This is a genomic window from Pseudomonas sp. NPDC086581 (assembly GCF_044746165.1).
Lineage (GTDB): Bacteria > Pseudomonadota > Gammaproteobacteria > Pseudomonadales > Pseudomonadaceae > Pseudomonas.
This window is the reverse complement of the sequence record NZ_JBIVBR010000010.1, coordinates 223567-281237: the sequence shown is the minus strand read 5'-3', so window position 1 is coordinate 281237 and position 57671 is coordinate 223567. Positions and strand designations below refer to the sequence as shown.

Below are 57671 nucleotides of genomic sequence, written 5' to 3'. Positions count from 1 at the left end.
TCCATGAACAGGTCGACATCGAAGCCACCGACGCTGGCGCGGGTGAACGGCACGTGCATCTGCAGGCCGGGGCGGCCGGAGAAGTCGATGACCACGCGCGACAGCGCCTCGTCCAGCGGCACGTAGGCATGACCGTAGCGGCGGATGCCTTTCTTGTCGCCGATAGCCTTGGCAAAAGCCTGGCCGAGGGTGATGCCGATGTCTTCGACGGTATGGTGGTCGTCGATATGCAGGTCGCCCTTGCACTCGATGTCCAGGTCGATCAGGCCGTGGCGGGCGATCTGGTCCATCATGTGCTCGAGGAAGGGAACCCCGGTATCGAAGCGGGCCTTGCCCGTTCCATCCAGGTCGATGGAAACCTTGATCTGGGTTTCCAGGGTGTCGCGCGCGACGGATGCCTTGCGTTCGGCCATCACCAGCTCCACAGCTAACACTGCACGTAATTATAAGAAGGGGCGGCATTATAGGCGCGCCGGGCGCTGCGCGGCTATGGGCGGTGGTCGGCGCTGGCCGATAGTCCTACACTGCGCGGCTCGCCTTCCGAGGATTGCCCATGCCCGTCGTCGTCCAGCACCTGACCCAGCCCAGCGACCAGGACCGCCAGGACCTGCTGAAGATCTACGCCGACGCGCCACAATGGCTGCTGGCGCCCTTCGCCGATGCCGATGCACTGGTCACCCGCGGGCTTGCCGAGGGCCGGCTGCTCACCGGCCGCTTCAACGACCGCCTGCTGGGCGCCGCGTGGATCGAGCGCGATGGCGACATCTGGCGGCTTTCCCGCCTTTGCGTGCGCCAGGTCACCCGCAACCGTGGCGTCGCCCGGCGACTGCTGGAAGAAACGCAGCGTCTGTCCGTCCTGCAGGGGGCCGCGCTGCGCCTGAGCGCTCCGCTAGACCAGCCCGAAGCCGCACGCTTCGCCGAGCACCTGGGCCTGACGCTGGAGCCCGCCTGAACCCCAAGTGCACAAGGAGACGTGCTATGTCTTTCGATTCCCCCGAGCGCGACGCCCTGCTGGCCCTGAAAGGTGTCGGTCCCACCGTGCTGCAGCGCTTGGAGCAGATGGGCCTGGACAGTTTCGCCCGACTGCGCGAAGCCTCCGCCGAGGAAATCCTCCAGCACGGCGCCACGCTGACCGGCAGCAGTTGCTGGAAGAACAGCCCACAGGCCCGTGCCGCCATCGACGCCATTCTGCAGCGCGTCTGGCGCTACTGAGCTTGCCGGGGAACCGCGCGGCAAGTCCCCGTTCAAACCCCGCAATAGCTGATCCCACCTTTCCGGGCTGGGGCGCCGCTGCGTCATTGGTATACTTTCCCGCTACTCCACCCGCTGCCTGAACAAGGACCCGTACATGAAAGCGTTCGGCAAAATCATCGGCATCGTTGCCCTGGTCCTGCTGCTGCTCATCGTCGCCGCCGGCTTCGTGCTGACCCATTTCTTCGACCCGAACGACTACAAGGACGAGATCCGCCAGCTCGCGCGGGACAAGGCCAACCTCGAACTGAACCTCAAGGGCGACATTGGCTGGAGCCTGTTCCCCTGGCTGGGCCTGGAGCTGCATGACACCAGCGTGGCGAGCCTGCAGACGCCGGACAAACCGTTCGCCGATGCGCAACTGCTGGCCATGTCCGTACGGGTACTGCCGCTGCTGCGCAAGGAAGTGCAGATGAGCGATATCCGTGCCGAAGGCCTGACCCTCACCCTGGACAGGGATAAGAACGGCATCGGCAACTGGGAAAGCATCGGCAAGCCCCTGCCGCCGGCCAATGGCACGCCAGCCACACAACCAGCCCCGGCGCCGAACGAGCAGGTCAAGGCGGACGCGCAGCAAACCCACCAGGCGATGAAGCTGGATATCGACAGCCTGAGCGTGAAGAACGCCCGCATCGATTACGCCGACGCCCAGAGCGGCAAGAACTACAGCGTCGAAGGCATCGAGCTGACCACCGGCGCGATTCGCGAGGGCAGTAACATCCCGGTGAAGCTCAGCGCCTACCTGGGCACCAACCAGCCGGTGATCCGCGCGCGCACCGAGCTGACCGGCAACCTGCGCTTCGACCGCGCGCTCAAGCGCTACCAACTCGAAGACGCCAAGCTGTCCGGCGAAGTTTCCGGCGATCCCTTCCAGGGCAAGACTGCCAACTACAGTGCCCAGGGCCAGCTGGTACTCGACCAGGCAGCCCAGGTCGCCGAATGGAATGGCCTGAAGGTCACCATCAACCAGTTGCGCGCCCTGGGCGAACTGAAGGCCCGCGAACTGGATAAAGAGCCCAAGTTCGACGGCGGCCTGTCGCTGGCACCGTTCAACCTGCGCGAATTCCTCGAAGGCGCCGGCCAGACCCTGCCGGAAATGGCCGACGCCACCACTCTGACCAAGCTGGAACTGGCCACCCGCGTCAGCGGCACCCGCAACAGTCTGGCCCTGAATGACATCAAGCTGAAGCTGGACGACAGCGCCTTCAGCGGGAACCTCGGCATCGCCGACTTCGGCAAGCAGGCGATCCGCGCCCAACTGTCCGGCGACAAGCTGAACCTCGACCGCTACCTGCCGGCCAAGGTCAAGAAAGCCCAGGACGCCACCAACAGCGCGCGCAAGGCCGAAGTCGACGCTACCGCGCAGAGCGCCATCAAGGGCGATACCCCGCTGCCCAGCCAGCCGACCCAGCAGGCCTGGAGCGACGCACCGCTGTTGCCCATCTTCCGCCTGCGCACGCTGGACCTGGACGCAGGCCTGAACCTCGGCCAACTGACCCTGGACAAGTTGCCCATCGACAACGCCGTGCTCAAGCTGCGCGGCCAGGGCGGCCTGCTCAACCTCGACGACCTGCGCGGCGAGCTCTACGACGGCAAGTTCAACGCCACCGCCACCCTCGACGTGCGACAAGACGTCCCGACCCTGAAGGCGAAGAAACACATCGCCGACGTCCCGGTTGAGCGCCTGCTCGAATCCCAGGGCCAGAAGCCGCCGGTGAAGGGCCTGCTGGACCTGGACGCCGACATCACCACCCAGGGCAACAGTCAAAAGGCCTGGATCGACAACCTCAACGGTACCGCGCACTTCGTCCTGACCCAGGGCGTGCTGCTCAACGCCAACCTCGAACAGCAGCTGTGCCAGGGCATCGCCACGCTCAACCGCAAGTCGCTGACTGGCGAGCATGGCGGCAAGGACACGCCCTTCCGCGAGCTGCAGGGCAACCTGGTGTTCAGGAATGGCGTGGCCAGCAACCCCGACCTCAAGGCCAGCATCCCCGGTCTGACCGTCAAGGCCGACGGCGACCTCGACCTGCGCGTGCTGGGCATGGACTACCGCGTCGGCGTCACCATCGAAGGCGATAAGAGCGACATGCCCGACCCCGCCTGCGAAGTGAACAAGCGCTATGTCGGCATCGAATGGCCGCTGCGCTGCCGCGGCCCGCTGGAACTGGGCGCCAAGGCCTGCCGCCTGGACAAGGACGGCATCGGCAAGATCGCTGCACGGTTGGCCGGGGACCGGCTGAACCAGAAAATTGAAGAGAAGCTCGGCGACAAGGTCAGTCCCGAACTCAAAGACGCACTCAAAGGGCTGTTCAAGAAGTGACACCGCAACGCTTCAATCAGGCCGTGCTCGACTGGTTCGACACGCACGGCCGCCATGACCTGCCCTGGCAGCAGAACATCACGCCCTACCGGGTGTGGGTCTCGGAAATCATGCTGCAGCAGACCCAGGTCAGCACCGTGATGGGCTACTACGACCGCTTCATGACGGCTCTGCCGACGGTGGCGGACCTGGCCAACGCGCCGGAAGACGAGGTGCTGCATCTGTGGACGGGACTGGGCTACTACACACGCGCCCGCAACTTGCACAAGACCGCCAAGACGGTGATGGAGCAGCATGGAGGGGAATTCCCCCGCGACGTCGAGCGGCTCGCCGAGCTGCCCGGCATCGGCCGCTCCACCGCCGGTGCCATCGCCAGTATTTCCATGGGCCTGCGCGCGCCGATCCTCGACGGCAACGTCAAGCGTGTCCTGGCGCGCTATCTCGCCTGCGACGGCTACCCGGGCGAGCCGAAGGTAGCCAGGCAGCTGTGGGACGCCGCCGAGCGCTTCACACCCCAGAAGCGGGTCAACCACTACACCCAGGCGATGATGGACCTGGGCGCCACCCTCTGCACCCGCAGCAAACCGAGCTGCCTGCTCTGCCCGCTGCGCGAGGGATGCCGCGCGCACTTCCTCGGCCGCGAGACCGACTTCCCGGTGTCCAAGCCGCGCAAGGCGCTGCCGCAGAAACGCACGCTGATGCCGATCCTGGCCAACCGCAAGGGCGACATCCTGCTCTATCGGCGCCCATCGACCGGCCTCTGGGGCGGGCTGTGGAGCTTCCCCGAACTCGACGACCTGGCCGCCCTCGACCCACTGGCCAAGCGCCACGCCCTGCGCCTGGGCGAGCGCCGCGAGCTGCCTGGCCTGACCCATACCTTCAGCCACTTCCAGCTGGCCATCGAGCCCTGGCTGGTGCGCGTCGAGGACGCAGCCCCCGCCGTGGCCGAGGCCGACTGGCTCTGGTATAACCTCGCCACCCCGCCGCGGCTCGGCCTTGCCGCCCCGGTGAAGAAGCTGCTCAAACGAGCCGCCGACGTGTTGAACGCAGGAGAAATGTCATGACCCGACTGGTGATGTGCCGCAAATACAAAGAAGAGCTGCCCGGCCTCGATCGCGCGCCCTATCCCGGAGCCAAGGGCCAGGACATCTACGAGCACGTCTCGAAGAAAGCCTGGGACGAATGGCAGAAGCACCAGACCATGCTGATCAACGAGCGTCGCCTGAACATGATGAATGCCGAGGATCGCAAGTTCCTCACTGCCGAGATGGACAAGTTCCTGTCTGGCGAGGAATACGCGCAGGCCGAGGGCTACGTCCCGCCCAGCGCGTAAGCTTCGGTATTATTTGAAAAATTTTTTCGCGGCACGCTTGACACCCCTTCCGAAAACCCTTTTAATGCGCGCCACGTTGCCCAGGTAGCTCAGTTGGTAGAGCAGGGGATTGAAAATCCCCGTGTCGGCGGTTCGATTCCGTCCCTGGGCACCAAGCCTTCCGAAAAGCCCCTGAAATCGCGAGATTTCAGGGGCTTTTTCATTCCGCTCCGCACAAGTCACTCCCCTGCCCCCGCACGCTCCGACGATTCGTATCGAATGTTTGCCTGACTTCAGTGTCTACTGGCACATAGCACACCGATCTTTCAGAATCATGACCATCCGGACGATTTCCACACTTCAGTGGGATACCCTCCGGGATTCGATGTTTCGTAGCGGAGTCACTGTGCGCAAACTCATAAGCTGGTGGAATTCCCGGGGCAACCTGGTTTCCCTGTCTGCCCTCTTCCTGCTGGTGCCGCTGATCGGCCGCTACAGTCTTGGCTGGGGCTCACCGTTGGGCTACCTGTCGGACCTGGCACTCGGCACCCTGCTGGTCGTCGCACTGCACAACCGACGCCTGTTCATCGCCATTCCGGTCATGCTGGTCTGGGCGCTGTCAGTGATCGGTACTGCCGAACTGGTCAGCGCCGTGGGTCGCATGCCCGCGCCGGAAGACCTGCACTTCCTCGCCGACCCGACCTTCGTCGCCAACTCCACCGAAGGCGGCGGCCTCAACCATCTGCACCTGGCCATCCTGATCGGCGCCGGCATCCTGCTCTGTGCGCTGCTCTGGCGCCGCCGCGAAAAGCCGCTGCCGCGTTACGTCTATGCCGTACCGGCCGTGCTGCTGGCCGCTCACGCTGGCGTTCAGTACTTCCAGCCCAGCGATGCAGAGATGTGGAAGCAGTTCAACCTGCCGCACCAACTGGTCTCCCGCGCCGTCACCAGCGGCGAGATGGCCTACCAGGACTGGCGCGACCGCGACCAGCCGGAAGTGCGCCCGGATGTCACCGGCCTGACCCAGCACGACCTGAGCGGCACCTCGCTGCTCGCAGGCCGCGGCCAGGCGAAGAACGTGCTGATCATCGCCATGGAAGGAATCCCCGGCGCCTATGTCGCCACCAACCGTGCCGCCCTGAGCAGCAGCTACGAAGAATCGATGATGCCGCGCCTGAGCACCTGGGCCGAGCGCGCCATGACCACCCCGGACTACGTGGTGCACAGCCACCAGACCATCCGCGGCCTCTACGCCATGCTCTGCGGGGACTACAGCAAGCTGGACAACGGCACACCCAAGGGCGTCGAACTGCTGGGCAACCCGACCCGCGCCGCCGAATGCCTGCCGGCACAGATGCACCAGGCTGGCTTCAGCACCCATTTCCTGCAGGGCGCCGGGCTGCGCTTCATGGCCAAGGACAAGGTCATGCCGGCCATGGGCTTCGACAAGACCCTGGGCCGTGACTGGTTCAAGAAGAAGCCCTACCTGGAATTCGCCTGGGGCATGGACGACAAGGCCTTCTTCGAAGGAGCGCTGGACTACGTCGGCCAATTGCGCCAGAAGAAACAGCCGTGGATGCTCACCCTGCTCACCGTCGGCACCCACCAGCCCTATTCGGCCACGCCGGAATACCTGGCCAAGTATCCGACGCCGCGCCAGGCAGCGGTCGCCTACCTGGACGACGCCGTCGATGCGTTCCTCAAGGGACTGGAAGAGAAAGGCGTGCTCAAGGACACCCTGGTCATCGTCACCTCCGACGAATCCCACGGCATCGACAACGTGCGCCTTGCCTCGGCCTGGGGCCTGAACCTGATCCTTGCACCGGAACAGGCCGCGCTGCCGCCGGTGAAGGCCGGCGTCTACGGCCACGTCGACCTGGAATCTTCAGTGCTCGACTACTTCGCCATCAAGGCGCCGCAGGATATCGCCGGCCGCTCGCTGTTCCGCGAATACACCAGCGGCCGCGAGATGGTGTCCTTCACCAACGGCATGCAGCGGTATCACGACGGCAAGGGCAACTTCACCGAGTGCGACTTCCAGCAGGTCTGCCGGCGCTACCAGAGTGACGGCTTCATCGCCGACAGCGCCAAGTTCGTCGGGCGCTTCAGCGGTCGCGATGCCCGCCTGATGACCGCCCGCGCGGACATTCTCGACCAGTCGGTGACCAAGGCGCAGTCGGCCCGCGAATACCAGTTCGCGACCAAGGAGCGAATTCGCCTGAAGCCGCAGATCGACAACGAATACACCGACAACCTGATCGGCGCGCAGTACCTGGAGTTCCCGGCCAACACCCACACCACGGTGCGCCTGAAGATCCGCGCGATCCAGATGGACGCCAATGGGGCGAAAGTGACGCTCAAGACGCGCTCCTTCGAAAAACCGGTACCTATCGAGATGCCGGACTTCCCGTTGGTCAAACGCAACCAGCCGCTGGAAGTGACCTTCGGCTTCGACAACGAGGAAGCGCGCAAGGCGTTCTCCTTCCACTTGCTCGCCGAAGGCAAAGGCGTCATCGAAATCACCGATTTCCACGTGCTGACCCAGCCGCGCAAATCGACGATCAACGCTACTGAAGGCGGCGGTACCGGCCTGGCCGACGCCAATCGGCCGCTGACGATTCCGCGCCTGTCCGGCCACCCAAACCTCATGGCCAGCCAGCCGCCGGAATCCCAGGACGACATCACGCCCGCCGAAGCGCTGGAAGATCCCAACCCGCAACTACGGCATATGATGCAGTAACCCCACCGGCGGCCCCAGGGCCGCCGGACTTTTACCGGCCGGTCTAAACTGGCACTATCCCGCCCCCGCGCGATCGGCCGACGCCCTCGTCCGGCGCAGCTAGTTCAGCCCAGGCGACAACGCCGAGCGGCAATGCGACAACTTGCCACTACAGCCGACGACCGCGGCAGATGGGCGCTTGGCGCACTCCAGAGTGCGTGTTAGGTTGCCCCTCGCCAGGATGGCCCCGATTCTGCAGTGACCTGCTGCAAAGCGTCCGAATAACAATAGAGGAGCCCCCTATGGCCACGGCCATACCCGCACTGGAAATCCGTAACCTGCACAAGCGTTACGGTGACCTGGAAGTGCTCAAAGGCATTTCCCTGACCGCCCGCGACGGCGATGTGATTTCCATTCTCGGCTCCTCCGGTTCCGGTAAATCCACGTTCCTGCGCTGCATCAACCTGCTGGAGAACCCGCACCAGGGCCAGATCCTGGTCGCCGGTGAAGAACTCAAGCTGAAGAAGACCAAGGACGGCTCACTGGTCGCCTCGGACAACAAGCAGATCAACCGTCTGCGCAGCGAGCTGGGCTTCGTCTTCCAGAACTTCAACCTCTGGCCGCACATGAGCATCCTCGACAACATCATCGAGGCGCCGCGCCGTGTTCTGGGCAAGACCCGCGCCGAAGCCACCGAGATTGCCGAGGCCCTGCTGGCCAAGGTCGGCATCTCCGACAAGCGCCACAGCTTCCCCGCGCAGCTTTCCGGTGGCCAGCAACAACGCGCCGCCATCGCTCGCACCCTGGCGATGCAGCCCAAGGTCATCCTATTCGACGAGCCGACTTCGGCACTGGACCCGGAAATGGTCCAGGAAGTGCTTAATGTTATCCGCGCGCTCGCCGATGAGGGTCGTACCATGCTGCTGGTGACCCATGAAATGAACTTTGCCCGCCAGGTTTCCAGCGAGGTGGTGTTCCTCCACCAAGGCCTGGTAGAAGAACAGGGACCGCCGCAGCAGGTATTTGACAACCCGCAATCGGCACGCTGTAAACAATTCATGTCCAGCCACCGCTAACGGAGCATCACTGCATGAACAACTATAAGAAGATCGTTCTGGCTATCGCGGCCACCTTCGCACTGGGGAGCCAGGCCATCGCCGCTGATAAACTGCGCATCGGTACCGAAGGCGCCTACCCGCCCTTCAACGGCATCGACGCCAGCGGCCAGGTCGTCGGTTTCGACATCGAGATCGGCAAGGCGCTGTGCGCCAAGATGAAGACCGAATGCGACGTCGTCACCTCCGACTGGGACGGCATCATCCCGGCGCTGAACGCCAAGAAGTTCGACTTCATCGTCGCTTCCATGTCGATCACCGACGAGCGCAAGCAGGCCGTTGATTTCACCAACGCCTACTACACCAACAAGCTGCAGTTCGTGGCGCCGAAGTCGACCGACTTCAAGACCGACAAGAGCTACCTCAAGGGCAAGGTGATCGGTGCGCAGCGCGCGACCATCGCCGGCACCTGGCTTGAAGACAACATGGCTGACACCGTCACCATCAAGCTGTACGACACCCAGGAAAACGCCTACCTCGACCTGTCCTCGGGCCGCCTCGACGGCGTGCTGGCCGACAAGTTCGTGCAGTACGACTGGCTCAAGAGCGATGCCGGCAAGGACTTCGAGTTCAAGGGCGAACCGGTGTTCGACAACGACAAGATCGGCATCGCCGTGCGCAAGGGCGACCCGCTGCGTGACAAGCTGAATGCCGCTCTGAAGGAAATCGTCGACGACGGTACCTATAAGAAGATCAACGACAAGTACTTCCCCTTCAGCATCTACTGATGCATGTGCCGCGCCGCCCCTCGCCGGGCGGCGCGCGCCTTCAGGCGTGACTCCCCATGATTTTCGACCTGCACGGCTTTGGCGATCAGTTGATCGCCGGCACCTGGATGACGCTCAAGCTTTCGCTCGCCGCAGTCTGCGTGGGACTGGTCCTCGGCCTGCTCGGCGCCATCGCCAAGACCTCGAAGAACACTTTCCTGCGCATGCTCGGCGGCTTCTACACCACCGTAGTGCGCGGCGTACCCGAGACGCTCTGGGTACTGATGATCTATTTCGGCACCGTGGCCGGCCTGAACACCATCGGTGACCTCTTCGGCCACCCTGAATTCGCGCTCTCCCCATTCGCCGCAGGTACCTGCGCGCTGGGACTGTGCTTCGGCGCCTACGCCACCGAAGTCTTCCGCGGCGCGCTGCTGGCGATTCCCAAAGGCCACCGCGAAGCCGGCCAGGCGCTGGGCCTCTCGGCTCCGCGCATCTTCTGGCGCATCGTGCTGCCGCAGGTATGGCGCGTGGCGCTGCCGGGCCTGGGCAACCTCTATCTGATTCTTCTGAAGGACACCGCCCTGGTCTCGCTGATCACCCTCGACGAGATCATGCGCAAGGCCCAGGTCGCCTCCAACGCGACCAAGGAACCCTTCACCTTCTACATGACCGCGGCCTTCATCTACCTGGGCCTGACCGTCTTCATCATGGCCGCCCTGCACTTCCTCGAGCGTCGCGCCGGCCGTGGCTTCGTGAGGAACGAGCTATGACCGATCTCGAGCTGATCCTCAAATGGCTGCCGAAGATGTTCCAGGGCGCCACCCTGACGCTGGAGCTGCTGGCCATCGCCGTGGTCGCCGGCCTGTGCCTGGCCGTACCGCTGGGCATCGCCCGCGCCTCGCGACACTGGTACGTGCGCGCGGTGCCCTACACCTACATCTTCTTCTTCCGCGGCACGCCACTGCTGCTGCAGCTGTTCATCGTCTACTACGGCTTCGCCCAGTTCGAGAGCGTGCGCAAGGGGCCGCTCTGGCCATACCTGCGCGACCCGTACTGGTGCGCCCTGCTGACCATGACGCTGCACACCGCGGCCTACATCGCCGAGATCCTGCGCGGTGCCATCCACGCCATCCCGGTGGGTGAAGTGGAAGCCGCTCGCGCGCTGGGCATGTCCCGTCGCCAGGCGCTGTTCCATATCATCCTGCCGCGCGCCGCGCGCATCGCCATGCCGGCCTACAGCAACGAGGTAATCCTCATGCTCAAGGCCAGCGCCGTGGTGTACACCGTGACCCTGTTCGACATCATGGGTATGACCCGCACCATCATCGCGCGCACCTACGAGGCCATGCTGTTCTTCTGCCTCGCCGGCCTGTTCTACCTGGTCATCACGCTGCTGCTGACGCGCATCTTCCGCCTGCTGGAACACTGGCTGAAGGTGGACTCCATGCAGGGCCGCTGACCGGCGCACCGTTCGCCCACGGGGTCGCTATAATGCGCGCCCCGTGGTTTGCCCCCGCTTCGCACCGTGCTCCTGAACGATACTCCCCTCACCGGCTCCGACCTGCTCCAGCGCTTCCAGGCACTGGATCGCTTCCTGCTGGACCATCAGGTGCTGTGGCGGCCGAAACCTTTTACGGTGCTGGAACTGCCCTGGGAGCACGACCATCCCGAACTGGCCGCCTGGCTGCGTAGTCGCAGCCTCGATGACGCCGAATCGGTGCACAACTCGCCCGAGCAGCTCGACGCTCCCGCCCCCTTCCCTGCATTGGCCGCTACCGCCGCGCAGCTGTCCGTCGTCGGCGAACTCCCGGCCACGCCGCTGGGCAAGTTGCCGAACCAGCTGACCGTCGACGTTCCCGGCCGCAAGTGGCAACAGATCGAAGCCTTCGCCAGCCGCCTGGATTTCGCCGAAACACCGCAGCAATGGCTCGACTGGTGCGCCGGCAAAGGCCATCTGGGGCGTCTACTGGCACGCAACGGAAAACCGCTGCTGAGCCTGGAATACGACCCTGCCCTGGTGGAAGACGGTCAGCGCCTGAGCGACCGGCTTCAGCTTCACGCCCGGCATCACCAGCAGGACGTACTCGCACCGGACGTCCGCGAGCACCTGCAGGCCGAGCACACTGCCGTCGCCCTGCACGCCTGCGGCAACCTGCACGTACGCCTGCTGCAACTTGCCAGCGCCCAAGCCTGCCGCCAGCTCGCCGTGGCGCCCTGCTGCTATAACCGTATCGACAGCGAGCATTACGAACCGCTCTCGCACGCCGCGCAAAGCTCCACCCTGCAACTCTCGCGGGACGACCTGCGCCTGCCGCTCGCGGAAACCGTCACCGCCGGCGCCCGCGTACGCCGCCAGCGCGACGGCTCGATGGCGCGGCGGCTGGCTTTCGATTTGCTGCAACGGGAAGTCCGCGGCAGCAATGACTACCTGTCCACTCCCTCCGTGCCGCCAACTTGGCTGGACAAGCCCTTCGCCGACTATTGCCGAGACCTGGCCGCGCTCAGGGGACTCGACCTGCCCACTGGCACCAACTGGCAGGAGCTGGAGGCCAAAGGCTGGCAACGCCTGGCCCAGGTTCGCAACCTGGAACTGGTGCGCGGACTGTTCCGCCGCCCCATGGAGGTGTGGCTGGTGCTCGACCGGGCCTTATTCCTCCAGGAGCGGGGCTATCGCGCCACCCTAGGCGCCTTCTGCGCCACCCGGATGTCCCCGCGCAACCTGCTATTGCTGGCCGAGCGCATCTGAGACGGGCGTTCCAGAGCTTCACCCACAGACCCTGTGGATAACTCTGTTCGTAACCTTGGAAAAACCTCCCCTTCCTTACCGCCCAGACCGCCTCGCTGCGATCTGGTCATTTTCTGTACAAACAAATTAAATCTATTAAAAACAGTCGGTTACGAGACTTCGTGATTGCTTTCACATCTCATATGCAATTTGTGCCCTAAAGCCCTCCTCCTTGTGCATAAAGGCCGCCTGCGGTGTAGGAAATCAGCTATTTCTGTTGCCAATCCCGTCCCAATGACGCTTCGTCGAACTGATTGTTGCGCAATCGCGACAATCGAATCTTGTCAATTGCTGCCTAGGCAGTATCATTTTGAAACATTTCACTGCCTAAGCAGCTTTCTGTTTTGACATGAATCACTACGACGTCGCGGATTTTCCATTCAAAGGCTCCATTGGCCAGTTGCTGGGTGCCACCGCCATCCTCAAGGATCGCCTGCTGGACAAGCATCTGGGACACCTGGACATCACCGCCGCGCAATTCAAGGTGTTGTTCTTCATCGGCCATGACCGAGCCAACACTCCGGCCGAGCTGTGCCGCGAACTGTCCATCGACAGCGGATCCATGACCCGCATGCTCGACCGCCTCGCGCGCAAGGACCTGCTGCTCCGCGAGCCCTGCCAGAACGACCGCCGCAGTGTGCGCCTGAGCCTGAGCCCCGCCGGACAGGCCGTGAATGACGAAGCCCCGAGCATCGCCGCCGCCGCCATGAACGAGCTGGTCGGCGGCCTCTCTCGCGATGAACTGCAGACCCTCACCGGCCTGCTCGACAAGATCCTGCGCGCCCACGGCGCCGCGGCCCATTGCGCGGCGCAGGAGAAATGAACATGAACCACCTCCGCATCGCCCTGCTGCCGGCCGCCGTACTCGCCGCCGTGCTGGGCTTGTCCGGCTGCGTCAGCTACAAGGGCCTGGACACCAGCGGCAAGGCCGTCGCCCCCACCAGCCTGAAGACTGGCGTCAGCCTCGATGGCACTCCGCTGTCCCCCGCGGCCTGGCCCAGCGAACACTGGTGGACCAGCCTGGGCGACCCGCAGCTGGACAGCCTGATCGGCGAGGCTCTGCGCGGTACGCCCGACCTGGATATCGCCAGTGCCCGTGCCCGCCAGGCCATTGCCGCCGCGCAAGCGCAGGACGCCGCGCGCATGCCCAGCGTGAAAGGCACCGCCAGCTACGCCGGCATCCGCGCACCGGAAAGCGTGATTCCTGCGCCCATGGGCGGTCGCTACTCGGCGGTGAAATACCTGTCGCTCAGCTTCAGCTACGACCTCGATCTCTGGGGCGGCCAGCGCGACGCCTGGGAGGCCGCCCTCGGCCAGGCCAACGCCGCCGAAGTCGACCGCCAGGCCGCCTCGATCACGCTCTCCGCCAATGTCGCCCGCGCCTACAGCGACCTGGCCCACGCCTTCGTCGCCCGCGACCTGGCCAAAGACGAACTGGACCGCTCGCAGCACCTCTTCCAACTCAGCCAGAAGCGCATGGACGCAGGCCTGGACAGCAAGGTCCAGCTGCAACAGACGCAGTCCCAGGTTGCCAGCGCCAAGCAGCAGCTGGCCGCCGCGGAACAGGAGATCGCCAGCGACCGCCTCGCCCTCGCCGTCCTGCTCGGCCAAGGCCCTGACCGTGGCCAGGACCTGCAGCGCCCGCAGGTGCTCAAGCCCGGTGCGCTTAGCCTGCCATCGAACCTGCCGGTCGAGCTTCTGGGTCGTCGCCCGGACATCGTCGCCGCACGCTGGCGGGTCGAAGCCGCCTCGAAAAGCATCGACTCGGCGAAGACCGAGTTCTATCCCAACGTGAACCTGGGTGCGATGGTCGGCCTGGCCGCTCTGCACACCAGCGACGTGCTGAAAGCGCCGAGCCGGTTCTTCCAGATCGCCCCGGCGATCTCCCTGCCGATCTTCGACGGTGGCCGCCTGCGCGCCAACCTGGCCGGGAAGGACGCCGACTACGACCTGGCCGTCGCCCAGTACAACAAGACCCTGGTCAACGCCCTCGGCGAAGTCACCGACGACCTCGGCAAGCTGCGCTCGCTGGAGCAGCAGATCGACGACCAGCGCGAAGCCCGCGACATCGCCAAATCCAACTTCAACCTGGCCATGCGCCGCTACGGCGAAGGCGTCGGCAACTACCTGGACGCCCTCAGCGTGCAGCAGCAGCTGCTTCTCGCAGAGCGCCAGCTGGCCAGCCTCGACGCCCAGCGCATCGATCTCTCGGTGCAACTGGTCCAGGCCCTGGGCGGTGGCTACCAGCCCGATACCACTTCCGCTCCCGCCCCGTTCGCCCAGGCGAACGCGGCCGCCGCGCACTGAACGAGGCACCCGACATGAGCACCGCCACTCAAGAAACCCCGAACGGCAACCCCAAGCGCAAGCGCTGGCTGCTGATCCTGCTCGCCGTCGTCATCCTCGCCGGCCTCGCCAGCGTCGTCTGGGAACTCCTCTACGGCCGCTGGCACGAGGACACCGACGACGCCTACGTGAACGGCAACGTCGTGCAGATAACCCCGCAGATCACCGGCACCGTGGTCAGCATCGGCGCCGATGACGGCGATCTGGTGCGCAAGGGCCAGGTGCTGGTGAAGTTCGACCCCAGTGATGCCGACATCGCCCTGCAGCAGGCCGAAGCCAACCTCGCGCGCACCGTGCGCCAGGTGCGCGGGCTGTTCAGCAATGTCGACGGCTACAGGGCCGACGTGGCCGCGAAGAAAGTCGCCCTGACCAAGGCCGAGGCCGACTTCAAGCGCCGGCAGAACCTCGCCAACGACGGCGCCATCTCCCAGGAAGAGCTGGCCCACGCCCGCGACGCACTGGACACCGCGCGCAGCTCGCTGACCAGCTCCGAGCAGCAACTGGACACCAACCGCGCGCTGGTGGACGACACCGTGATCGCCTCGCACCCGGACGTCAAAGCCGCTGCCGCCAAGCTGCGCCAGGCCTACCTGGACGACGCCCGCGCGGTGATCATCGCGCCGGTCACCGGCTACGTCGCCAAGCGCACCGTGCAAGTCGGCCAGCGCGTGCAGCCGGGCGCTGCGCTGATGGCAGTGATCCCCCTGGACCAGGTGTGGATCGACGCCAACTTCAAGGAAACCCAGCTCAAGCACATGCGCATCGGCCAGCCGGTGGAGATCCGCTCCGATCTCTATGGCAGCGAAGTGAAGTACTCCGGCACCGTCGACAGCCTCGGCGTCGGCACCGGCAGCGCCTTCTCCCTGCTGCCGGCACAGAACGCGACCGGCAACTGGATCAAGATCGTCCAGCGCGTGCCGGTGCGCATCCGCATCAACCCCGAGGAACTGGCGAAGAATCCGCTGCGCATCGGCCTGTCCATGGACGTCAACGTCAGCCTGCACGACCAGAGCGGCCCCGCCCTCGCCCAGCAATCGCCGCACGAGGCGGTGTTCTCCACCGACGTGTACCAGGAGCAACTGGCCTCAGCCGACCAGCTGATCGAGAAGCTGATCCAGGCCAACCTGGCCGACGCCAACCACAGCACCGCGCAGCGCTGATCCGACTACCGTCATGAGCCAGCCCAACAGCAGCAGTTTCAGCCCCCCCAGCCTGGTCATGGCCACCATCGGCCTGTCGCTGGCGACCTTCATGCAGGTGCTCGACACCACCATCGCCAACGTCGCTCTGCCGACCATCTCCGGCAACCTCGGGGTGAGCTCCGAGCAGGGCACCTGGGTCATCACGTCCTTCGCGGTGAGCAACGCCATTGCCCTGCCGCTCACCGGCTGGCTGAGCCGTAAGGTCGGTGAGGTGCGGCTGTTCATTGCTGCCACCCTGCTCTTCGTGGTCGCCTCGTTCCTCTGCGGCGTCGCCCAGCAGATGGGCATGCTGGTGGGCTTCCGCGCCATCCAGGGCTTCGTCGCCGGGCCGCTCTACCCAATCACCCAGACCCTGCTGATCTCCATCTATCCCCCGGCGAAAAGGGGGATGGCACTGGCACTGCTGGCGATGGTGACGGTGGTCGCGCCCATCGCCGGGCCCATCCTCGGCGGCTGGATCACCGACAGCTACAGCTGGCCGTGGATCTTCTTCATCAACGTACCCATCGGCCTGTTCGCCGCCATGGTCGTCTACCAGCAACTGCGCGCTCGCCCGGTGGTGATCAAGCACGCGCCCATGGACTACATGGGCCTGGCGATGCTGGTGATCGGCGTCGGCGCCCTGCAGATCGTGCTCGACAAGGGCAACGACCTGGACTGGTTCGAGTCCGGCTTCATCATCGGCGGCACGGTGATCGCGGTGATCGCCCTGGCGGTCTTCATCATCTGGGAACTGACCGACAAGCACCCGATCGTCAACCTGCGACTGTTCGTGCATCGCAACTTCACGGTGGGAACCCTGGCGTTGGTCGGCGGGTACGCCGGCTTCTTCGGCATGAACCTGCTGCTGCCGCAGTGGCTGCAGACCCAGATGGGCTACACCGCGACCTGGGCGGGCCTGGCAGCCGCACCGATTGGCATCCTGCCCGTATTCCTCTCGCCGCTGGTCGGCCGCTACGCAAACAACTTCGACCTGCGTCTGCTGGCGGGGCTGGCGTTCCTGGCAATGGCGGCGACCTGCTTCATGCGCGCCGACTTCACCACCGAAGTCGACTATATGCACATCGCCCTGGTGCAGATGTTCATGGGGCTCGGCGTGGCGTTCTTCTTCATGCCGATCCTGAGCATCCTGCTCTCCGACCTGCCGCCCGACCAGATCGCCGACGGCTCCGGCCTTGCGACCTTCCTGCGGACCCTGGCCGGCAGCTTCGCCGCGTCCCTGACCACCTGGATCTGGACCCGCCGCGCGACCATGCACCACGCCTACCTGACCGAAAACCTCAGCCAGTACGACCCGGCCACCCGCGCCACCGTCGAACAGCTCGGCGGCCCCGGCCAGCACAGCGCGGCGCTGCTGGAACGCATGGTGGAGAGCCAGGCCTACATGATCAGCACCATCGACTATTTCACCCTACTCGGCTGGCTGTTCCTCGCCATGCTGGTGGTCATTTGCCTGGCCAAGCCGCCCTTCGGCGCCAAGCCCGGCGCTGCAGCCGCCGGAGGACACTGACCAAAACTGCGGATCATTCTGACAAATCAGTGGTTTACACCAAGGGCGGCATAGCTATAATGGCCGCCCTCCTTGCCGGTATAGCTCAGCTGGTAGAGCAACTGACTTGTAATCAGTAGGTCCCGGGTTCGACTCCTGGTGCCGGCACCATCAAATACAAACACTTAGGCCCGCCTCACAACGGGCCTTTTTCGTTTCCGCCTCAGACCCTGAGCGATATTAATTCGCCATACCTTACATGGAGCGGGAATTTCCCCTACGCTTCAAGGGAACGCATGGCTTTGCCGAATGTCGAAGCGAGCTCACGCGGCACCCCAATTGATTCCTAGTCGACACTATGAGTCTCACGCCTCATTGTGTATCTTTCGCAGCGCCTGAGATTCGGGGAATGCGATCCGTCGAGCAGCTGAATCTTGCAAGCACGCTGCTTAGGACGAAATTTTCAAAGGACACGATCGATGCTGATCCCTGTGATCATATGCGGCGGCGCTGGCAGCCGGCTTTGGCCAGTTTCCCGGGAGGCTCATCCAAAGCCTTTCATGGCACTGCCCGATGGGCAAAACCTGCTGCAGAAGACCCTGCTTCGAGCGGCGGGCCTGGATGGCGTGACTGAGGTCATGACCGTCACCAACCGCGAATTGTTCTTCAAGACCGAAGACGAGTATCGAAAACTCGACACCAAGGCCAATTGCCTCAGTTATGTGCTGGAGCCTTTTGGCCGGAACACGGCGGCGGCGGTCATTTCTGCGGCCCTGCAACTGGAGCAGACTCACGGCCCTGATGTCGTGATGCTCGTGCTTCCCGCCGACCACCTGATCCAACGCACGGATGCCTTCGCCGACGCTGTGGTACGAGCCTCAAAGCTTGCGTCTCAAGGCTGGCTGGTTACTTTCGGAATCCAGCCGCAGTATCCGGAGACCGGCTTCGGCTACATCGAATGCGACAGCGCTGCACTCGACGGCGGCCTGCAAGTCAAGCGCTTCGTGGAGAAACCTACCCAGGAGAGGGCCGAAGAATATCTCGCGGCTGGAAACTACTTCTGGAACTCTGGGATGTTCTGCTTCCGGGTCGGCACCGTAATTGCCGAAATGAAGGCGCATGCCCCCGAAATTCACGACTCCGTCGCTCGGACCATTGCAGATTCGCGCCTCTCGGCGGGCGAGGACCACCGCTGCCTGACCCTGGATTCGCAGGCGTTCGGGAAGGTTCCAGATATATCGATCGACTATGCATTGATGGAGCGTTCGCTCAAGGTCGCCACGGTACCCTGTGATCTTGGCTGGAGCGACATTGGCTCGTGGAACGCGCTCAGCGAGCTGACCCCCGAGAATGAAGATGGCAACCGTCTCGAGGGCGAGGTACTGGTACATTGTGCGAACGACAACTATGTGCACAGCCCCGAGCGCCTTGCTGCCCTAGTTGGCGTCCAGAACCTGATCGTGGTCGACACGCCCGATGCCCTACTCATCGCCCACAAGGATCACACCCAGGACGTAAAGCAGATCGTCGCCCAGCTGAAGAAGAACGGGCACAGCACCCGCCTGCTGCACCGCACCGTTCATCGCCCTTGGGGTACTTACACCACTCTCGAGGAAGGCCACCGCTTCAAGATCAAGCGTATCGTGGTGAAGCCGGGGGCATCGCTTTCTCTGCAGCTGCACCACCATCGAAGCGAGCACTGGATTGTCGTCACCGGCATGGCAAAAGTCGTCAATGGTGAAAAGACCATGCTTTTGAATAGCAACGAGTCGACGTTCATCCCGGCAGGCCATCAGCATCGCCTGGAGAACCCGGGAGTCATCGATCTGGTTCTCATCGAAGTCCAAAGCGGCGACTATCTGGGCGAGGACGATATTGTCCGTCTCAGCGACAAGTACGGGCGCATCGATGTCTGAAGCTTCCAGCAACTCGACGCGATTCAGCATTGTCATACCCACGTACAATTCGGCACCGACACTGGCTCGAACGCTGGAGTCTGTACGCGAGCAAGGCTGGCCTGATGTCGAGGTGCTGATCATCGACGGCGCCTCCAAGGATCAAACCCTGGAGGTGGCCCGATCCTTTTCGGGTCTCGCACTCAAGCTAGTCAGCGAGCCCGACAAGGGTATTTACGACGCGATCAACAAGGGGGTCGCGCTGGCTACCGGTGACCTGATCTGCGTCATCGGTTCAGATGACCGACTGGCCGAAGGCGCCCTGAAAGCCGTCCATGAAGCCTGGGCCCACGCGGGTACTGACATCGTCGCCGGCAAGGCACTGCTGGAAGCGCCGGACGGGAGCGCCAGCCTTCGCGTCGACGAAGCATATGGCCCGGGCGCCCTGGTAAGCGGTATTCCGTTCTGCCACAACAGCATGTACGTGACGCCCGAAGCCTACCGGAAAGTTGGACAGTACAATCTGGGCCACAAGATCTGCGCGGACGCCGAATGGGTACACCGCTCCATTCGAGCCGGCTGCACCTGCGCGCGAGTCGAGCTACCGCTGGTCCACTTCAGCCTGAGCGGCACCTCATCGACCAACGAGGAACTCATCATGGCCGAGACCTATGCCGTGGTGGCGGGCAACTTCCCCGGGACCAGCACTCAGGATGCCGAAATCCTCTTCAAGGCTGTTCGTCGGTGGACTGACGACAGTCAGGTATCTGAGGTCCTTAGCCGGTATCCTGCGGACACCTTGCTGGCCGAAGCCGTTGCGGCTGGCCTTCACCCAACCTCGAGCGCTGCAGCCACCCCGCCTGTCAATGCACAGCGCCTGAGCAACTCATTCGCAGCAAGGGCGCTACGCAAGATTCAACGCCTTTTCCGCTCCCGACTCGCCAACGATTAAACATGTCGATTTCATTCATTATTCCTGCGTACAACGCCCAGGCGAGCCTAAGAAAGTGCCTGGACTCGATCCTGCGCCAGCCGTATGACGAATACGAGATCATTGTCGTCAACGACGGATCCAGCGACGACACTCAGCAGATCATAGAGGAGTATCAGCGCCTGGATAGCCGTATCAAGGCGCTCCACCAGAAGAACTCCGGACAAGGCGCAGCACGAGCCAACGGCCTGGAGCTGGCCACTGGCGACTACATCTGGTTCGTCGACAGCGACGACTGGCTGCTGCCAACCGTTCTGCCTCGGCTGAGCCGGATTCTGTCGCAGGAAGACCCGGATGTTCTGGTTGCGAACTTCGAATTCACGTTCGACGATCAGCCCGCAGCCCCTTCGAGCCTGGTGCCTCCACATCTGGCCGGGCAGACGCTTTGCCCGCTGGAAAGTGCCGGGACCTTTGCCGCGATATCCTGTTGGAACACGCCCCCCTGGCGGCTTATCTCCCGGCGCAGCCACCTTGTTGAGCACGGCATCACCTTTGCGAAAGGAGTGTTCTATGAGGATCACCCGTTCGCTATTCACCTGATGCTGACGGCCCAGCGCGTCTATATCGATGGAAGTATCAGTTACGGCTACTACCAGCGTGCTACCTCGACGACCAAGACGAATGATCAGAAAGCTCTCGACTTCCTGACAGTCCGCAAGCTGTGCCTCGAGCTTTTCAAGAGTTTCGACAAGTACGAAGCCCTCGCTCCCATAGTTGCCGGCTACATCCTGCCCGCCAACTTCTTCTCCGCGCACGTATCGGCGCCCTACCAGCAAGAATTCATCGAGCGTCTGGGGGCAGACACGACGCCGGAGGATCTCGCCTTCGGCGAGCAGCATGGTGACTGGGCGGCCCAGCTATTTGCCAAGGCAGTGCGTAGCAAGGACCCGTCAATCATCAACCGCACGCTGAATGCCCAGCGCATTCGTGCGAAGTACAGTCGAGCCGGTGCAAGACGCTTCATCAGCAGAATCAAGAACGCCATTACGCGCCGGATCGTGGCCCGCCTACTACGACTGAAGCAGTTCATGCTCAACCCCACGCGCCATGTGGGGATCGATGCCAGCGGGCATCGATTCCTCCAGGCCGGCATGGGAACTCGGATTGAACCGATCTACATCGATGTAAGGGTGAAGATCGAAAACAGACCGTATGTCCACGTGGGCGAATACAGCCATGTTGGTGGCACCTATGTGTTCGAGCGGGGAATCGGCTCCGTCACCATTGGCAACAAGAGCTCGATCGGGAGCGGGTGCAAGTTCATCTGCGCGCAGGAAGACGGGATCCACATCGGCAACAATGTGATGTTGTCCTGGGACTGCACCCTCATGGACTCCAACGCGCACTCCCTGGACCCGGACATTCGCGCCAACGATGCCTACGACTGGAAGGCAGGTGTCGACGCAGGCCGCATGGGTGCGTACAAGGACTGGTCACAAGTTGCCTCCGGACCAATCCATATCGAAGACAACGTCTGGATTGGATTCGAATGCGCCATTCTCAAGGGTGTACGCATCGGCAAGGGGGCTGTCATCGGCGCCCGCTCGATGGTTACCCGTGACGTGGCCCCCTATTGCGTCTTTGCCGGCACCCCCGCGCGATTCGTCAGCTTCGTCCCCAGGGAGCGCTGGACCTGGGAAGAAATCATTCATGCATCCCAGGGAAATCCCGCTCTTGATTCGGTGCTCCGAGATTCTTATCTGCACCGCGATCTGATGGGTTCCCTGCATCGTTTCATGGCGACCGAAGAGTTCCAGCAAACTCTGGGAGAGTTCAGAAGCGCGAATCCCCGTGCCCGCTCGATCCTTGATATCGGTGGCGCTGGCGGAGTCATGGCTGTGGCGTTTGCGCTGTCCGGCTATGAGGTGACGCTGGCAGAGCCCTCGCCGGATGACATCGTGGGTACTGAGGCTGCGAGAAAACTACTTGCACTGGCCGCAGAGAAACTGGATGCCTCTGTCGAGAGTCGACTGAAGATAGTGCAGGAGCCCGTCGAGTTGCTGTCCATGACCGATCAGTTCGATATCGTCTATTGCCGGCAGGTCGTACACCACTTCCGAGATCCGGTGATTGCACTGAAAAAGATCCGCAGCCTCATGAAGGATGACGGCTCTGCCTTCTTCGTTCGCGAGCATGTGATCTTCGATGAAGCAGACATGGAGTTCTTCCTAGAGAACCACCCCTTCCACCGGTATACGCACGGGGAGAACGCCTATCGGAGCGAAGAGTACTGTGACTTCATCAAAGAAGCCGACATGACTCTGATCCGGGAGTACAAATTCGCGGAGAGCCCGATTAACTACTTCCCCCACTCCGAACAGACCATTGCCAGCGTCAACGAGCGGCAGATTGCCGGACGTCCGTATACCTATGTAGCCCAGAAGAAGAAGGTCGCGGCATGAAAGTTCTAGTTCTTGGCGTTCACGGCTTCATTGGACGCCACATCGCCACGTTGCTGGGGCAACAAGGCCACGAGATTGTCGGCGCCGACATACCCCTGGCCGGGACCACCGACTGCTTGAGCATCCATCCGGAAAAACCGGATTTCGAGGCGCTGTTCCAGCAAGAGCAACCCGACGCCTGCATAAACTGCACAGGGGCAGCCAGCGTCCCGGATTCGTTCACCAATCCGCTGAACGACTACACCCTGAATACTGTGCGGATTGCCCAGACGCTTGAGGCGATTCGCAAGGTCTCGGCCCACACCAGATTCATCCACTTCTCAAGTGCTGCCGTTTACGGAAATCCGTCCACTTCCCTGCCGATTCGGGAAAGCGATGGACTCAGCCCCGTGTCACCTTACGGATGGCACAAGCGCAGCGCAGAAGAAGTGTGCCAGGAATACGCCCAGCTATTCGGTACGCAATCCATTTCCTTGCGTGTCTTTTCAGCTTACGGACCGCACCTCAGGAAGCAACTGTTCTGGGACATCTACCAGAAATCATTGCACCAACCCTGCATTGAGCTCTTCGGCACCGGCCGCGAGACCCGCGACTTCATCTATGTCGCCGATATCGCCCATGCACTGAACGTGCTTCTGCATAGGGGAGACTTCGACGGACGCGCGGTCAACGTGGCCAGCGGTACGGCCTCCACGATCAGGACAGCAGCCACCACGCTGCTCGACGCACTTGGGGTAGAAAAGGAAGTCGTGTTCACTGGCAACGAGCGGACCGGCGATCCGAGTTACTGGCAGGCAGATGTTTCATATCTTCGTAGCCTTGGTTTCACCCCCCAGTTCGAACTGCAGAGCGGTCTTGGCCATGTGGCCGACTGGCTGAAAACCCTCTGATCCGAGAACCGCTGGAGATTACCTGTTGAAACGCCCCGTCATTGGAATCCCTTTCAACTATGACGAAAGCTGGATTGGTGGAACCTATTACATCAAGAACCTGGTCAGCTCCCTGAATCTGATTGCTCCGGCCAAGCAACCGGACGTCTGGATCATCAGTCATTCGGAAACTTCATTCGAGTTCATTCAGAAGGGTACGGGATATCCGCGCCTCAACTGGATCAAGCCTGGGCAGATCGATGGCATAGACGGCGGCATTTCCCGCAAGGCGAAATTGCTGTCCCTGCTGACACCGCGTTTCTGGAAGCGCCAGCTCAACTTCGACCTGATCTTCCCCTACCCGATAGATACCCGACTGCAACAGACCGCATGCTGGATCCCTGACTTCCAGGACAAACGTCTCCCGGAATTTTTCAGCGCGGACGAATTGCAGGCGCGCGAAGCGCAGCACAGATCCTATTTCAATGACTTTCGGCACGTCGTATTCAGCAGCAATGCCGCTCGCATGGACTTCGAAGAGTTCTATCCTGAGGCGGATGTCCAGAAGTACGTCGTTCACTTCGCCACGTTCGAGCCCATGCAGCCAGAGCTTGCGCCGGCAGACGTGCTGAGCCGATACCAACTGCCGGAACGTTTCTACTACTGCCCGAACCAGTTCTGGATCCACAAGAACCACGACACCGTCATTGACGCAGTGAAGATCCTGAAGGCGCGCGGTGTCGAGGTCGTGGTGGCATTTTCAGGCAAAGAGCACGATCACCGAGCACCGGATCATTGCGACAAGCTCCGTAACAAGGTCGCGCAAGCGGGTCTTGGAGAGAATGTCCGCTTCCTTGGTTTCATCCCGCGAGAAGATCAGATGGTTATCTTCCGCCATGCGACCTGCATCGTGCAGCCCTCCCTGTTCGAGGGCTGGTCAACTGTGATCGAAGACGCCAAGTCGGTGTCACAGTACGTGATCGCCTCGAGTCTGCCCGCGAATGTGGAACAGGCGGACGAGAACATCGAGTTCTTCGACGCCACCGACTCCACCGCGCTTGCTGCGTTGCTGGAGAAGTACGCCAAGACGCCGCCTGCTCGCAAGGCGCTCGACTATGGAAAATACCAGCAGGAGTTCGCCGACTCGTTCATGGGCGTCGTTCACTCCGTTATGAATACTCCCAAACCCTAAGGGCCAGATCGTGGGTACAGGACTCGTCAGCGGCATTCGGTCAATCGTGGTAAACCGGGGACTCATCGTTCAGATGACTCGTCGCGATATATCCATGCGCTACAAGAACTCTCTTCTTGGCAGCCTGTGGATGGTCGGCCAACCGCTGCTGCAGCTACTGCTCTACGGATTTGTGTTTCAGGTCGTGCTGCGCTCTCGATGGGGCATCCAGACACCCGACGGGCGCGACGTGCCCTTCGGCCTGCTGCTGTTCTGCGGGATTCTGCTGCATAGCCTGATCGCTGACACCCTGGTCCGCGCACCGTCGCTGATCGTCAGCAACACATCCTATGTAAAGCGGGTCATCTTCCCACTGGAGATCCTGCCCCTCGTGAGCGCTGCCGGGACCGCAGTAGGTGTGACCTTCGGCATTGGCATCCTGCTGGCAGGAACACTGTATTACTCGGGGACCTTGCCGTTGCATGCGGTCTGGCTGCCTGTTCCGCTGGTCCTGCTCTTTGTACTCACTGTAGGCCTGGGCTGGCTGTTGTCCGCCGTAGGCGTCTTTTTCCGGGACTTGCCTCAACTGACAACCAGCCTGGCGACCATCATGCTGTTCACCGCCCCCATCTGCTATCCGGCTGAAATGGTCCCCCAGCAATTCCGCTGGCTGCTCAACATCAATCCGCTCACGATCCCGGTGGAGACAGTTCGCACACTGATCTTCTCCCACAATGAAACGGACTGGTCCGCGCTGGGCGTCTACGCGCTCGTAGCGGCTGCCATCGCGGCCTTTGGCTACTTTGTCTTCCACAGAATGCGCCCAGGATTCGCCGATGTGCTCTGATTACACCATCAGCGTCGATAACGTTTCGAAGCAGTACGACCTGTACAAGAGTCCGCTGCAGCGAGTACGAGGCCTTCTGCTCGGTCGACGACAGCAACAGGAAACCTTTACAGCCCTGAAACCCCTATCGCTGAAGATCAGAAGAGGCAGTTTCTTTGGCATCATCGGCCAGAATGGCAGTGGCAAGTCCACCCTTTTGCAGATAATCAGCGGCATTCTCCAGCCGTCCAGCGGACATGTCACCGTTTATGGCCGCATCGCCGCCCTGCTCGAGCTGGGAGCGGGATTCAACCCCGAGTTCACCGGCCGCGAAAACGCCCGACTGAATGCCCAGATCCTGGGCGTGTCGGGCAAGGACTTCGATCGCATCCTTCCGGAGATCGAAGCTTTCGCGGACATTGGCGAGTTCATCGACTCACCGGTAAAAACATACTCCAGCGGCATGTTCGTGAGATTGGCATTCGCCGTTCAAGCTTGTATCGACCCAGACGTTCTGATCGTCGATGAAGCCCTGGCTGTAGGCGATATCTTCTTCCGACTCAAATGCTACGAGCGCTTGGAGCGGCTTCGCCAACGCGGCTGTACCGTCATCCTGGTGACCCATAGCATGGATGACGTGATGCACTACTGCGATGAAGTGCTTCTACTGCATCACGGTAACGTGGTCTATCAAGGCGATGCCACTGAGGCAATCAACCGTTATTACGCCCTGGGCCACATCAACGCCAAGAAGATGCTCAGTGACGACGCGCGCCGCCTGAACGAAAGCGCTGCACACCTGGACGACGCCCAGCAGGAACTCGGCGATACACAGTTCCGCTGGCCTGAAAACGCCGGCATGGACATGAGCAGCCGGGAACAGACGGGCGATGGCCTGGTGCGATGCATTCGCATGGCGATCACCGACGAATTCGACGACACCCGCCAGGTCTTCAGGCAATTCGAGAAACTGCGCATATACGCCGAGTTCATGGTCCATGAAGCTCTCGAGACTCCCGTTATCGGCTTTGTCCTCAGGACCGATCGTGGAGTAGTGATTCATGGCAAGAACTCAGGGCAGTGTGGGACGCCTGTCCCGTCCCGACTGGAGAAAGGCAGCACTGTAAGGGCGTCCTTCGATATTCCCTTGGCGTTCGCAACTGGCGAATACGTACTGGATGTCGGATTCGCGACCTGGCCCAGGGCGCTACATCGCAACCTCGAGAACTCCTCGATGGCAGAGATCGAGTCCACCTCGTCGCGCCATTGCGTCATCACAAACGCATCCAGCTTCTCAATCGTTCCACAAGGCCATATGGGCTTCCAGGCGCAGCCCTTCTACGGCGTGGCCGGGGTAGATTCCAGTGCCAGAATCTGCACGGAAAGCTGAGAGCCGATGCCCCAGTCCCTATCTCTCGGCACGCGCCTGCGCATCCTGCTCGGCATCAAACTCGGCGTGCTCGAGCAGGGCAGGCAGCGATTCCAGCTGACCGAAACACTGGAACTCCCACCCGGTGCCGGACAGGCTCTGCCTCGAATTTCGATAGTGACCCCGTCGTTCAATCAGGGGCGCTTCATCGGAAGCACTATCAGAAGTGTTCTATCTCAAGGTTATTCCAATCTTGAATACATAGTTCAGGACAATCAGTCGACCGACGGCACACTTGAGGTACTCAGGACCGAGAAATCCTCCGACTTCCAATATGTTGTCGAAAAGGATCTCGGGCAGGCCGATGCCATAAACCGAGGCTTCGCCCGATGCAACGGCGAGATAATGGCCTTCTTGAACTCCGACGACATCCTGCTACCGGGAACGCTGGCGTATGTGGCCAGCCTGTTCCAGCAGAACCCGGAAATCGATGTCATCTACGGAAACCGCGTTCTGATAGACACCGAGGATAACATTGTCGGTCGATGGGTATTGCCTGGGCATGATGGCGAATTGATGCGCCACATCGACTATATCCCGCAGGAAACCTTGTTCTGGCGAAGAGACCTGTGGGAGCGCTCCGGCGCCCGGCTGGATGATAAACTGGCGTTTGCCCTCGACTGGGATCTCCTGCTGAGATTCCTCGACTGCGGCGCACGTTTTTCCCATATCCCCCATTTCCTGGGTGGATTCCGTATCCACCAGGATCAGAAAACCAGCAGCGAGTACGGAAGCAATGGTGTTCGCGAAATGAAGCGGATTCGGAGCCTACACGCCCCGAAGCTTCTTTCGAAAGCTCAGATGCCATTCAGGCATTTCACCTTCCTGCTCAAGCACATTCGAGAAGACAAAAGGCTTTCATCCTTTCTGAAGGCCGCAGGCAAGTAAATGGAGAACATCATGAAAGTAGCCCTGATCACGGGAGTCACCGGCCAAGACGGCGCCTATCTCGCTGAATTGCTGCTTAGCAAGGGATATGAGGTCCACGGCATCAAGCGTCGTACGTCGCTGTTCAATACCGACCGTATTGACCACCTTTATCAGGACCCGCACGTCAAGAATCGGAACTTCATTCTCCATCACGGTGATCTGACCGACTCGACCAGTCTGATCCGCATCATCCAGCAGGTGAAGCCGGACGAAATATACAACCTCGCCGCCCAGTCTCACGTAGCCGTAAGCTTCGAAGAGCCGGAATACACCGCGAACTCCGACGCCCTCGGTGCTCTGCGTATTCTGGAAGCCATCCGTATCCTCGGCCTGGAGAAGAAGACCCGCTTCTATCAAGCCTCCACCTCGGAGCTCTACGGCCTGGTCCAGGAGATTCCGCAGCGCGAAACCACTCCGTTCTACCCGCGCAGCCCCTACGCGGTGGCCAAGCTCTACGCTTACTGGATCACCGTGAACTATCGCGAGTCCTACGGCATGTACGCCTGCAACGGCATCCTGTTCAACCACGAGTCGCCGATTCGCGGCGAGACATTCGTGACTCGCAAGATCACCCGCGCCCTCGCCCGCATCAAGCTCGGCCTGCAGGATTGCCTGTACCTGGGCAACATGGACGCCAAGCGCGACTGGGGCCATGCCCGCGACTACGTCGAAATGCAATGGCTGATGCTGCAGCAGGAGAAGCCTGAAGATTTCGTGATCGCAACCGGAATCCAGTACAGCGTTCGCGACTTCGTCAATGCAGCGGCCAAGGAGCTTGAGCTCAATATCACCTGGAAAGGTGAAGGCGTCGACGAGAAAGGCTACGACGAGAAAGGCAACTGCATCGTTGCCGTAGACCCGCGCTATTTCCGCCCCGCCGAGGTAGAAACGCTTCTGGGCGATGCATCCAACGCCAAGAACAAGCTCGGCTGGACTCCGAAGACCACCTTCCAGGAACTGGTCACCGAAATGGTCCGCGAAGACCTCAAATCGGCCGAGCGCGATGAATTGGTCAAGCGTCACGGCTACAGCGCGTTCAACTACCACGAGTAACGATGAGCATGCCACACACTGCAAAAGTCTATGTGGCGGGGCATCGCGGGATGGTGGGATCCGCCATCCTGCGCGAGCTCCGGAGTCGCGGTTACGAGAACATCGTGACCCGAAACCGGCAGGAACTCGACCTTTGCGATCAGCACCAGGTCGAGCAATTCTTTGCCGACAAGAAGCCCCAGCAGGTCTATCTCGCCGCAGCGAAGGTGGGTGGCATTCATGCCAACAACACCTATCCAGCAAGCTTCATTTATGAAAATCTCATGATTGAAGCCAATATCATTCACTCGGCCTGGAAGCACGGCGTCCAACGCCTGCTGTTCCTTGGCTCCAGCTGCATCTATCCGCGGCTGGCACCTCAGCCCATGGGTGAAGACGCGCTGCTCACCGGCACTCTTGAGTCCACCAATGAGCCCTATGCGATTGCCAAGATAGCGGGAATCAAGTTGTGCGAATCGTACAATCGCCAGTATGGCTGCGACTTCCGCAGCGTCATGCCGACCAACCTCTATGGTCCGGGTGACAACTACCACGGCGAGAACAGCCACGTTATTCCCGCCCTGATCCGGCGCTTCCACGAAGCCAGGTTGGCCAACTCTCCCACTGTCAGCATCTGGGGAAGCGGTACTCCGCGCCGGGAGTTTCTCTACGTGGACGACATGGCCAAGGCATCCGTACATGTCATGGAACTGGGGCTGGAAGCCTATCAGCAGGTCACGCAGCCGACCCTTTCTCACATCAATGTTGGCTATGGCTCGGACCTCAGCATCCTGGAACTGGCCCAATTGGTGGCTCGAACCGTCGGTTATACCGGCTCGATTCAGGTCGATCCGAGCAAGCCTGATGGAACTCCGCAAAAGCTAATGAATATCGAGCGCCTGAAAGCCATGGGCTGGGCTCCTGAAACGACTCTGGCAGATGGTCTTCAGCAGGCCTACATCGACTTCCAGCAAAGCACGAGAGTCTAGTTTGAGCGCCCCTCTGGTCACTGTCGCGGTTCCCTCATTCAATCAAGGGAAATACCTCGAAGCAGCATTTTCCTCGATCTTTGGAAACATGACCAAGATGGAGGTATTTGTAGCGGACGCTGCATCTACCGACAATTCGGTGGAGATCATCAAAGCCTGGGAGCATAAGCTCGCGGGCTGGCGCAGCCATCCCGACGCGGGACAGGCGGCGGCGATCAATGAGTCCATCGCCAAAGGGAGCGCTCCCTATGTTTGCTGGTTGAACAGCGATGACCTGTTCGAGCCTCGCGGGCTGGACAAGCTTGTGCATGCCCTTGAAGCGTCTCCGACTGCACCTTTCGCCTATGCCAAGGCATGGAATCTAAAAGAGTCGGAAGGCAGCAGATCCCCCGTATGGACCCAGCCGTTCACCGAGCGCCGCCTGGCGCTTCGCTGCATCATTTCACAACCTGCGACACTGATTCGCCGCAGCGCATGGGAAGCCATAGGGGGCCTTGATGCGTCCCTGCACATGGCGATGGACTACGATCTCTGGTGGCGTCTTTACAAACATGGCGGCCAGCCGGTTTTCCTGGAAGATTTCGCGGCCACCAACCGAGAGCACCCCGAGACCAAGACGAGCACTCAACGAAGTGCTCACTACAGGGAGGCCATGGCCGTCGTCGCCAAATACCACGGAAAAGTGCCCCTCAAGTGGTGGGTTTATCAGCCGTATGCTGTTTGGTTCAAGACACTCAGGAATCGTCTTGAGAAAAGACAATGAAGGTACTGCACTTTTACAAGACTTATTACCCCGAAACCTTTGGGGGAGTGGAGCAAGTAATCTTTCAGATCTGTGAGGGCGTGTACGCACAGGGTATTGAAAGTACAGTGCTGTCCACGACGAATGGGGAAGGAAGCTCTCAAAAGGTTGGCCAGCACAACGCAATTGCCGTGAAAAAGAACTTCGAGTTGCTTTCAACACCATTCTCCACATCTGCTATTTCCATGCTGAAGAGCCTTTCGAAGAAAGTTGACATTATTCACTATCACTACCCATGGCCATTCATGGACATGGCACACGTCATTGCTAGAATAGACAAACCCAGCGTTGTAACCTATCACTCTGATGTTGTCAGACAGAAAACGGCAATGAAGATCTATGCTCCTCTGATGCATCGCTTTCTTAGCTCAGTCAACAAAATAGTTGCGACTTCGCCAAATTACATTCAGAGCAGCCCCATACTTCGTCAATACGCAGAAAAGACCGAAGTAATCCCTATTGGCCTGGACGAGAACACGTATCCAAGGCCGGAACAATCAATACTTCAAGCATGGAAATCCAAGCTTCCTGAGCCCTTCTTCTTATTTGTTGGTGTTCTCCGCTACTACAAAGGTCTCGACTCTCTGCTGAAAGCGTGTGAAAAGCTCCCTTACCCCGTGGTTATAGTAGGCTCGGGCCCGGAGGAAGCGAGGCTTCGACAGACTGCACTAAGTTTCGGCATCAGCAACATTCATTTTCTCGGGGCATTGCCAGACGAAGACAAGGTTGCACTCCTTCATTTGTGCCATGCAGCTGTATTCCCCTCAAATCTGCGTTCAGAGGCGTTCGGTATATCTCTGCTGGAAGCTGCCATGTATGGGAAACCGCTTATTTCGTGCGAAATAGGAACTGGCACGACCTATATCAATGTACACGGAGAAACTGGATTGGTGATCCCGCCGGACTCACCAACCGACTTGAACCACGCCATGAGGTGGCTCATGGAAAACCCGGAAGCGGCCATCGAAATGGGCAGGAATGCCCGAGAGCGCTATCAAAAACTTTTCCGTGCAGCCGATATGTCAGAAAAATACCGCCTGCTCTACAACAATATTATGGCAAAAAGAAATGCTTGACTATCATCGAAAACTCGAGCTAGGCGGAAAAGTAACTCTTGCTCTTTTTATAACATTTCTCGCATTATCACTATGCAGCAGAATTGATATATCTTTATTTGACGAGAGCATATACCTTTCACAAGGTCTCGGACAATTCCCGGATTTTAGCCAATATGAAAGATCCCCACTCTACTCCCTCTATTATTATCTGGTAAATCTGAAAGTATCAGACCCATTGAGCCTCTACATAATTGGCTCTACGCTAAACATCACTTTATGTATCAGCCTACTGCTTCTTGCTGCATACAAACTGACACATTCACTGGCGTACTGCACTCTAGCCTTCATACTTCTAGCCAGCAGCAATCTGATCGAAGTATGGCCCTACATCAGCTTTCTAGCTATATCTCTAATATCCCTGGGAGCGATGCTCACCTATACCAGAGCATCGACCCTTGACTCTTGCAGTATTTCCGCCGTAATTTTCTTTCTTCTTTGCTTTATCAGGCCGGAATTTGTAATAAGTTTTTATACATCCCTAGCCCTAGCCATACTCCTGACTGCAAATCAGCTCAGGATCGCACTCCGAGGCGACTTCCTCAGCCAACTTTCTCTCCTACGAACAAGCGCATTTTCCCTGGCGGCACTGATCATTCTTTCGGTGACATGGAGCTTCCCGGTACTGAGCTCGGGCGGCCGCTCATTTCTCGCATTCGGCCAGCATTATGCTTTGCGAAAGTTCGAAACGGGCCAGACCAGCGTTGACCCCTGGCTAAACTGGCTCAGCATCCTTCACAAAGATGCACCAGATACAAACAGTATATCCGATATACTCAGGCACTATCCAAAAGTCCTGACAAATCATATTCTGGCTAATATAAATGACTTCCTTACCAGCATATCAAAGGTTTTTTCCTCGCCATTCACCCAAGGCTTGACCATAGCTTTGATGGTAGCGCTCGCCCTACTCCTGCTAGTAAAAAGCATTCTAATCCCCCGCAATCCGGAGAAGCCTCGCAGAGAAGCGAGGAGCAGAAGGGGAGCCATAATATTTCTTATACTAGCCAGCGCACCGCCGCTAATCTCAACATTTTCAATATACCCAAGGACTCACTACACCCTTATCATATTCTGCTGCGGAACGCTGCTGCTAGCAGCACTACTGGCCAACCGACGCATATCCCACACTCCAGTCGCCACTGGCGCACTTTTAATCGCGCTTGGTCTCCTGATTCCTCCCCCCATCGCCCATGATCGCGTAAATTTTTCTTCGATCATGGAAATTCGCAGCAGCACAACCATACACAAAATGCTGGAAGTAGACGGCGGCTGGTGTATATATCTTTCCTGCCAATTCATATTCGCCACTGAAATTCCGGCAGGCGTAAATGCCACTCAATATATCGAGCAAAACGGGATTGATGCAGTCATGGTATCTCCTAGGATGAAGGAATACGCTCAAAGCATCAGCGATAGAAGCCTGCAGAATTTCCTGGACACGGCAACCCAAGGCGGATGGAGATCCATGCCCCTCAGGAACGGCTCAACTCTGCTAAAAAAGATATAATTTACGGCCCGAAGATCAATCCGGGCTTAGATACTCCCAACCGAATTCGATCAAAAATAGTGCGTAAAACAGATATTCTTCTCGTAAACAAATACTACTCCCCTTCCACAGGGGGTATAGAAACGGCGGTAAAGCAGTATGCACACTGGTATACCGAGCTTGGCTATCGCGTCTTAGTATTGTGTTGTGCCGCTGAAAGGACGACTCATTCAAGCATGGAGCAGATAGATGGAATCAAGGTGTTACGCGCCGCATCTTTTGGAAATCTGCTGTCGGTCCCACTAAGCCCCGCTTTCTTCTGGCATTTCACTATTCTCGCTGCAAAATCGAGGATTATCCATCTCAATCTCCAGTTCCCCTTGGCCAGCATGGCCTTGTGGATAAGCAGAAAGCTGATCAAGGGGAAAATTGTCGTCAGTTATCACTGTGACGTCTATCGGCAGCGATATCTTAAGAAGCTCACTTATCTATTTGATCGCTATACCGCACGCCAAGCCGATTTTTTGCTATGTGGAAGCCCAGCACTCAAAGAAAGATCCGAAGTTATTGGTAACATTGGCCGTAAAGTGGAAGTACTACCATATACTGCGAATCTCTCGCATGTAGATCGTTGCTTGAACCAACCTCCAAACACGCTGTTGCCCGAAAACTTTATCCGCGATGGATACTGCGTTTTCTTTGGCCGATTGGTCAGCTACAAGGGTACGGCGTCGCTTGACGCAGCATTCAGACTACTCATGGCTCGCGGTGCAACAGTGAACCTGGTGGTATTTGGCAGAGGCCCGGAGGAACAGCGATTCCGGAAGCTCGCCGAGGAATTTCCGGAGCGGGTGCACTTCATCAATGCATTTGTAAGCGATGTCGACAAATACCACCTGATACGCAACGCCCGGATATTCCTGTTCCCCTCGGTGTACTACTCCGAAGCCTTCGGCATTGCCCAGCTGGATGCGATGGCTTGCGCCAGGCCAATCATCAACTGCTGGCTGCAGACCGGTGTGAACTGGGTCGCTCCCGATGGCGAGGCAGCAGTCACAATAGAAGCAGGTAATCCCGACAAGCTGGCAGGGGCGATCATCACCCTGCAGAACGACCCAGAGCAGCTCGCAGCACTAGGAAATGGCGGGCTGCAGCGCTGCAGATCGATCTTCTCCGAGGACAAGGTGCGAGCACGCTTCATCGAGCTCATAAGCCAGCTCTGATGCGGGCGCCGGGATCGTCGGAGGATGGCTGAGGTCCAGCGAATCGACCATGGGGAAACTGACTGACCGGTCATTCCCCGGCAGGGTTGCCCAGGCGCATCCTAGACACTTATCCTGCGCCATATAAGCGCTAAATAATTAATAAAAAGCAGGGGATGCCGCTTTGGAAAGACAGCATTCAGCTCTTGCCGTGTCTTGTACAAGCCCCAACCGCTCAGCCAAAGTCGCCATTCTGCTGTCGACCTACAATGGCGCCGCTTACCTCCGCGAGCAGTTGGAATCCCTGATTGCCCAGACCTGCCAAGACTGGGTTATCCATGCCTCGGACGACGGTTCCAGCGATGCCACGCTGGACATTCTGCATGACTACCAACGCCACCTGGGCAATGATCGGCTGCAGATCCACGCGGGCCCGCGCCAGGGTTTCGCCGCCAACTTCCTATCCCTGATCGGTCGCGCCAGCGAGCAGGCCGACTACTTCGCGTTCTGCGACCAGGATGATCTCTGGCAACCCGACAAGCTCGACCGCGGTCTGGCCTGGGCGCAGTCACACCCGTCCAGCCTGCCGTTACTCTATTGTTCACGCACCCGGCTGATCGACGCCACTGGTCAAGCCATCGGCTTTTCGCCACTGTTTCGCCGCGCCCCCAGCTTCGCCAATGCGCTGGTGCAGAGCATCGCCGGTGGCAATACGATGCTGTTCAACGCCGCTACCGCGCAGTTGCTAAGCCTTACGCCCGCGCATGTGCCGATCATTTCCCATGACTGGTGGGCCTACATTCTCGTGACCGGATGCGGCGGGCGCGTGAACTACGATGAATATCCCACGATCAACTACCGCCAGCATGGCAACAACCTGATAGGCTCGAACTCGAGCATCAGGGACCGATTCGTTCGTCTGCAACGCATGCTCAAAGGGACGTTCCGACACTGGAACGATGTAAATCTGGAGGCTGTTTCCCACTTCAGGGAAGACCTGACCCACGAGAACCAGCAGATTCTCGAGTTGTTCGGCAGTGCGCGCCGCGCACCGCTGTATCGCAAACTGTCGCTGATCAGTCAGTCAGGCGTTTATCGGCAAACGCTTCCCGGCAACCTTGGATTGGTTGCCGCATCGCTTATTCAGAGGCTGTGATCCAATGACGATCCTCGTAACTGGTAGTGCCGGCTTCATCGGCTCGAATTTCGTACTAGACTGGCTGGCGGTGCAAGACGAAACCGTCGTCAGCCTGGACAAGCTGACCTACGCCGGCAACCGCGAAAACTTGGCAAGCCTCGACGGCGACAGCCGCCACCACTTCGTCCAGGGTGACATCGGCGATACTCTCCTGGTTTCCCAGCTGCTGAACCAGTACCAGCCCCGCGCAGTGTTGAACTTTGCGGCCGAGTCCCACGTGGACCGCTCGATCCTTGGCCCGGAAGATTTCATCCAGACCAACGTGGTCGGCACTTTCCATCTGCTCGAAGCCGTGCGCGCCTACTGGAATGCGCTGGATGAACAGCATAAGACCGAATTCCGCTTCCTCCACGTATCCACCGACGAGGTCTACGGCACCCTGGAAGCCCAGGCACCGGCTTTCACCGAGCAGCATCCGTACCAGCCCAACAGCCCTTACTCTGCCTCCAAGGCCGCCTCTGACCACCTGGTACGCGCCTACCACCATACCTATGGGCTACCGGTGCTAACCACCAACTGTTCGAACAACTACGGGCCATACCACTTCCCCGAGAAGCTCATCCCTCTGGTAATCCGCAACGCGCTCGCAGGCGAAACGCTGCCCATCTACGGCGACGGCCAGCAGATCCGCGACTGGCTCTACGTCAAGGACCACTGCAGCGCCATCCGCCGCGTGCTGGAAGCCGGCCAAGTGGGCGAGACATACAACGTCGGCGGCTGGAACGAGAAGGCCAACCTGGAAGTGGTGCACCACATCTGTGACACCCTCGATCAGGCGGCACCGCGCAGCGATGGCCGTAGCTACCGCGAGCAGGTCAGCTTCGTGAAGGATCGTCCCGGCCACGACCGTCGCTATGCCATTGATGCCACCCGGCTGGAGCGCGAGCTGGGCTGGAAACCCGCGGAGACCTTCGAAACCGGCATCGCCAAGACCGTGCACTGGTACCTGAACAACCAGGCGTGGGTGGAGAACGTTGCCAGCGGCGCCTACCGGGAGTGGCTCAGCCAGCAGTACGCATGAACGATATCCTGATCCTTGGCGGCAACGGCCAGGTCGGCTGGGAACTGCAACGCGCCCTGGCGCCACTCGGCAACCTGACGATCTGCGACCGCCAGCGCGGCAACCTAGAAGACCTCGACGGCCTGCGCGCACTGGTCCTGGCCCAACGGCCGAACATCATTGTCAACGCCGCCGCCTACACGGCAGTGGACAAGGCAGAAACAGAAATCGAGCGTGCCCGACGGGTGAACTCCGAGGCCGTCGGCCATCTGGCCAGCCTGGCCCGCGAACTCGATGCCTGGCTGCTCCACTACTCGACCGATTACGTCTTTGACGGCCGGGGCGAGCGGCCATTTCGCGAAGAGGACAAGCCAGCCCCGCTCAACACCTATGGGCACACCAAACTGGCCGGGGAGCAGGCCGTCCGCGAAAGCGGCTGCCGTCATCTGATCTTCCGCACCAGCTGGGTCTATGCCGCACGGGGCGCCAACTTCGCCAAGACGATGCTGCGCCTGGCAGCGGACCGAGAAGAACTGCGCATCGTCTCCGATCAGATCGGCGCCCCCACTAGCGCCGAGCTGATTGCCGACGTCACCGCGCAGGTGCTGGGGCAACTACGCACTCATCCGCGGCCAAACAGTCTTGGCGGTATCTACCATCTCGCAGCCAGCGGCGAAACCAGCTGGCACGGCTACGCTCGCTTCGTAATCGAAGAAGCAGCGCGCTTGGGCTTGCCGCTGCGCACCACGGCAGAACGCGTCCTGCAGATCATGACCCACGAATACCCGCTTCCCGCACCGCGACCGGCCAACTCCAGGCTCGACACGACCCATCTCTGCTCTACCTTCGGCCTCACCCTACCGGACTGGCAGTTCCACGTCCGACGCATGCTGGTTGAACTGATTGGAAACAAGGCTCCATGAAACGTAAAGGCATCATTCTCGCCGGCGGCTCCGGCACCCGGCTGCACCCGGCCACGCTGTCGGTGTCCAAGCAACTGTTGCCGGTCTACGACAAGCCGATGATCTACTACCCGCTGAGCACGCTGATGCTGGCCGGCATCCGGGAAATCCTGATCATCTCCACCCCCCAGGACACTCCGCGCTTCCAGCAACTACTGGGCGATGGCCGGCGCTGGGGGCTAGAGCTGCAGTACGCGGTGCAGAACTCACCCGAGGGCCTTGCCCAGGCCTTCCTGATCGGCGAAGAATTCCTCGGAGACAGCCTCAGCGCCCTGGTGCTGGGAGACAACATCTACCACGGCCATGACTTCCAGGAATTGCTGGTCAGCGCCATGCAGCGCGACACCGGCGCCAGCGTCTTCGCCTACCACGTGCACGATCCGGAGCGATACGGGGTGGTGGAGTTCAACGGCCAAGGCAAGGCCATCAGCCTGGAAGAAAAACCCAGCTCACCCAAGTCAAACTATGCCGTGACCGGTCTGTACTTCTATGACCAGCACGTGGTCGAGATCGCCAAGAGCATTCGCCCGTCGGCGCGCGGCGAACTGGAAATCACCGATGTCAACCGTGCCTATCTGGAGCGAGGCGACCTGTCAGTGGAAATCATGGGGCGTGGCTACGCCTGGCTCGACACAGGTACCCACGAATCCCTGCTGGAAGCCAGCCAATTCATCGCCACCCTGGAAAACCGCCAGGGGCTCAAGGTCGCCTGCCCCGAGGAAATCGCCTTCCGCCAGGGCTGGATCAGCGCCGAAGAGTTGCACGGCCTTGCAGCCCCCCTCGCCAAGAGCGGCTATGGCCTCTACCTCCAACGCCTACTGACGCAAACGGTCTACTGATGAAAGTCACTCCGCTGGCAATTCCCGATGTACTGCTGCTGGAGCCACAGGTCTTTGGCGACAGCCGCGGCTTCTTCTTCGAAAGCTTCAATCAACGCAAATTCGAGCAGGCCGTGGGCTATTCGGTCGAGTTCGTCCAGGACAACCATTCCCGCTCGGCCCGCCATGTTCTGCGTGGCCTGCATTATCAGATTCGTCAGGCCCAGGGGAAGCTCGTCCGTGTGGTCCAGGGGGAAGTGTTCGACGTAGCAGTCGACTTGCGCCGGGGTTCTCCTACCTTCGGCCGCTGGGTCGGCCAACTGCTGAGCGCCGAGAACAAACTGCAAATGTGGATCCCCGAGGGATTTGCACATGGCTTCGTGGTCACCAGCGAAAGCGCCGAATTTCTCTACAAGACCACAGATTTCTGGGCTCCCGAGCATGAGCGCTGCATCGCGTGGAACGACCCCGAACTGGCGATCGAGTGGCCATTGCAAAGCGATCCAGAACTGTCCGGCAAGGACCGGGAAGGCCAGCGTCTGGCAGACGCCGAACTCTTCGACTGAGCCCCCAGTACATCAGCACCATAACGACAAGAAACTACGTAGTACGGAGAGTTCCAGTGCAACACCGGCGAAAAGTGGTGATCGTCCTTGGCATGCACCGCAGCGGGACCAGTGCGATCACGCGCGGCCTGCTGGCCCTGAATGTCGATCTGGGGGAAAACCTCACCCCGGCCGTAACGGGCAACAACGACAAGGGGTTCTGGGAAGACCGGGAAGTCGTGGCGATCAATGACCAGCTTCTCGAGCAGCTCGATGCCAGCTGGGACTCCCTGGCATTGATCGATCCATCTCTGGCCCCCGACCTGCAAGACCGTGCTGTCCAGTACCTCGAAGAACACTTCAGGCGTTCGCCACTGCTTGGGCTCAAGGATCCACGTATATCGCGCCTGCTGCCGTTCTGGCAGATCGTGCTGCAGCGTGTCGAGGCAGAGGTCGCCTATGTCATCTGTGTTCGCCACCCGCTCAGCGTTGCCCAGTCACTCGCCGCCCGTGACGACTTCAGCCTCGCCAAGAGCCTGGGACTTTGGCACCAGCACAGCCTTGATAGCCTGCTGCAGACTGGAAATGCCACCCGCACGGTACTCAGTTTCGAAAACCTGATGAGCGACCCTGAGGGCCAGCTCATGCGTCTGGCCCGCCATCTCGATCTTCAGCCCGCGGGGCGTGAGCAGCTGGATGAGTATCTCCATGATTTTCTGAGTGATCACCTCCAGCACAGCCACCACTTGCCGAACGACCCGGAACTGGCGCGCCGGGCGCCCCGTGACCTTATCGAGCTCTATAAACTGCTGGTTGAGCTGGCAGCAGACCGGCGGACACTTGAGGACGGCGATACTCGGCAGCGCATCGAGGCCCTGCAGGCCAACCTCGGTGCCCAGCGCGACAGCCTGGCGCTGCTGGAAAGCCATGACCGATATGCCAAATCGCGGATAGACGATCTTAGCGGTAAGCTGACAGAGCAGGTGGAGAGCCTGCGCTACCTCGTCAACGAGCTGGGAACCGCTCAACGGCGCATCAAGAGCCTCGAAGCCGAGTTGGAGGAGCGTCAGCGGGAGCTGGAGGAAAGCCAGCAGGAGCTCAGGGATAAACATGCCACCATTCAGGAGATCCAGTCCTCGACCTCCTGGATGCTCACCAAGCCCGTACGTTTCACGAGTCGCCTGTTCAGCGGCAAACACCGCGAAGCGCTGATCAGCCTGCGCAACTATGGCGTCCAGCTCGGTCGCCGCGCCTATTGGCGTCTGCCACAGGACTACCGTGCCCCCATGCTGCGCCTGGTGTATCGGCACATGGGTTTCGCTTTCCGCGGCGTGCCGCACTATGAACAATGGCGCAATCTGGGCCGACAATCGCTGGACGCGTGCCTGAGTGCACCGGAACTGGTGGAGCTGCGCAATGTACCGCCCTGCGATACCCCCGATGGCCGCATCGCCGTTCACCTGCATCTTTTCTACAGCGACCTGGCAGAAGAGTTCGCCGGGCATCTGAGCAATATTCCTTTCGCCTATGACCTGTTCGTATCAGTCTGCGATGTCCAGGCAGGTACCGTGGCGCAGCGGGTATTCGCACAGCTGCCACGGTGCGGAGCGCTGTATGTCGAGCAGGTGGAAAATCGCGGACGCGACATTGCACCGTTCTTTTGCACCTTCGGCAGCAAGCTGCGGGAATACACCTACCTGCTGCACGTACACAGCAAGAAGTCGCTGTACAACAATGGTGCAACCCAGGGTTGGCGCGAATACATCTGTAGCGCGCTGCTCGGCGGGCAGGAACAGGTTCGTTCGATCTTCACTCTGCTAGGCAGCCAAGGCTGCGGCGTCGTCTATCCACAGAACTTTGACGGCCTCCCCTACATGGCCAATACCTGGCTGGCCAACTCCAGCCGTGGCCGCACCTGGGCGCAGCGCCTCGGATTGACCGAGCAGATGATTCCCAGCGGCTATTTTCACTACCCGGCTGGCAGCATGTTCTGGGCCCGCAGCGAGGCGCTCGCACCTTTGTTCGATGCCAATCTGCAACTCGACGACTTCGAGGTCGAAGCAGGCCAGCGCGACGGTACGCTCGCCCATTGCCTGGAGCGCCTGCTGACCCTGAGCAGCCAGGCGCAAGAGCTGCCGATCGCCATCCTGCGTGATCCGCAGGAGCATGCCTGGTCTCCCTGGGGCTTCCACCGCTACCTGGCGCGCAATCATGAGAGCCTGCGTTGCAGCATTGCCGCTCCCGAGATCAAGGCGGTCGCCTTCGATATCTTCGACACTTTGCTGGTCCGCCCGCTGGTCAGCGCCGAGACCACCAAGCGACTCATTGCCCAACAGGCTGGAGCCACCCTCGGCAGCATCTATCTGGACTACCGCGCCACCGCCGAAGGCCGTGCCCGAGAGCGTACGGGACGGGACGTCGGCCTGGATGATATCTACGCCGAATTGCGGCGCCTGACCGGGCTGAACAATGACGAAGTCAGCTACCTGCGCGAACTGGAAGAAAGGATCGAGCTGGCAAGCGTCAGCGTCCGGCCCGAAGGGCAGGCACTGCTCCAGCAGTCACTGGCACTCGGCAAGCCAGTGCTGCTTATCAGCGATATGTTCCTGCCACGCACATGCATCGAGCGGATGCTGCACGATAACGGGATCCATCGCTGGACCGACTTCTACCTGTCCAACGAAGTGGGCGTGCGCAAGGACCAGGGCGAGCTCTACGAGCACGTACTGCGGGATCGGCAACTGCAACCCAACGAGCTGCTGATGATTGGCGATAACGAGCGCTCGGACTTCCAGATTCCCGACAACCTGGGCATCCGCACCCTGCATCTGCTACGAGCCACGGAACTGGCGAGGGGCCTGCCCAAGTTCCGCACGCTGCTTGAGGACGTACAGCGGCATGACACGCTTGACCATGAGCTGGCAGTAGGCCTGCTGCTACGTCGAAACTTTGCACCAATCACCTACGCCGAAGTGAACGTTCGCGCCCTCACCCAGGACTCGCCCGCACTGCTCGGCTACAACGTACTTGGCCCCATTCTGGCCGGTTTCGTCGACTGGTTGCGCCATTCCGCTGAAAGGGATGGAATCACCCAGCTCCATTTCCTCTCGCGCGAAGGCAAACTCCTGAAGGCCGCCTACGACCTCTGGTGCGAAGGCCTGGAGCATTCCCCGGCTGCGCATTATCTGGTCCTCTCGCGCCGCGCCGTCACCATGGCTCGCCTTGCCTCCCTGGAAGACATCCAGCGCCTCGCCCGCCCGACCTATTTCAGCAACTCCCTGGAGAACTTCCTCGAGTCTCGCTTCGGCTACGTCCTCACAGCGCAGCGGCGACAGCAGCTCGTCGACGTCGGCCTCTGGCGTTCAGACCAACTCGCGGAAGTCATCGACGGCGATATCCGCGCGCTGCGCCCGGTTCTGGAAGCCCTGCAGGCAGAGTTGCTGGAGCAGGCTGCCGGTGAGCGCCCGGCAATGATGGCCTACCTGCAGCAGCAGGGACTGCACGATGCAGCTGAAGACAGTGTGGCGGTTGTCGATGTTGGCTATTCCGGCACCATTCAGGCGCAGCTCACCGGCCTAGTCGAGCGCCCTATCCACGGCTACTACCTGATCACCGACCAGGACATCGGTCAGGTCCTGGAGCCGCTAGGTGCACAGGCCCATGGCTGCTTCCTTGATCGAGGCTCCCGCTTGCAACCTGGTGCTGAACTGTATCGCCAGAGCTTCCAACTGGAGAAGCTGCTCAGCGCCGACGAGACCCAACTGGTCCGCTATATGCTGGACGAAAACGGGCAAGCCGTTGGCCGCTTCCTGCCGCAAACGGAAGCTGAAGCCTCCGCTTGTTCGACCCGCCAGGCCATCCAGCAGGGCGCGCTGGATTATGTCCGCGATGCCCGAAACATCCGCGAGCATCTCCACCCCGGACTGCGGCCACCTCGAGAACTTGCCCAGCGGATATGGGCGCTGTTCATCGACCAGCCCAGCCCCGTGGAAGACGAATTGCTGCAACGCCTGACGCTGGACGATCATTACTGCGGACGCGGCTACGTCAGCTGATCCGCTTGCTGAACACAGGAATCACGTGATGACAACAGATCACAATATTCGCTGGCACACTGGCCGCCTGAGCGCCGACGAGCGCGCGACTCGCATGCGCCAGCAGCCAGCGACCCTATGGCTCACCGGGCTCAGCGGCTCTGGCAAGTCGACCCTGGCCTTCGCCCTGGAATACGCCCTTCATGAACTGGGCTACTCCGCCGTGGTGCTCGACGGCGACAACGTCCGCCACGGCCTGTGCAAGGACTTGGGCTTCAGCCACGAGGACCGCACCGAGAATATCCGCCGCGTAGCCGAAGTGGCCAATTTGATGAACGATGCCGGACTGATAGTCATCACCTCGTTCATCTCACCCTTCCGCCAGGACCGCGAGCAGGCGCGCCAGATCATCGGCGAGGAGCGCTTCCGCGAGATCCACCTGAGCACCGACCTGAGTGTCTGCGAAGAGCGCGACCCCAAGGGCCTGTACAAGAAGGCACGCGCCGGCAAACTGCCAGACTTCACCGGTATCGGATCCCCTTACGAGGAGCCGCTGCAACCTTTCGAGAGCATCGACACCGACCGCCTCAGCCTCGAGGAAAGCGTGGCGCGCCTGATGAAACTGCTGCAACTGCAGCCCATCGAGCGCTGATCGGTGTAGCATCGGCGGCGGAAACAACCGCATGCGATGTCCGCCGCCTTGAACCAACACCTGACCCGCTGGCAATCGCTGGCCCTGCTGGCGCTCCTGCTCGCTCCTCTGCTCTGGCCGCTGCACTTCTTCGCCGAGCGCTACTACAGCGAGCAACTGGCCGGGCAGAATCAGCAGACTCTCGACCTCTACGTCGCCAACCTGCTGGGCACTCTGCGCCGTTACGAGGACCTGCCGCCGATCCTCGGCGAGCTGCCGACCCTGCGCGCCGCGTTGCAAGCGCCGGAAAGCCTGACGGCACAGAACGCCGCCAACCTGGAGCTGCAGCGCATTCGCGGGCGCACCGGGGCGGACGTCATCTACCTGATCCAGGCGGACGGCATGACCCACGCCGCCTCCAACTGGGATCAGCCAGACAGCTTCGTCGGCCGCAACTTCGCCTTCCGCCCCTACTACAAGGAAGCGACCCAAGGTCGGCAGGGACGATTCTTCGGCCTAGGGACGACCTCCAAGCGCCGCGGCTACTACTTTGCCAGCGACGTACGCGACGGCGGCAAGCTGCTTGGCGTGCTGGTAGTGAAGGTCGACCTCGAACACATGGAGCAGCTCTGGGGCAATACGCCAGAGCAATTGCTGGTCATGGACTCCAACGGCGTCGTCATCCTCTCGTCCAGCAACGCCTGGCGCTTCCACACCGGCAAGGAACTCTCACCTGCCAAGCAACGCGAGATCGCCGAGAATATTCCCTACCCGGTGCTGCACCCGGCGCCGCTGAAGATCGACCAACGCCGCTGGATCAGCCAGAGTCGTCACCTGCCGGAGACTGGCTGGACCGTCAGTATCTACACCCCCCGCACTCAGGTCGACGCGCCGGTACGCAGCGTCGTTCTGATCGGCGCGGCCACCCTGATCGCACTCCTTCTGCTGCTGTCGCTGCTGACCATCAGTCGCCGCCATTACCTTGAGCGCATCGCCCTGGAGGCCCAGGCCAAGCACGAACTGGAACTGCGTGTGCAGGAGCGGACACAGGAGCTGGAGGACGCCAACACGCGGTTGCTGGAGGAAGTCAGCAATCGCGAGCAGGCGCAGCGCGAGTTGATGCATGCCCAGGACGAGGTGGTGCAGGCCGGCAAGCTGACAGCCCTGGGCACCATGTCCGCCAGCATCAGCCACGAGCTCAACCAACCATTGGCGGCGATCCGCAGCTACGCCGACAACGCCCGCGTACTGCTCGACCACGAGCGCTACAGCGACGCCCGCAGCAACCTCGAGCAGATCGGCGAACTGACCGGGCGTATGGCTTCGATCATTGGCCACCTCAAGGCCTACGCCCGCGGCGCCCGCCGGGCACCGGAGAACGTGGCGTTGCAGCCGGCGATCAATGACGCTCTGGCCCTGGTCGCCCAGCGCCGCCAGGCGATGAACGTGGAGCTGCTGCGCGACCTGCCGGATGCGGCGATCTGGGTGCAGGCCGGCGAGACGCGACTGCGGCAGATTCTCTCCAACCTGATCTCCAACGCCCTCGACGCCCTGACCGAGAAGGGCCTGCCAAGGCGCATCTGGCTGACCACCGAGCAGGCGCCCGAGCGCATCATCCTGTCGCTGCGCGACAACGGTCCCGGCTTCTCCGAAGAGGCCCTGGCCCATGCTCGCGAGCCCTTCTTCACCACCAAGACCAGCGCGAAAGGCCTGGGTCTAGGCCTGGCCATCTGCGACACCCTGCTGCGCACGCTCGGCGGACATCTTGAATTGGGCAATCACCCCGAGGGCGGCGCTCTCGTACAATTACACCTGTTGCCGGGTATTCCCGGCGTGACCCTGACGCCGCAAGAGGAAACCCGCGCATGAGTTCGGTCGAGCCATTCGACGCCACTACCCAGGTCGTGCTGGTCGATGACGACCCGCACCTGCGCCAGGCGCTCTGCCAGACCCTCGATCTTGCCGGCTTCAAGGTGGTCGCCCTGGGCGATGCGCGTCAGATCGACCCGCAGCAGGCGCGCGACTGGCCGGGAGTAATCGTCAGCGACATTCGTATGCCGGGCATCGATGGCCTGCAGCTGCTGGAACAACTGCACACGCAGGACTCCGAGTTGCCGGTGATCCTGGTGACCGGCCACGGCGACGTCCCATTGGCGGTCAAAGCCATGCGCTCGGGCGCCTACGATTTCCTCGAAAAACCCTTCCCCAGCGATGCCCTGCTGGACAGTGTGCGCCGAGCGCTCGACGTGCGCCGGCTGGTGCTGGAAAACCGCAGTCTGCGCCTGGCCCTGACCGAACAGAAGGAAGTGCGTGGCCGGCTGGTCGGCCAGTCCGCACCGATGCAGCGCCTGCAACAGCAGGTCGCGTCGCTCGCGGCAATCCAGGCGGACGTGCTGGTCCTCGGCGAAACCGGCTCGGGCAAGGAAGTCGTCGCCCGCGCCCTGCATGACCTGTCGAGCCGCCGCAACGGTCCCTTCGTCGCCATCAACGCCGGCGCGTTGGCTGAGTCAGTGGTGGAAAGCGAGCTGTTCGGCCACGAGCAGGGCGCCTTCACCGGCGCGCAGAAGCGCCGCATCGGCAAGTTCGAGTTCGCCAACGGCGGCACGCTGTTCCTCGACGAGATCGAGAGCATGAGCCTGGACGTCCAGGTAAAGCTGCTGCGCCTGCTGCAGGAGCGCACCGTCGAGCGTCTGGGCTCCAACCAGCTCATTCCGCTGGATATCCGCATCATCGCGGCGACCAAGGAAGACCTACGCCTGGCCTCTGATGAAGGCCGCTTCCGTGCCGACCTCTACTACCGCCTGAATGTTGCCAGCCTGCGCATTCCACCGCTGCGCGAGCGGGGCGACGACATCCTGCTGCTGTTCCAGCACTTTGCCGAACGCGGCGCGCAGCGCCATGGCCTGAACGTCCGGCCGCTGGACTCGGGGCAGCGGGCACAACTACTGACACACGGCTGGCCGGGTAACGTCCGCGAACTGCAGAACGCCGCGGAGCGCTATGCCCTCGGCCTGGATCTGGGGCTGGACGACAGCCACGGGAAGGCCACGGCGGCCACTCCCGGCGCCGGTCTGAACGAACAGGTGGAATCCTTCGAGCGCTCACTGATTGCCGCCGAGATGAGCCGGCCGCACAACTCCCTACGCAGCCTCGCCGAGGCGCTGGGCGTACCGCGTAAAACGCTGCACGACAAATTGCGCAAACACGGCCTTCTGTTCTCCGGCAGTGGCGGAAATTCCGTCGACGATGTCGACATCTGAGCAGAAATCCGCCGATGGATTCGACTGCGACCAAGGGCGAACAGCGCCACAGAGCGCTCTGACGTAACCTCCAGCCCTGGCACACACCTTGCTCTGCGACACAGGTGCGATTGCCTCGTGCATCCCACTTCGCGACGTGCCCGCCACGTCGCGCCCGCCGGGCCACGAACCCGACGGTGTCCTTCGGGCTTCTTGCCATCTCGCGTCTTCGATTCGACAGGCGCATCGCCGGGTGCAGTGATCCTGCCCCGGCCAATTTCCCCCTCTCGCATCTTCGCTCAGGACTTTCCTACACAGCGGTCCTGCGCCTCTCTGCACCTGCGAATCAAGCGCAACAGCGCGCCCCGCGTGGGCCTGCGAAATCGACTGCCATTCCGTGGTCATGAAATCGCGCTCAAATCTTCACGAAATCCCCTCTAAATCGGGCGCTAATGCAAAACCTCTCCTATGGTTTATGCGGGGTGGGCAGAGCAGGAAGTACTGCCCAATACATTGGATAGCAAGCTATTGACCTGAATCAGGAGTGCCCCGCCTAGACGGGCGCTAAATAGCCTCACTCTCCAACTTCCTATAGGGAGATTCTTAAATGTCGCAAGAAAGCAGCCAAAAACTGAAGCTAGGCGCTTTGACGGCTCTTGTTGTCGGCTCGATGATCGGTGGGGGCATCTTCTCCCTGCCGCAAAACATGGCCGCCAGCGCTGACGTCGGCGCTATCCTCATCGGCTGGGCCATTACCGCGGTCGGCATGCTGACCCTGGCATTCGTCTTCCAGACCCTGGCCAACCGCAAACCCCAACTCGACGGCGGTGTGTACGCCTACGCCAAGGCCGGTTTCGGTGACTACATGGGCTTCTCTTCAGCCTGGGGTTACTGGATCAGCGCCTGGCTCGGCAACGTCGGTTACTTCCTTCTTCTGTTCAGCACCCTGGGCTACTTCTTCCCGATCTTCGGCAAGGGCGACACCGTCGCGGCAATCATCTGCGCGTCCGTGCTGCTGTGGGCCCTGCACTTCCTGGTGCTGCGCGGGATCAAGGAAGCGGCTTTCATCAACACCGTCACCACGGTGGCGAAGATCGTTCCGCTGTTCCTGTTCATCCTGATCTGCCTGTTCGCCTTCAAGCTGGACATCTTCACCGCGGACATCTGGGGCAAGAGCAACCCTGACCTGGGCAGCGTGATGAACCAGGTGCGCAACATGATGCTGGTCACCGTGTGGGTGTTCATCGGCATCGAAGGCGCGAGCATCTTCTCCTCCCGTGCGGAAAAACGTTCGGACGTCGGTAAGGCCACCGTGATCGGCTTCATTACCGTCCTGTTGCTGCTGGTGCTGGTGAACGTGCTGTCCATGGGCGTGATGACCCAGCCGGAACTGGCCAAGCTGCAGAACCCGTCGATGGCGCTGGTGCTGGAGCATGTGGTCGGTCACTGGGGCGCTGTCCTGATCAGCGTCGGCCTGCTGATCTCCCTGCTGGGTGCCCTGCTCTCCTGGGTACTGCTGTGCGCCGAGATCATGTTCGCCGCCGCCAAGGACCACACCATGCCGGAGTTCCTCCGCAAGGAGAACGCCAACCAGGTGCCGGCCAATGCTCTCTGGCTGACCAACATCTGCGTACAGGTCTTCCTGGTGATCACCTTCTTCACCTCGGGTGACCCGAACGGCATGGACCCGTACACCAAGATGCTGCTGCTGGCGACCTCGATGATCCTGGTCCCGTACTTCTGGTCTGCCGCCTACGGCCTGCTGCTGGCAGTCAAGGGCGAGACCTACGAGAACGATCCGGGCGAGCGCAGCAAAGACCTGATCATCGCCGGCATCTCGGTTCTCTACGCAGTGTGGCTGATCTACGCAGGCGGCCTGAAGTACCTGCTGCTGTCGGCGCTGCTGTACGCGCCCGGCGTCATCCTCTTCGCCAAAGCGAAACATGAAGTGGGTCAACCCATCTTCACCAATGTCGAGAAGCTCATCTTCGCGGTTGTCGTGATCGGTGCACTGATCGCGGCCTATGGCCTCTACGACGGCTTCCTCACTCTGTAACTCCTGGAGACATCTCATGAGCACGGAAAAAACCAAACTTGGCGTTCATTCTGAAGCTGGCAAACTACGCAAAGTGATGGTCTGCTCGCCCGGACTCGCCCATCAACGCCTGACCCCGAGCAACTGCGACGAGTTGCTGTTCGACGACGTTATCTGGGTGAACCAGGCGAAGCGCGACCACTTCGACTTCGTCACCAAGATGCGCGAACGCGGCATCGATGTTCTGGAAATGCACAACCTGCTGACCGACATCGTGGCGAACCCCGAAGCCCTGAAGTGGATCCTTGATCGCAAGATCACCGCTGACAGCGTCGGCCTCGGGCTGACCCAGGAACTGCGTGGCTGGCTGGAAAGCCTGGAACCGCGCAAGCTGGCCGAATTTCTCATCGGTGGCGTGGCCGCCGACGATATCCCGGAAAGCGAAGGCGCCAAGGCGCTGAAGATGTACCGCGACTACCTGGGCCACTCCAGCTTCCTGCTGCCGCCTCTGCCCAACACCCAGTTCACCCGTGACACCACCTGCTGGATCTATGGCGGCGTGACCCTGAACCCCATGTACTGGCCGGCGCGACGTCAAGAAACCCTGCTGACCACCGCCATCTACAAGTTCCACCCGGAATTCACCAACGCCGAATTCGAAGTCTGGTACGGCGATCCGGACAAAGACCACGGCATGTCCACCCTTGAGGGTGGTGACGTGATGCCCATCGGCAATGGCGTCGTCCTGATCGGCATGGGCGAACGCTCCTCCCGCCAGGCCATCGGCCAGGTAGCCCAGGCGCTGTTCGCCAAGGGCGCTGCCGAGAAAGTCATCGTCGCCGGTCTGCCGAAATCCCGCGCCGCGATGCACCTGGACACCGTCTTCACCTTCTGCGACCGCGACCTGGTCACCGTCTTCCCGGAAGTGGTGAAAGAGATCGTTCCGTTCATCCTGCGCCCGGACGAGAAGAGCCCCTACGGCATCAACGTCCAGCGCGAAGACAAGGACTTCATGACTGTCGTCGCCGAGTCCCTGGGCCTGAAGAAACTGCGCGTCGTCGAAACCGGCGGCAACAGCTTCGCCGCCGAACGCGAACAGTGGGACGACGGTAACAACGTGGTCTGCCTGGAACCGGGCGTGGTGGTTGGTTACGACCGCAACACCTACACCAACACCCTGCTGCGCAAGGCTGGCGTGGAAGTCATCACCATCAGCGCCGGCGAACTGGGCCGGGGCCGTGGCGGCGGTCACTGCATGACCTGCCCGATCATCCGCGACCCGATCGACTATTGATCGATCGGCACCCGATAAACGCGACTACCTCAACCAGAGCGCATTGACCTCACGAGGCGGCCCTTGCCAGGGCCGCCTGCCCCGCCAGCCACGAGCTGTACTGACGCGGGCGAGATCGGATCCCACAAGGAGAAACACCATGGCTTTCAATATGCACAACCGCAACCTGCTCAGCCTGATGCACCACAGCACCCGCGAGTTGCGCTATCTGCTCGACCTGTCCCGCGACCTGAAACGCGCCAAGTACACCGGTACCGAGCAGCAACACCTGAAAGGCAACAACATTGCGCTGATCTTCGAAAAGACCTCGACCCGCACCCGCTGCGCCTTCGAAGTCGCCGCCTATGACCAGGGCGCCAACGTTACCTACATCGACCCGAACTCCTCGCAGATCGGCCACAAGGAGTCGATGAAGGACACCGCCCGCGTACTGGGCCGTATGTATGACGCCATCGAGTACCGTGGCTTCAAGCAGGAAATTGTCGAAGAACTGGCCAAGTTCGCCGGCGTTCCGGTGTTCAACGGCCTGACCGACGAATACCACCCGACCCAGATGCTGGCCGACGTGCTGACCATGCGCGAGCACAGCGACAAGCCGCTACATGATATCGCCTACGCTTACCTGGGCGACGCCCGCAACAACATGGGTAACTCCCTGCTGCTGATCGGCGCCAAACTGGGCATGGACGTACGCATTGCCGCACCGAAGGAACTCTGGCCGACCGACGAGCACGTTGCCGCCTGCAAGAAGTTCGCTGAAGAAAGCGGTGCCCGCATCACCATCACCGAAGACCCGAAAGAAGCCGTCAAAGGCGTGGACTTCATCCACACCGACGTGTGGGTATCGATGGGTGAGCCGGTCGAAGCCTGGGGCGAACGCATCAGCGAACTGCTTCCCTACCAGGTCAACCTGGACATGATGAAGGCCGCCGGCAACCCGCGCGTGAAGTTCATGCACTGCCTGCCCGCCTTCCACAACAGCGAGACCAAGGTCGGCAAGGAAATCGCCGCCAAGTACCCGAACCTGAAGAACGGCATCGAAGTGACCGAAGACGTCTTCGAATCCCCCTACAACATTGCCTTCGAGCAGGCGGAAAACCGCATGCACACCATCAAGGCAATCCTCGTTTCGACCCTCGCCGACATGTAATGCCGGACAGCCCCGGACCGCGACGAGGTCGCCGGTCCGGGCGCTCCCACTCTTTCGGAGGAAATGAATATGCGTATCGTCGTCGCATTGGGCGGTAATGCCCTGCTGCGTCGTGGCGAGCCCATGACTGCCGACAACCAGCGCACCAACGTACGGATCGCTGCCGAACAGATCGCCAAGGTTGCCCCGGGCAACGAACTGGTGATCGCCCACGGCAACGGCCCGCAGGTCGGCCTGCTGGCCCTGCAGGGCGCAGCCTACGAAAAGGTCAGTCCTTACCCGCTGGACGTTCTCGGCGCCGAGACCGAAGGCATGATCGGCTACATGATCGAACAGGAAATGGGCAACCTGCTGCCGTTCGAAGTGCCGTTCGCCACCCTGCTCACCCAGGTCGAGGTCGATTCCAAGGACCCGGCTTTCCAGAACCCGACCAAGCCCATCGGCCCGGTCTACTCCAAGGAAGAGGCCGAAGCCCTCGCCAAGGAAAAAGGCTGGAGCATCGCCCCGGACGGCGACAAGTTCCGCCGCGTCGTGGCCAGCCCGCGTCCGAAACGCATCTTCGAGATTCGTCCGGTCAAGTGGCTGCTGGAGAAAGGCACCATCGTCATCTGCGCGGGCGGCGGCGGCATTCCGACCATGTACGACGAGTCGGGCAAGAAGCTCTCCGGTGTCGAAGCGGTGATCGACAAAGACCTCTGCTCCTCGCTGCTGGCCCAGGAACTGTCGGCTGACATCCTGATCATCGCCACCGACGTGGACGCGGCCTACATCGACTGGGGCAAGCCAACCCAGAAAGCCATCGCCCAGGCGCACCCGGACGAACTGGAACGCCTAGGCTTCGCCGCTGGCTCCATGGGCCCGAAAGTCCAGGCTGCCATGGAGTTCGCCCGCAACACCGGCAAGGACGCGGTGATCGGCTCGCTGGAAAACATCGTCGCCATCACCAAGGGCGAATCCGGCACCCGGGTCAGCACCAAGAAAGCCGGCATCGAATACCGCTGAGTTTTGCCGCGGTAAAAAACGGGAGCCCGTCGCGGCTCCCGTTTTCATTCATGACTCCTGCAAGATTCGCACGGGAACTCGTCGCCTTCTTCCGACAAATCCTGGCGCGAGCGTGACTCGGCGGTCATCATCCTCGTCAGCTAAAGCATTCCGAATCACTAGAAGCCACGCCTGGCTTTGTGCCACCGGGCTGCCCCTCCATGGGCCACCGTCGTCCGGCGCGCAAGATGCACTTGCTGAAGGAGTTTCCGAGAGATGTCTCGACTACCGGTCATCGTTGGTTTTGGTGGATATAACGCGGCAGGCCGCAGTTCCTTCCACCATGGGTTCCGCCGTACCGTCCTTGAATCCATGGAGCCCGCCGCCCGCCAGGAAACCCTCGCCGGTCTCGCGGTTATGATGAAACTGGTCAAGGTCGTCGATGGCCAGTACCAGGACGCCGACGGCAACAGCCTCGATCTTGCCGCCATCGAGCAGCGCTTCGAGCAACAGATTCGCCAGTCCACCCTGATCCGCCGCATCGAGCTGCAATACCTCGACGTCGACGCCGCGCACTGCCACAAGAGCCTCACCGTCAACGCCGCCGGCAGCCCGGTGACTTTCACCACCTTGCGCAAGCAACTGCCCGAGCCGCTGCCGGCCAACTGGTCGGTGGAGGAACTCGAAGGCGGCGAAGTCCGCGTCACCCTGCACGACAGCTGCGAATTCAAGGTCGACAGCTACCGCGCGCTGCCGGTGAAGTCCGCCGGCCAGCTGCCCACCGGCTTCGAGCCGAGCGAGCTGTACAACTCGCGCTTCCACCCGCGCGGCCTGCAGATGTCCGTGGTCGCCGCCACCGACGCGGTGCGCTCCACCGGCCTCGACTGGCAGACCATCTGCAACGCCGTACAGCCTGACGAAATCGCCGTATTCTCCAGCAGCATCATGAGCCAGCTCGACGAGAACGGCTTCGGCGGCCTGCTGCAGTCGCGCCTGCGTGGCCACCGCGTGTCAGCCAAGCAGCTGCCGCTGGGCTTCAACAGCATGCCCACCGACTTCATCAACGCCTACGTGCTGGGCAGCGTCGGCATGACCGGTAGCGTCACCGGCGCCTGCGCCACCTTCCTGTACAACCTGCAGAAAGGCATCGACGTCATCACCACCGGCCAGGCCCGCGTGGCCATCGTCGGCAACGCCGAAGCGCCGATCACCTCCGAGATCATCGAGGGCTACGCCGCCATGGGCGCGCTGGCCACAGAGGAAGGCCTGCGCCACATCGAAGGCCGCGACGACGTCGACTTCCGCCGCGCCAGCCGCCCGTTCGGCGACAACTGCGGCTTCTCCCTGGCCGAGTCCGCGCAGTACGTGGTGCTGATGGACGACGCCCTGGCCCTGGAGCTGGGTGCCGACATCCACGGTTCGGTGCCGGACGTGTTCATCAACGCCGACGGCTTCAAGAAGTCCATCTCCGCTCCCGGTCCGGGCAACTACCTGACCATGGCCAAGGCCGTGGCCGCCGCCGCGCAGATCGTCGGCGAGAAGAGCGTGCGCCAGCACAGCTTCGTCCACGCCCACGGTTCCAGCACCCCGGCCAACCGCGTGACCGAATCGGAAATCCTCGACCGCGTCGCCACCGCCTTCGGCATCGAGGGCTGGCCGGTCACCGCGGTGAAAGCCTTCGTCGGCCACTCCCTGGCCACCGCCAGCGCCGACCAGATGATCTCCGCCCTGGGCACCTTCCGCTACGGCGTCATCCCCGGCATCAAGACCGTCGACAAGTTCGCCGACGACGTCTTCAAGGACCACATCGCCCTGTCCAGCAGCGACGTGCGCCGCGACGACCTGGAAGTCTGCTTCATCAATTCCAAGGGTTTCGGCGGCAACAACGCCACCGGCGTGCTGCTGTCCCCGGCCATCACCGAGAAGATGCTGCGCAAGCGCCACGGCGACGCCGCCTTCGCCGACTACCAGGGCCGCCGCGAAGCCACTCGCGCTGCCGCCCGGCAGTACGACGAAGCCGCGATCCAGGGCCGTTTCGACATCATTTACAACTTCGGCAACGACATGATCGACGAGCAGGCCATCGAGATCAGCGACCAGGGCATCCAGGTCCCCGGCTTCAGCCAGACCATTGCCTACAAGAAGGACGAACGCTTCAGCGACATGCTCGACTGATCGCCGACGTTGGACGAAAAAGCCGGGCAGATGCCCGGCTTTTTCATTCTTGAAGACAGCTCGTTCCTACAAGGACACATCCGAGGTCAGTACGTCCCCTGCCCCACACCAAGCTCGAGAATGCTCGCCTTGAGATTCTCGAAGTCGTACTCGCTGAGCCCGACGTAATCCAGCACCAACGCACGCACGCTCTCCCACTCGTGGTCCTCGTCCTGATTGCCAAGTACACGGTACGAGCCGCAGATGTGCTCGGCCATCTTGAGGATGGCCAGCAGGTTCTTCAGCTGGGTATCGCGGCAGTTGTCCTCGCTGAAGATCGACAGCGCATTGTGGTGGTTGGCGATGGCCTCGCACACGTGCTCAGGCAAGCGCCAGGAGCGCGCGGTGAAATAGCCGACCACCGCATGGTTGGTGTTCAGCACGCGATTTTCGGTGTCCACCACGCGGCGCTCGTCGCTCGCGCTGGCGTAGGCCTCCTCCAGCACCGCCATGTAGTGCGGGAAGCGCTTGAGCATCAGCGGGATGCCGCAGTTGTGGAACAGCCCCAGCGCATACGCCTCGTCCACCGACTCGTAGCCGATGCGCTTGGCCAGGGTCAGGCAGCTCATGGCCACGTCCTGAGCGGTATCCCAGAAGCGGTTGAGGGTGACGATGGTGGCGTCGGTCATCTCTCCCTTGATCGACTGCGCGTTGATCAGGTTGATCACCGAGCGGCTGCCCAGCAGGTTCACTGCGCGCTGGATCGAGGTGATGCGGTTGGCCAGGCCGAAGAACGGCGAGTTCACCAGCTTCAGCAGCGCGCCGGACAGCCCTGGATCCTGGCTGATCAGCTTGGCGATCGCCTTCAGGTCCGGATTGGGCATGAACTGCTCCATCTGCAGGTCAACCATGATCTGCGGCTGCGGCGGCACACTGATGCCCTGCAGGGCCTGACGGATCTGTTCGGCGGAGAGTTCTTGGGACATGGGGCGCGCTGGCGAAGTGGAGGGGAGGCACAGTTTACCCAGAGCGGAGGCGTCTGGAACTGCCCTTTCGATGGTTCATGCATCGGCCGCGCCTGCCGAAGCTTTATGGCGCCCATGTCCGCAACGAATCGACCAAACGCGCACGCGCCGCGCTCCGGCGGCGCACGCTGCTGCGCTATAATCCCGCTCTTTTTGCCGGAGCCCTTCCCCATGACCCTGCCCAGCCTGCGTCTGAAAGCCAACGCCGAGCGCCGCCTGCGCGCCGGCCACCTGTGGGTCTACAGCAACGAGGTGGACGTCGCCGCCACCCCGCTGAACGGATTCGGCGCCGGCGAACAGGCCATCCTCGAAATGGCCAACGGCAAGCCGCTGGGCATCGTCGCGATGAGCCCGAACAACCTCATCTGCGCCCGCCTGATTTCCCGTGATACCAAGCACGTTCTCGACAAATCCCTGCTGGTCCACCGCCTGAACGTCGCTCTGAGCCTGCGCGACCGCCTGTTCGACAAGCCTTTCTACCGTCTGGTCTACGGCGACTCGGACCTGCTGCCGGGCCTGGTGGTGGACCGTTTCGGCGACGTACTGGTCGTCCAGCTCGCCTCGGCAACCATGGAGAAGCACCGCGACGACGTGCTCGCCGCGCTGCTGCAGGTGCTCAAGCCCAGCGCCGTGCTGTGGAAGAACGACTCCAGCGCCCGTGACGCCGAGGGCCTGGAGCGCTATGTCGCCAACGCCTACGGCGAAGTCCCGGAATGGGTCGCCCTGGAAGAGAACGGCGTGAAGTTCGAAGCTCCGGTGCTGGCCGGCCAGAAGACCGGCTGGTTCTACGATCACCGCATGAACCGCGCCCGCCTGCAGCCCTACGTACAGGGCAAGCGCGTGCTCGATCTGTTCAGCTACATCGGCGGCTGGGGCATCCAGGCCGCAGCCTTCGGCGCCAGCGAAGTGATGTGCGTCGATGCCTCCGGCTTCGCCCTCGACGGTGTCGAGCGCAACGCCACGCTGAACGGCCTCGCCGAGAAAGTGGCCTGCGTGGAAGGTGACGTGTTCGACGCCCTGCGCGAACTGAAGGCCGCCGACGAGCGCTTCGACGTGATCGTTGCCGACCCGCCCGCGTTCATCAAACGCAAGAAGGACCTGAAGAACGGCGAGGCTGCGTACCGCCGTCTCAACGAACAGGCCATGCGCCTGCTGTCCAAGGACGGCGTGCTGGTCAGCGCTTCCTGCTCCATGCACCTGCCCGAGGACGACCTGCAGAACATCCTGCTGGGCAGCGCCCGCCACCTGGACCGCAACATCCAGCTGCTCGAACGCGGCGGCCAGGGCCCGGACCACCCGGTACACCCGGCGATCCCGGAAACCCGCTACATCAAGAGCCTGACCGTGCGCCTGCTGCCCAACGGCTAAGGCTTTACGGCACGACAGGAACGGGGCGTTTCCGCAAGGGAACGCCCCGTTTTTCATTGCACCGGCGGATGGCGGATAACGCCCGGGGCGTTATGCACCCTACGGTCTCGTCCCTCGCCTTCACTTGGTCGGCATCAATGAATCCGCCTCGCTGATCACTGCCTTGCCGGTCTTGCGCTCGAACAGGCACAGCTCGCGGCCCGGTTTGCCCTTCATGTGTTTCTGCGCATAGGTCCCGCCAATCATCAGCGCCGTGTAGCCCACGCTGTCATCGAACAGCACCGGCGAGCCCAGCACCTTCTTGTTCTGCAGATGGCTCAGCGCCAGGCAGGCTTCGCGCTGCTGCTTGTCCTGCGCCTGCCAGGCCTCGTCGGACGAAGCCTGCACACTGCCGGCAAACAGCACGGCGAGCAGGGCGATGCGGGTGACTTTCATGGGGTTGCTCCTTCAACGAACGGGACGGGAAAAGCGCCAGTGGCCATTCAGACCGCACCGGATCGGCGAAAGTCTATGCCTTGTGCCGACCGCCAGCCTTTCCCTGGCGGCAAGGCCCGGCGTAGAATCGGGACATTCCTGCCATTTATCCCCCGGCGGGCCTGTGAGCCCCGGCCGAGCAGGCGGTGACCCCGCCACGCCCCGCGCCGACCTCGCCCATGCAAGGCCATCTGCTGTTTGCATCCGGTGCGTACCGCGCTCACGATACGACTTAGAGTCTGCTCAAGGTCTCGCCGGCCAGCCCTACCCGCTGTACGCCGCCGCACTTCAAGACCCGGATCGACTCCCACCGTGACCTGATGCGCAGGAACCTGTCATGCCCGATTACCGCTCGAAAACCTCCACCCA

48 protein-coding genes and 2 tRNA genes (2 of these 50 only partly in view) are annotated in these 57671 nt (G+C 61.3%); 47 read left to right on the top strand and 3 right to left on the bottom strand.

Translation table 11 applies throughout. The features are described from left to right. Positions 1 to 413: the 5' portion of an imidazoleglycerol-phosphate dehydratase HisB gene (gene hisB, locus ACIPK7_RS21215; protein WP_015479330.1), read on the bottom strand. 181 nt of this gene lie to the left of the window's left edge; only the first 413 of its 594 coding nucleotides appear in the window; it begins with the start codon at positions 411 to 413; the stop codon falls past the left edge of the window. Between the two features lie 140 nt (positions 414 to 553). On the opposite strand from hisB, the gene ACIPK7_RS21210 reads away from it, so the two are divergent. The 45 genes from ACIPK7_RS21210 to ACIPK7_RS20990 all read left to right on the top strand — a co-directional run bounded on the left by ACIPK7_RS21210 (position 554) and on the right by ACIPK7_RS20990 (position 54456). Then, the gene (locus ACIPK7_RS21210) at positions 554 to 952 is read left to right on the top strand and encodes an acetyl-CoA sensor PanZ family protein (protein WP_192433085.1); all 399 of its coding nucleotides are present in this window, start codon (positions 554 to 556) and stop codon (positions 950 to 952) included. Positions 953 to 978: 26 nt separating this feature from the next. Next, entirely contained in the window at positions 979 to 1212 is a 234-nt protein-coding gene (locus ACIPK7_RS21205; RefSeq protein ID WP_192433086.1) for a helix-hairpin-helix domain-containing protein, read from the top strand. A gap of 136 nt (positions 1213 to 1348) precedes the next feature. Next, positions 1349 to 3574, top strand: a complete 2226-nt coding sequence (locus tag ACIPK7_RS21200) for an AsmA family protein (protein ID WP_401089982.1) — start codon at positions 1349 to 1351, stop codon at positions 3572 to 3574. Beyond that, a complete protein-coding gene (gene mutY / locus ACIPK7_RS21195) occupies positions 3571 to 4638 on the top strand; it encodes an A/G-specific adenine glycosylase (RefSeq protein ID WP_401089980.1) in 1068 nt (355 codons plus the stop codon). The genes ACIPK7_RS21200 and mutY overlap by 4 nt, the downstream gene beginning before the upstream one ends. Then, on the top strand, positions 4635 to 4907 hold the full coding sequence (locus ACIPK7_RS21190; protein WP_015479334.1) for an oxidative damage protection protein: 273 nt from the start codon (positions 4635 to 4637) through the stop codon (positions 4905 to 4907). The genes mutY and ACIPK7_RS21190 overlap by 4 nt, the downstream gene beginning before the upstream one ends. Positions 4908 to 4985: 78 nt before the next feature. Next, positions 4986 to 5061 (top strand) — tRNA-Phe (locus ACIPK7_RS21185). Between the two features lie 231 nt (positions 5062 to 5292). Then, a complete protein-coding gene (locus ACIPK7_RS21180; RefSeq protein WP_401089978.1) occupies positions 5293 to 7626 on the top strand; it encodes an LTA synthase family protein in 2334 nt (777 codons plus the stop codon). Between the two features lie 281 nt (positions 7627 to 7907). Beyond that, a complete protein-coding gene (locus ACIPK7_RS21175) occupies positions 7908 to 8681 on the top strand; it encodes an ABC transporter ATP-binding protein (RefSeq protein WP_192433090.1) in 774 nt (257 codons plus the stop codon). Between the two features lie 14 nt (positions 8682 to 8695). Then, a complete protein-coding gene (locus ACIPK7_RS21170; RefSeq protein WP_401089976.1) occupies positions 8696 to 9448 on the top strand; it encodes an ABC transporter substrate-binding protein in 753 nt (250 codons plus the stop codon). Positions 9449 to 9504: 56 nt separating this feature from the next. Further along, positions 9505 to 10200 carry an ABC transporter permease gene (locus tag ACIPK7_RS21165; RefSeq protein ID WP_401089974.1) on the top strand — a complete coding sequence of 232 codons (696 nt, stop codon included), beginning with the start codon at positions 9505 to 9507 and terminating at the stop codon, positions 10198 to 10200. Continuing rightward, positions 10197 to 10889: an ABC transporter permease gene (locus tag ACIPK7_RS21160; RefSeq protein WP_192433093.1), complete on the top strand. Its 693-nt coding sequence runs from the start codon at positions 10197 to 10199 to the stop codon at positions 10887 to 10889. The genes ACIPK7_RS21165 and ACIPK7_RS21160 overlap by 4 nt, the downstream gene beginning before the upstream one ends. A gap of 66 nt (positions 10890 to 10955) precedes the next feature. Next, positions 10956 to 12176, top strand: a complete 1221-nt coding sequence (locus ACIPK7_RS21155; protein WP_192433094.1) for a methyltransferase — start codon at positions 10956 to 10958, stop codon at positions 12174 to 12176. A gap of 388 nt (positions 12177 to 12564) precedes the next feature. After that, complete coding sequence (locus ACIPK7_RS21150) at positions 12565 to 13038, top strand: MarR family winged helix-turn-helix transcriptional regulator (protein ID WP_192433095.1); 474 nt, start codon at positions 12565 to 12567, stop codon at positions 13036 to 13038. After that, the gene (locus tag ACIPK7_RS21145; protein ID WP_401089972.1) at positions 13035 to 14522 is read left to right on the top strand and encodes an efflux transporter outer membrane subunit; all 1488 of its coding nucleotides are present in this window, start codon (positions 13035 to 13037) and stop codon (positions 14520 to 14522) included. The genes ACIPK7_RS21150 and ACIPK7_RS21145 overlap by 4 nt, the downstream gene beginning before the upstream one ends. Positions 14523 to 14536: 14 nt before the next feature. Beyond that, entirely contained in the window at positions 14537 to 15721 is a 1185-nt protein-coding gene (locus ACIPK7_RS21140) for an efflux RND transporter periplasmic adaptor subunit (protein WP_401089970.1), read from the top strand. Between the two features lie 13 nt (positions 15722 to 15734). Next, positions 15735 to 17273: a DHA2 family efflux MFS transporter permease subunit gene (locus ACIPK7_RS21135; protein WP_401089968.1), complete on the top strand. Its 1539-nt coding sequence runs from the start codon at positions 15735 to 15737 to the stop codon at positions 17271 to 17273. Positions 17274 to 17347: 74 nt separating this feature from the next. Then, positions 17348 to 17423 (top strand) — tRNA-Thr (locus ACIPK7_RS21130). Positions 17424 to 17731: 308 nt separating this feature from the next. After that, positions 17732 to 19168, top strand: a complete 1437-nt coding sequence (locus ACIPK7_RS21125; protein ID WP_401089966.1) for a mannose-1-phosphate guanylyltransferase/mannose-6-phosphate isomerase — start codon at positions 17732 to 17734, stop codon at positions 19166 to 19168. After that, positions 19161 to 20099 carry a glycosyltransferase family 2 protein gene (locus ACIPK7_RS21120; protein ID WP_192433100.1) on the top strand — a complete coding sequence of 313 codons (939 nt, stop codon included), beginning with the start codon at positions 19161 to 19163 and terminating at the stop codon, positions 20097 to 20099. Before ACIPK7_RS21125 ends, ACIPK7_RS21120 begins: the two co-directional genes overlap by 8 nt. 2 nt (positions 20100 to 20101) lie before the next feature. After that, entirely contained in the window at positions 20102 to 22540 is a 2439-nt protein-coding gene (locus tag ACIPK7_RS21115; RefSeq protein ID WP_401089964.1) for a glycosyltransferase, read from the top strand. Then, positions 22537 to 23430 carry an NAD(P)-dependent oxidoreductase gene (locus ACIPK7_RS21110; protein WP_192433102.1) on the top strand — a complete coding sequence of 298 codons (894 nt, stop codon included), beginning with the start codon at positions 22537 to 22539 and terminating at the stop codon, positions 23428 to 23430. Before ACIPK7_RS21115 ends, ACIPK7_RS21110 begins: the two co-directional genes overlap by 4 nt. 25 nt (positions 23431 to 23455) lie before the next feature. After that, entirely contained in the window at positions 23456 to 24601 is a 1146-nt protein-coding gene (locus tag ACIPK7_RS21105) for a glycosyltransferase family 1 protein (RefSeq protein ID WP_192433103.1), read from the top strand. Positions 24602 to 24674: 73 nt separating this feature from the next. Beyond that, positions 24675 to 25427 (top strand): ABC transporter permease, encoded by a 753-nt coding sequence (locus ACIPK7_RS21100; RefSeq protein WP_225614907.1) that lies wholly within the window; start codon positions 24675 to 24677, stop codon positions 25425 to 25427. Beyond that, positions 25417 to 26796, top strand: coding sequence for an ABC transporter ATP-binding protein (locus tag ACIPK7_RS21095; protein WP_192433106.1), 1380 nt, complete (start codon positions 25417 to 25419; stop codon positions 26794 to 26796). The genes ACIPK7_RS21100 and ACIPK7_RS21095 overlap by 11 nt, the downstream gene beginning before the upstream one ends. Before the next feature lie 6 nt (positions 26797 to 26802). After that, a complete protein-coding gene (locus tag ACIPK7_RS21090; RefSeq protein WP_192433108.1) occupies positions 26803 to 27723 on the top strand; it encodes a glycosyltransferase family 2 protein in 921 nt (306 codons plus the stop codon). 9 nt (positions 27724 to 27732) lie between these two features. Then, positions 27733 to 28818 (top strand): GDP-mannose 4,6-dehydratase, encoded by a 1086-nt coding sequence (gene gmd, locus ACIPK7_RS21085; RefSeq protein WP_318652893.1) that lies wholly within the window; start codon positions 27733 to 27735, stop codon positions 28816 to 28818. A 2-nt stretch (positions 28819 to 28820) separates the two neighbouring features. Next, positions 28821 to 29786: a GDP-L-fucose synthase gene (locus ACIPK7_RS21080; RefSeq protein WP_318652890.1), complete on the top strand. Its 966-nt coding sequence runs from the start codon at positions 28821 to 28823 to the stop codon at positions 29784 to 29786. 1 nt (position 29787) lies between these two features. Continuing rightward, on the top strand, positions 29788 to 30549 hold the full coding sequence (locus ACIPK7_RS21075) for a glycosyltransferase (protein ID WP_192433112.1): 762 nt from the start codon (positions 29788 to 29790) through the stop codon (positions 30547 to 30549). After that, the gene (locus ACIPK7_RS21070; RefSeq protein WP_192433114.1) at positions 30546 to 31664 is read left to right on the top strand and encodes a glycosyltransferase family 4 protein; all 1119 of its coding nucleotides are present in this window, start codon (positions 30546 to 30548) and stop codon (positions 31662 to 31664) included. Before ACIPK7_RS21075 ends, ACIPK7_RS21070 begins: the two co-directional genes overlap by 4 nt. Beyond that, complete coding sequence (locus ACIPK7_RS21065) at positions 31657 to 33213, top strand: hypothetical protein (RefSeq protein WP_401089960.1); 1557 nt, start codon at positions 31657 to 31659, stop codon at positions 33211 to 33213. The genes ACIPK7_RS21070 and ACIPK7_RS21065 overlap by 8 nt, the downstream gene beginning before the upstream one ends. Further along, positions 33162 to 34415: a glycosyltransferase gene (locus ACIPK7_RS21060; protein WP_401089958.1), complete on the top strand. Its 1254-nt coding sequence runs from the start codon at positions 33162 to 33164 to the stop codon at positions 34413 to 34415. Before ACIPK7_RS21065 ends, ACIPK7_RS21060 begins: the two co-directional genes overlap by 52 nt. A gap of 163 nt (positions 34416 to 34578) precedes the next feature. Continuing rightward, complete coding sequence (locus tag ACIPK7_RS21055) at positions 34579 to 35550, top strand: glycosyltransferase family 2 protein (RefSeq protein ID WP_225614908.1); 972 nt, start codon at positions 34579 to 34581, stop codon at positions 35548 to 35550. A 4-nt stretch (positions 35551 to 35554) separates the two neighbouring features. Next, positions 35555 to 36613 carry a dTDP-glucose 4,6-dehydratase gene (gene rfbB / locus ACIPK7_RS21050; protein ID WP_192433120.1) on the top strand — a complete coding sequence of 353 codons (1059 nt, stop codon included), beginning with the start codon at positions 35555 to 35557 and terminating at the stop codon, positions 36611 to 36613. Next, positions 36610 to 37515, top strand: coding sequence for a dTDP-4-dehydrorhamnose reductase (gene rfbD / locus ACIPK7_RS21045; protein WP_401089955.1), 906 nt, complete (start codon positions 36610 to 36612; stop codon positions 37513 to 37515). The genes rfbB and rfbD overlap by 4 nt, the downstream gene beginning before the upstream one ends. Then, complete coding sequence (gene rfbA / locus ACIPK7_RS21040; protein ID WP_192433124.1) at positions 37512 to 38393, top strand: glucose-1-phosphate thymidylyltransferase RfbA; 882 nt, start codon at positions 37512 to 37514, stop codon at positions 38391 to 38393. Before rfbD ends, rfbA begins: the two co-directional genes overlap by 4 nt. Beyond that, positions 38393 to 38938: a dTDP-4-dehydrorhamnose 3,5-epimerase gene (gene rfbC / locus ACIPK7_RS21035; protein ID WP_401089953.1), complete on the top strand. Its 546-nt coding sequence runs from the start codon at positions 38393 to 38395 to the stop codon at positions 38936 to 38938. Before rfbA ends, rfbC begins: the two co-directional genes overlap by 1 nt. 77 nt (positions 38939 to 39015) lie before the next feature. Then, positions 39016 to 42972: a rhamnan synthesis F family protein gene (locus tag ACIPK7_RS21030; RefSeq protein ID WP_401089951.1), complete on the top strand. Its 3957-nt coding sequence runs from the start codon at positions 39016 to 39018 to the stop codon at positions 42970 to 42972. A gap of 28 nt (positions 42973 to 43000) precedes the next feature. Next, complete coding sequence (cysC, locus tag ACIPK7_RS21025; protein ID WP_192433130.1) at positions 43001 to 43603, top strand: adenylyl-sulfate kinase; 603 nt, start codon at positions 43001 to 43003, stop codon at positions 43601 to 43603. A 36-nt stretch (positions 43604 to 43639) separates the two neighbouring features. Further along, on the top strand, positions 43640 to 45451 hold the full coding sequence (locus tag ACIPK7_RS21020) for a cache domain-containing protein (RefSeq protein WP_401089950.1): 1812 nt from the start codon (positions 43640 to 43642) through the stop codon (positions 45449 to 45451). Continuing rightward, on the top strand, positions 45448 to 46842 hold the full coding sequence (dctD, locus tag ACIPK7_RS21015) for a two-component system response regulator DctD (RefSeq protein WP_401089948.1): 1395 nt from the start codon (positions 45448 to 45450) through the stop codon (positions 46840 to 46842). Before ACIPK7_RS21020 ends, dctD begins: the two co-directional genes overlap by 4 nt. Before the next feature lie 586 nt (positions 46843 to 47428). After that, positions 47429 to 48877, top strand: coding sequence for an arginine-ornithine antiporter (gene arcD / locus ACIPK7_RS21010; RefSeq protein ID WP_192433136.1), 1449 nt, complete (start codon positions 47429 to 47431; stop codon positions 48875 to 48877). A gap of 16 nt (positions 48878 to 48893) precedes the next feature. Continuing rightward, a complete protein-coding gene (arcA, locus tag ACIPK7_RS21005) occupies positions 48894 to 50150 on the top strand; it encodes an arginine deiminase (protein ID WP_088420165.1) in 1257 nt (418 codons plus the stop codon). Between the two features lie 139 nt (positions 50151 to 50289). Next, complete coding sequence (locus ACIPK7_RS21000) at positions 50290 to 51300, top strand: ornithine carbamoyltransferase (RefSeq protein ID WP_192433138.1); 1011 nt, start codon at positions 50290 to 50292, stop codon at positions 51298 to 51300. 69 nt (positions 51301 to 51369) lie between these two features. After that, positions 51370 to 52302 (top strand): carbamate kinase, encoded by a 933-nt coding sequence (gene arcC / locus ACIPK7_RS20995; protein ID WP_138524292.1) that lies wholly within the window; start codon positions 51370 to 51372, stop codon positions 52300 to 52302. A gap of 255 nt (positions 52303 to 52557) precedes the next feature. Next, the gene (locus ACIPK7_RS20990; protein ID WP_401089946.1) at positions 52558 to 54456 is read left to right on the top strand and encodes a beta-ketoacyl synthase; all 1899 of its coding nucleotides are present in this window, start codon (positions 52558 to 52560) and stop codon (positions 54454 to 54456) included. Between the two features lie 86 nt (positions 54457 to 54542). Here the strand turns inward: ACIPK7_RS20990 and ACIPK7_RS20985 are convergent, their stop codons facing one another. Beyond that, a complete protein-coding gene (locus ACIPK7_RS20985) occupies positions 54543 to 55367 on the bottom strand; it encodes an HDOD domain-containing protein (protein WP_138214273.1) in 825 nt (274 codons plus the stop codon). Between the two features lie 264 nt (positions 55368 to 55631). On the opposite strand from ACIPK7_RS20985, the gene ACIPK7_RS20980 reads away from it, so the two are divergent. Next, positions 55632 to 56828, top strand: a complete 1197-nt coding sequence (locus ACIPK7_RS20980) for a class I SAM-dependent rRNA methyltransferase (RefSeq protein WP_192433142.1) — start codon at positions 55632 to 55634, stop codon at positions 56826 to 56828. A gap of 120 nt (positions 56829 to 56948) precedes the next feature. Here ACIPK7_RS20980 and ACIPK7_RS20975 read toward each other — a convergent pair whose 3' ends face one another. Further along, positions 56949 to 57263 carry a hypothetical protein gene (locus tag ACIPK7_RS20975; protein ID WP_401089944.1) on the bottom strand — a complete coding sequence of 105 codons (315 nt, stop codon included), beginning with the start codon at positions 57261 to 57263 and terminating at the stop codon, positions 56949 to 56951. Positions 57264 to 57639: 376 nt separating this feature from the next. Between ACIPK7_RS20975 and ilvD the strand changes: the two genes are divergently transcribed. Next, positions 57640 to 57671: the start of a dihydroxy-acid dehydratase gene (gene ilvD, locus ACIPK7_RS20970; protein ID WP_401089942.1), read on the top strand. It continues 1807 nt past the right edge of the window; 32 of the gene's 1839 nt are visible here — the first part of the coding sequence; it begins with the start codon at positions 57640 to 57642; its stop codon lies beyond the right edge, outside the window.

What these genes read in the sequence shown, in the direction of transcription:
- ACIPK7_RS20980 (WP_192433142.1), top strand. Translation starts at nt 55,632, where the DNA reads ATGACCCTGCCCAGCCTGCGTCTGAAAGCCAACGCCGAGCGCCGCCTG.
- ACIPK7_RS21100 (WP_225614907.1), top strand. Translation starts at nt 24,675, where the DNA reads ATGACTCGTCGCGATATATCCATGCGCTACAAGAACTCTCTTCTTGGC.
- arcC (WP_138524292.1), top strand. Translation starts at nt 51,370, where the DNA reads ATGCGTATCGTCGTCGCATTGGGCGGTAATGCCCTGCTGCGTCGTGGC.
- ACIPK7_RS21125 (WP_401089966.1), top strand. Translation starts at nt 17,732, where the DNA reads ATGCTGATCCCTGTGATCATATGCGGCGGCGCTGGCAGCCGGCTTTGG.
- ACIPK7_RS21160 (WP_192433093.1), top strand. Translation starts at nt 10,197, where the DNA reads ATGACCGATCTCGAGCTGATCCTCAAATGGCTGCCGAAGATGTTCCAG.
- rfbA (WP_192433124.1), top strand. Translation starts at nt 37,512, where the DNA reads ATGAAACGTAAAGGCATCATTCTCGCCGGCGGCTCCGGCACCCGGCTG.
- ACIPK7_RS21135 (WP_401089968.1), top strand. Translation starts at nt 15,735, where the DNA reads ATGAGCCAGCCCAACAGCAGCAGTTTCAGCCCCCCCAGCCTGGTCATG.
- ACIPK7_RS20975 (WP_401089944.1), bottom strand. Translation starts at nt 57,263, where the DNA reads ATGAAAGTCACCCGCATCGCCCTGCTCGCCGTGCTGTTTGCCGGCAGT.
- ACIPK7_RS21205 (WP_192433086.1), top strand. Translation starts at nt 979, where the DNA reads ATGTCTTTCGATTCCCCCGAGCGCGACGCCCTGCTGGCCCTGAAAGGT.
- ACIPK7_RS21210 (WP_192433085.1), top strand. Translation starts at nt 554, where the DNA reads ATGCCCGTCGTCGTCCAGCACCTGACCCAGCCCAGCGACCAGGACCGC.
- ACIPK7_RS21200 (WP_401089982.1), top strand. Translation starts at nt 1,349, where the DNA reads ATGAAAGCGTTCGGCAAAATCATCGGCATCGTTGCCCTGGTCCTGCTG.
- ACIPK7_RS21060 (WP_401089958.1), top strand. Translation starts at nt 33,162, where the DNA reads ATGGAGATCCATGCCCCTCAGGAACGGCTCAACTCTGCTAAAAAAGAT.
- arcD (WP_192433136.1), top strand. Translation starts at nt 47,429, where the DNA reads ATGTCGCAAGAAAGCAGCCAAAAACTGAAGCTAGGCGCTTTGACGGCT.
- rfbC (WP_401089953.1), top strand. Translation starts at nt 38,393, where the DNA reads ATGAAAGTCACTCCGCTGGCAATTCCCGATGTACTGCTGCTGGAGCCA.
- ACIPK7_RS21080 (WP_318652890.1), top strand. Translation starts at nt 28,821, where the DNA reads ATGAGCATGCCACACACTGCAAAAGTCTATGTGGCGGGGCATCGCGGG.
- rfbB (WP_192433120.1), top strand. Translation starts at nt 35,555, where the DNA reads ATGACGATCCTCGTAACTGGTAGTGCCGGCTTCATCGGCTCGAATTTC.
- ACIPK7_RS21165 (WP_401089974.1), top strand. Translation starts at nt 9,505, where the DNA reads ATGATTTTCGACCTGCACGGCTTTGGCGATCAGTTGATCGCCGGCACC.
- rfbD (WP_401089955.1), top strand. Translation starts at nt 36,610, where the DNA reads ATGAACGATATCCTGATCCTTGGCGGCAACGGCCAGGTCGGCTGGGAA.
- ACIPK7_RS21115 (WP_401089964.1), top strand. Translation starts at nt 20,102, where the DNA reads ATGTCGATTTCATTCATTATTCCTGCGTACAACGCCCAGGCGAGCCTA.
- ACIPK7_RS20990 (WP_401089946.1), top strand. Translation starts at nt 52,558, where the DNA reads ATGTCTCGACTACCGGTCATCGTTGGTTTTGGTGGATATAACGCGGCA.
- ACIPK7_RS21020 (WP_401089950.1), top strand. Translation starts at nt 43,640, where the DNA reads ATGTCCGCCGCCTTGAACCAACACCTGACCCGCTGGCAATCGCTGGCC.
- ACIPK7_RS21095 (WP_192433106.1), top strand. Translation starts at nt 25,417, where the DNA reads ATGTGCTCTGATTACACCATCAGCGTCGATAACGTTTCGAAGCAGTAC.
- ACIPK7_RS21140 (WP_401089970.1), top strand. Translation starts at nt 14,537, where the DNA reads ATGAGCACCGCCACTCAAGAAACCCCGAACGGCAACCCCAAGCGCAAG.
- ACIPK7_RS21190 (WP_015479334.1), top strand. Translation starts at nt 4,635, where the DNA reads ATGACCCGACTGGTGATGTGCCGCAAATACAAAGAAGAGCTGCCCGGC.
- ACIPK7_RS21170 (WP_401089976.1), top strand. Translation starts at nt 8,696, where the DNA reads ATGAACAACTATAAGAAGATCGTTCTGGCTATCGCGGCCACCTTCGCA.
- ACIPK7_RS21070 (WP_192433114.1), top strand. Translation starts at nt 30,546, where the DNA reads ATGAAGGTACTGCACTTTTACAAGACTTATTACCCCGAAACCTTTGGG.
- ACIPK7_RS21175 (WP_192433090.1), top strand. Translation starts at nt 7,908, where the DNA reads ATGGCCACGGCCATACCCGCACTGGAAATCCGTAACCTGCACAAGCGT.
- ACIPK7_RS21090 (WP_192433108.1), top strand. Translation starts at nt 26,803, where the DNA reads ATGCCCCAGTCCCTATCTCTCGGCACGCGCCTGCGCATCCTGCTCGGC.
- ACIPK7_RS21065 (WP_401089960.1), top strand. Translation starts at nt 31,657, where the DNA reads ATGCTTGACTATCATCGAAAACTCGAGCTAGGCGGAAAAGTAACTCTT.
- ACIPK7_RS21000 (WP_192433138.1), top strand. Translation starts at nt 50,290, where the DNA reads ATGGCTTTCAATATGCACAACCGCAACCTGCTCAGCCTGATGCACCAC.
- ACIPK7_RS21120 (WP_192433100.1), top strand. Translation starts at nt 19,161, where the DNA reads ATGTCTGAAGCTTCCAGCAACTCGACGCGATTCAGCATTGTCATACCC.
- cysC (WP_192433130.1), top strand. Translation starts at nt 43,001, where the DNA reads ATGACAACAGATCACAATATTCGCTGGCACACTGGCCGCCTGAGCGCC.
- arcA (WP_088420165.1), top strand. Translation starts at nt 48,894, where the DNA reads ATGAGCACGGAAAAAACCAAACTTGGCGTTCATTCTGAAGCTGGCAAA.
- ACIPK7_RS21145 (WP_401089972.1), top strand. Translation starts at nt 13,035, where the DNA reads ATGAACATGAACCACCTCCGCATCGCCCTGCTGCCGGCCGCCGTACTC.
- dctD (WP_401089948.1), top strand. Translation starts at nt 45,448, where the DNA reads ATGAGTTCGGTCGAGCCATTCGACGCCACTACCCAGGTCGTGCTGGTC.
- ACIPK7_RS21110 (WP_192433102.1), top strand. Translation starts at nt 22,537, where the DNA reads ATGAAAGTTCTAGTTCTTGGCGTTCACGGCTTCATTGGACGCCACATC.
- ACIPK7_RS21150 (WP_192433095.1), top strand. Translation starts at nt 12,565, where the DNA reads ATGAATCACTACGACGTCGCGGATTTTCCATTCAAAGGCTCCATTGGC.